Annotated in this window: 55 protein-coding genes, 1 other RNA gene, 1 pseudogene and 2 riboswitches (2 of these 59 running past the window's edge); of the genes and pseudogenes, 21 read left to right on the plus strand and 36 right to left on the minus strand. The window is 55.7% G+C overall.

Annotated features, from left to right (window positions below; genetic code table 11):
- Nucleotides 1-1,429 carry the 3' portion of an ATP-binding protein gene (locus ACRBB0_RS14230; protein ID WP_431375103.1) on the plus strand. Its footprint begins 632 nt before the window's first position, so 1,429 of the gene's 2,061 nt are visible here — the last part of the coding sequence; its start codon lies beyond the left edge, outside the window; it ends in the stop codon at nucleotides 1,427-1,429.
- 86 nt (nucleotides 1,430-1,515) lie between these two features.
- On the opposite strand, the gene ACRBB0_RS14235 is transcribed toward ACRBB0_RS14230, so the two are convergent.
- Entirely contained in the window at nucleotides 1,516-3,270 is a 1,755-nt protein-coding gene (locus ACRBB0_RS14235; RefSeq protein ID WP_431375104.1) for an acetolactate synthase 3 large subunit, read from the minus strand.
- Nucleotides 3,271-4,003: 733 nt separating this feature from the next.
- Between ACRBB0_RS14235 and ACRBB0_RS14240 the strand changes: the two genes are divergently transcribed.
- Entirely contained in the window at nucleotides 4,004-4,213 is a 210-nt protein-coding gene (locus ACRBB0_RS14240) for a hypothetical protein (protein ID WP_431375105.1), read from the plus strand.
- A gap of 193 nt (nucleotides 4,214-4,406) precedes the next feature.
- Entirely contained in the window at nucleotides 4,407-4,766 is a 360-nt protein-coding gene (locus ACRBB0_RS14245; protein WP_431375106.1) for a hypothetical protein, read from the plus strand.
- Between the two features lie 86 nt (nucleotides 4,767-4,852).
- Here ACRBB0_RS14245 and ACRBB0_RS14250 read toward each other — a convergent pair whose 3' ends face one another.
- The 3 genes and pseudogenes from ACRBB0_RS14250 to ACRBB0_RS14260 form a co-directional block, all read right to left on the minus strand.
- Nucleotides 4,853-5,494, minus strand: a complete 642-nt coding sequence (locus ACRBB0_RS14250) for a response regulator transcription factor (protein WP_431375107.1) — start codon at nucleotides 5,492-5,494, stop codon at nucleotides 4,853-4,855.
- Nucleotides 5,491-6,912, minus strand: a complete 1,422-nt coding sequence (locus tag ACRBB0_RS14255; protein WP_431375108.1) for a cache domain-containing protein — start codon at nucleotides 6,910-6,912, stop codon at nucleotides 5,491-5,493. Before ACRBB0_RS14255 ends, ACRBB0_RS14250 begins: the two co-directional genes overlap by 4 nt.
- 48 nt (nucleotides 6,913-6,960) lie before the next feature.
- Nucleotides 6,961-7,251 (minus strand): annotated as a pseudogene (locus ACRBB0_RS14260) (DUF6552 family protein).
- A gap of 300 nt (nucleotides 7,252-7,551) precedes the next feature.
- On the opposite strand from ACRBB0_RS14260, the gene ACRBB0_RS14265 reads away from it, so the two are divergent.
- The 4 genes from ACRBB0_RS14265 to ACRBB0_RS14280 all read left to right on the plus strand — a co-directional run bounded on the left by ACRBB0_RS14265 (nucleotide 7,552) and on the right by ACRBB0_RS14280 (nucleotide 12,528).
- Nucleotides 7,552-8,640 carry a TRAP transporter substrate-binding protein gene (locus ACRBB0_RS14265; protein ID WP_431375109.1) on the plus strand — a complete coding sequence of 363 codons (1,089 nt, stop codon included), beginning with the start codon at nucleotides 7,552-7,554 and terminating at the stop codon, nucleotides 8,638-8,640.
- Nucleotides 8,641-8,753: 113 nt separating this feature from the next.
- Nucleotides 8,754-9,692 carry a TRAP transporter small permease subunit gene (locus ACRBB0_RS14270; protein ID WP_431375110.1) on the plus strand — a complete coding sequence of 313 codons (939 nt, stop codon included), beginning with the start codon at nucleotides 8,754-8,756 and terminating at the stop codon, nucleotides 9,690-9,692.
- 14 nt (nucleotides 9,693-9,706) lie between these two features.
- Nucleotides 9,707-12,061 carry a TRAP transporter large permease gene (locus tag ACRBB0_RS14275; RefSeq protein ID WP_431375111.1) on the plus strand — a complete coding sequence of 785 codons (2,355 nt, stop codon included), beginning with the start codon at nucleotides 9,707-9,709 and terminating at the stop codon, nucleotides 12,059-12,061.
- 179 nt (nucleotides 12,062-12,240) lie between these two features.
- A complete protein-coding gene (locus ACRBB0_RS14280; protein ID WP_431375112.1) occupies nucleotides 12,241-12,528 on the plus strand; it encodes a hypothetical protein in 288 nt (95 codons plus the stop codon).
- 6 nt (nucleotides 12,529-12,534) lie between these two features.
- Here the strand turns inward: ACRBB0_RS14280 and ACRBB0_RS14285 are convergent, their stop codons facing one another.
- From ACRBB0_RS14285 to ACRBB0_RS14295, 3 genes are all read right to left on the minus strand, one after another.
- Nucleotides 12,535-13,347, minus strand: a complete 813-nt coding sequence (locus tag ACRBB0_RS14285) for an arginyltransferase (protein ID WP_431375113.1) — start codon at nucleotides 13,345-13,347, stop codon at nucleotides 12,535-12,537.
- Between the two features lie 157 nt (nucleotides 13,348-13,504).
- On the minus strand, nucleotides 13,505-13,948 hold the full coding sequence (locus ACRBB0_RS14290; RefSeq protein ID WP_431375114.1) for an RDD family protein: 444 nt from the start codon (nucleotides 13,946-13,948) through the stop codon (nucleotides 13,505-13,507).
- Between the two features lie 69 nt (nucleotides 13,949-14,017).
- A complete protein-coding gene (locus tag ACRBB0_RS14295; protein ID WP_431375115.1) occupies nucleotides 14,018-14,449 on the minus strand; it encodes a DUF2852 domain-containing protein in 432 nt (143 codons plus the stop codon).
- 335 nt (nucleotides 14,450-14,784) lie between these two features.
- On the opposite strand from ACRBB0_RS14295, the gene ACRBB0_RS14300 reads away from it, so the two are divergent.
- Both ACRBB0_RS14300 and ACRBB0_RS14305 read left to right on the plus strand, forming a co-directional pair.
- Complete coding sequence (locus ACRBB0_RS14300; RefSeq protein WP_431375116.1) at nucleotides 14,785-17,565, plus strand: glutamine-synthetase adenylyltransferase; 2,781 nt, start codon at nucleotides 14,785-14,787, stop codon at nucleotides 17,563-17,565.
- Nucleotides 17,562-17,834 carry a hypothetical protein gene (locus tag ACRBB0_RS14305; protein ID WP_431375117.1) on the plus strand — a complete coding sequence of 91 codons (273 nt, stop codon included), beginning with the start codon at nucleotides 17,562-17,564 and terminating at the stop codon, nucleotides 17,832-17,834. The genes ACRBB0_RS14300 and ACRBB0_RS14305 overlap by 4 nt, the downstream gene beginning before the upstream one ends.
- Here the strand turns inward: ACRBB0_RS14305 and eda are convergent, their stop codons facing one another.
- Both eda and edd read right to left on the minus strand, forming a co-directional pair.
- Entirely contained in the window at nucleotides 17,835-18,479 is a 645-nt protein-coding gene (gene eda, locus ACRBB0_RS14310) for a bifunctional 4-hydroxy-2-oxoglutarate aldolase/2-dehydro-3-deoxy-phosphogluconate aldolase (protein ID WP_431375118.1), read from the minus strand. It abuts the gene before it with no gap.
- Between the two features lie 78 nt (nucleotides 18,480-18,557).
- Nucleotides 18,558-20,363, minus strand: coding sequence for a phosphogluconate dehydratase (edd, locus tag ACRBB0_RS14315; protein WP_431375119.1), 1,806 nt, complete (start codon nucleotides 20,361-20,363; stop codon nucleotides 18,558-18,560).
- A 392-nt stretch (nucleotides 20,364-20,755) separates the two neighbouring features.
- On the opposite strand from edd, the gene ACRBB0_RS14320 reads away from it, so the two are divergent.
- The 4 genes from ACRBB0_RS14320 (at nucleotide 20,756) to ACRBB0_RS14335 (ending at nucleotide 25,151) form a co-directional block, all read left to right on the plus strand.
- Entirely contained in the window at nucleotides 20,756-21,970 is a 1,215-nt protein-coding gene (locus ACRBB0_RS14320) for an RSP_2647 family RNA methyltransferase (protein WP_431375120.1), read from the plus strand.
- Between the two features lie 7 nt (nucleotides 21,971-21,977).
- Entirely contained in the window at nucleotides 21,978-22,517 is a 540-nt protein-coding gene (locus ACRBB0_RS14325) for an RSP_2648 family PIN domain-containing protein (protein ID WP_431375121.1), read from the plus strand.
- Nucleotides 22,518-22,618: 101 nt separating this feature from the next.
- On the plus strand, nucleotides 22,619-23,989 hold the full coding sequence (locus ACRBB0_RS14330) for a sodium:proline symporter (protein ID WP_431375122.1): 1,371 nt from the start codon (nucleotides 22,619-22,621) through the stop codon (nucleotides 23,987-23,989).
- A gap of 58 nt (nucleotides 23,990-24,047) precedes the next feature.
- Nucleotides 24,048-25,151: an ABC transporter ATP-binding protein gene (locus tag ACRBB0_RS14335; RefSeq protein ID WP_431375123.1), complete on the plus strand. Its 1,104-nt coding sequence runs from the start codon at nucleotides 24,048-24,050 to the stop codon at nucleotides 25,149-25,151.
- A gap of 15 nt (nucleotides 25,152-25,166) precedes the next feature.
- On the opposite strand, the gene ACRBB0_RS14340 is transcribed toward ACRBB0_RS14335, so the two are convergent.
- The 15 genes from ACRBB0_RS14340 to cbiT all read right to left on the minus strand — a co-directional run bounded on the left by ACRBB0_RS14340 (nucleotide 25,167) and on the right by cbiT (nucleotide 37,014).
- Nucleotides 25,167-25,394, minus strand: a complete 228-nt coding sequence (locus tag ACRBB0_RS14340) for a ribbon-helix-helix domain-containing protein (RefSeq protein ID WP_431375124.1) — start codon at nucleotides 25,392-25,394, stop codon at nucleotides 25,167-25,169.
- Nucleotides 25,391-25,564, minus strand: a complete 174-nt coding sequence (locus ACRBB0_RS14345; protein WP_431375125.1) for a DUF4169 family protein — start codon at nucleotides 25,562-25,564, stop codon at nucleotides 25,391-25,393. Before ACRBB0_RS14345 ends, ACRBB0_RS14340 begins: the two co-directional genes overlap by 4 nt.
- A gap of 111 nt (nucleotides 25,565-25,675) precedes the next feature.
- Nucleotides 25,676-27,082, minus strand: a complete 1,407-nt coding sequence (gene fumC, locus ACRBB0_RS14350; protein ID WP_431375126.1) for a class II fumarate hydratase — start codon at nucleotides 27,080-27,082, stop codon at nucleotides 25,676-25,678.
- 95 nt (nucleotides 27,083-27,177) lie between these two features.
- Nucleotides 27,178-27,747, minus strand: a complete 570-nt coding sequence (locus ACRBB0_RS14355; RefSeq protein ID WP_431375127.1) for a class I SAM-dependent methyltransferase — start codon at nucleotides 27,745-27,747, stop codon at nucleotides 27,178-27,180.
- A gap of 169 nt (nucleotides 27,748-27,916) precedes the next feature.
- Complete coding sequence (locus ACRBB0_RS14360) at nucleotides 27,917-28,384, minus strand: SspB family protein (RefSeq protein WP_431375128.1); 468 nt, start codon at nucleotides 28,382-28,384, stop codon at nucleotides 27,917-27,919.
- Between the two features lie 66 nt (nucleotides 28,385-28,450).
- Nucleotides 28,451-29,716 (minus strand): chromate efflux transporter, encoded by a 1,266-nt coding sequence (gene chrA / locus ACRBB0_RS14365; RefSeq protein WP_431375129.1) that lies wholly within the window; start codon nucleotides 29,714-29,716, stop codon nucleotides 28,451-28,453.
- Nucleotides 29,717-29,762: 46 nt separating this feature from the next.
- A complete protein-coding gene (locus ACRBB0_RS14370; RefSeq protein WP_431375130.1) occupies nucleotides 29,763-30,206 on the minus strand; it encodes a nuclear transport factor 2 family protein in 444 nt (147 codons plus the stop codon).
- 125 nt (nucleotides 30,207-30,331) lie between these two features.
- Nucleotides 30,332-30,706: a transfer-messenger RNA gene (ssrA, locus tag ACRBB0_RS14375) on the minus strand.
- 48 nt (nucleotides 30,707-30,754) lie between these two features.
- On the minus strand, nucleotides 30,755-31,507 hold the full coding sequence (cobF, locus tag ACRBB0_RS14380) for a precorrin-6A synthase (deacetylating) (protein ID WP_431375131.1): 753 nt from the start codon (nucleotides 31,505-31,507) through the stop codon (nucleotides 30,755-30,757).
- Nucleotides 31,508-31,579: 72 nt separating this feature from the next.
- Nucleotides 31,580-32,248 carry an energy-coupling factor ABC transporter permease gene (locus ACRBB0_RS14385; protein ID WP_431375132.1) on the minus strand — a complete coding sequence of 223 codons (669 nt, stop codon included), beginning with the start codon at nucleotides 32,246-32,248 and terminating at the stop codon, nucleotides 31,580-31,582.
- A gap of 77 nt (nucleotides 32,249-32,325) precedes the next feature.
- Nucleotides 32,326-32,541: riboswitch (cobalamin riboswitch) on the minus strand.
- Between the two features lie 19 nt (nucleotides 32,542-32,560).
- Nucleotides 32,561-33,286 (minus strand): uroporphyrinogen-III C-methyltransferase, encoded by a 726-nt coding sequence (gene cobA, locus ACRBB0_RS14390; protein ID WP_431375133.1) that lies wholly within the window; start codon nucleotides 33,284-33,286, stop codon nucleotides 32,561-32,563.
- Complete coding sequence (locus ACRBB0_RS14395; protein WP_431375134.1) at nucleotides 33,283-34,626, minus strand: cobyrinate a,c-diamide synthase; 1,344 nt, start codon at nucleotides 34,624-34,626, stop codon at nucleotides 33,283-33,285. Before ACRBB0_RS14395 ends, cobA begins: the two co-directional genes overlap by 4 nt.
- Nucleotides 34,623-35,408, minus strand: coding sequence for a precorrin-4 C(11)-methyltransferase (gene cobM, locus ACRBB0_RS14400; protein WP_431375135.1), 786 nt, complete (start codon nucleotides 35,406-35,408; stop codon nucleotides 34,623-34,625). Before cobM ends, ACRBB0_RS14395 begins: the two co-directional genes overlap by 4 nt.
- Nucleotides 35,405-35,767 (minus strand): cobalamin biosynthesis protein, encoded by a 363-nt coding sequence (locus ACRBB0_RS14405; protein WP_431375136.1) that lies wholly within the window; start codon nucleotides 35,765-35,767, stop codon nucleotides 35,405-35,407. The genes cobM and ACRBB0_RS14405 overlap by 4 nt, the downstream gene beginning before the upstream one ends.
- A complete protein-coding gene (gene cbiT / locus ACRBB0_RS14410; protein ID WP_431375137.1) occupies nucleotides 35,764-37,014 on the minus strand; it encodes a precorrin-6Y C5,15-methyltransferase (decarboxylating) subunit CbiT in 1,251 nt (416 codons plus the stop codon). Before cbiT ends, ACRBB0_RS14405 begins: the two co-directional genes overlap by 4 nt.
- On the opposite strand from cbiT, the gene ACRBB0_RS14415 reads away from it, so the two are divergent.
- Nucleotides 37,013-37,762, plus strand: coding sequence for a cobalt-precorrin-6A reductase (locus tag ACRBB0_RS14415; RefSeq protein WP_431375138.1), 750 nt, complete (start codon nucleotides 37,013-37,015; stop codon nucleotides 37,760-37,762). The two genes, cbiT and ACRBB0_RS14415, sit on opposite strands and share 2 nt — an antisense overlap.
- On the opposite strand, the gene cobJ is transcribed toward ACRBB0_RS14415, so the two are convergent.
- Genes cobJ through ACRBB0_RS14450 form a run of 7 tightly spaced genes read right to left on the minus strand, consistent with a single transcriptional unit; the run spans nucleotide 37,738 to nucleotide 45,631 of the window.
- Nucleotides 37,738-38,475 carry a precorrin-3B C(17)-methyltransferase gene (cobJ, locus tag ACRBB0_RS14420; protein ID WP_431375139.1) on the minus strand — a complete coding sequence of 246 codons (738 nt, stop codon included), beginning with the start codon at nucleotides 38,473-38,475 and terminating at the stop codon, nucleotides 37,738-37,740. The two genes, ACRBB0_RS14415 and cobJ, sit on opposite strands and share 25 nt — an antisense overlap.
- Nucleotides 38,472-39,188: a precorrin-2 C(20)-methyltransferase gene (locus tag ACRBB0_RS14425; protein ID WP_431375140.1), complete on the minus strand. Its 717-nt coding sequence runs from the start codon at nucleotides 39,186-39,188 to the stop codon at nucleotides 38,472-38,474. Before ACRBB0_RS14425 ends, cobJ begins: the two co-directional genes overlap by 4 nt.
- A gap of 2 nt (nucleotides 39,189-39,190) precedes the next feature.
- Entirely contained in the window at nucleotides 39,191-39,820 is a 630-nt protein-coding gene (locus ACRBB0_RS14430) for a precorrin-8X methylmutase (RefSeq protein WP_431375141.1), read from the minus strand.
- A complete protein-coding gene (gene cobG / locus ACRBB0_RS14435; protein WP_431375142.1) occupies nucleotides 39,821-40,981 on the minus strand; it encodes a precorrin-3B synthase in 1,161 nt (386 codons plus the stop codon).
- Nucleotides 40,978-44,223 (minus strand): cobaltochelatase subunit CobN, encoded by a 3,246-nt coding sequence (cobN, locus tag ACRBB0_RS14440; RefSeq protein ID WP_431375143.1) that lies wholly within the window; start codon nucleotides 44,221-44,223, stop codon nucleotides 40,978-40,980. Before cobN ends, cobG begins: the two co-directional genes overlap by 4 nt.
- 6 nt (nucleotides 44,224-44,229) lie before the next feature.
- Nucleotides 44,230-45,264: a cobalamin biosynthesis protein CobW gene (gene cobW / locus ACRBB0_RS14445; protein WP_431375144.1), complete on the minus strand. Its 1,035-nt coding sequence runs from the start codon at nucleotides 45,262-45,264 to the stop codon at nucleotides 44,230-44,232.
- Nucleotides 45,257-45,631 (minus strand): DUF1636 family protein, encoded by a 375-nt coding sequence (locus tag ACRBB0_RS14450; protein WP_431375145.1) that lies wholly within the window; start codon nucleotides 45,629-45,631, stop codon nucleotides 45,257-45,259. Before ACRBB0_RS14450 ends, cobW begins: the two co-directional genes overlap by 8 nt.
- 89 nt (nucleotides 45,632-45,720) lie before the next feature.
- Nucleotides 45,721-45,929, minus strand: a riboswitch (cobalamin riboswitch).
- Between the two features lie 266 nt (nucleotides 45,930-46,195).
- On the opposite strand from ACRBB0_RS14450, the gene cobO reads away from it, so the two are divergent.
- The 4 genes from cobO to ACRBB0_RS14470 are packed head-to-tail and all read left to right on the plus strand — an operon-like array spanning nucleotide 46,196 to nucleotide 48,941.
- Entirely contained in the window at nucleotides 46,196-46,804 is a 609-nt protein-coding gene (gene cobO / locus ACRBB0_RS14455) for a cob(I)yrinic acid a,c-diamide adenosyltransferase (protein WP_431375146.1), read from the plus strand.
- Nucleotides 46,804-47,148 (plus strand): Lin0512 family protein, encoded by a 345-nt coding sequence (locus ACRBB0_RS14460; RefSeq protein ID WP_431375147.1) that lies wholly within the window; start codon nucleotides 46,804-46,806, stop codon nucleotides 47,146-47,148. The genes cobO and ACRBB0_RS14460 overlap by 1 nt, the downstream gene beginning before the upstream one ends.
- Nucleotides 47,149-47,496, plus strand: coding sequence for a Lin0512 family protein (locus ACRBB0_RS14465; protein ID WP_431375148.1), 348 nt, complete (start codon nucleotides 47,149-47,151; stop codon nucleotides 47,494-47,496).
- Nucleotides 47,493-48,941 carry a cobyric acid synthase gene (locus ACRBB0_RS14470; protein WP_431375149.1) on the plus strand — a complete coding sequence of 483 codons (1,449 nt, stop codon included), beginning with the start codon at nucleotides 47,493-47,495 and terminating at the stop codon, nucleotides 48,939-48,941. Before ACRBB0_RS14465 ends, ACRBB0_RS14470 begins: the two co-directional genes overlap by 4 nt.
- Here ACRBB0_RS14470 and bluB read toward each other — a convergent pair.
- From bluB to ACRBB0_RS14495, 5 genes are read right to left on the minus strand one after another with little or no spacing between them, the layout of a single operon-like run.
- The gene (gene bluB / locus ACRBB0_RS14475; RefSeq protein WP_431375150.1) at nucleotides 48,938-49,561 is read right to left on the minus strand and encodes a 5,6-dimethylbenzimidazole synthase; all 624 of its coding nucleotides are present in this window, start codon (nucleotides 49,559-49,561) and stop codon (nucleotides 48,938-48,940) included. The two genes, ACRBB0_RS14470 and bluB, sit on opposite strands and share 4 nt — an antisense overlap.
- Nucleotides 49,558-50,523: a threonine-phosphate decarboxylase CobD gene (gene cobD / locus ACRBB0_RS14480; RefSeq protein WP_431375151.1), complete on the minus strand. Its 966-nt coding sequence runs from the start codon at nucleotides 50,521-50,523 to the stop codon at nucleotides 49,558-49,560. Before cobD ends, bluB begins: the two co-directional genes overlap by 4 nt.
- Before the next feature lie 12 nt (nucleotides 50,524-50,535).
- Nucleotides 50,536-51,471 (minus strand): adenosylcobinamide-phosphate synthase CbiB, encoded by a 936-nt coding sequence (cbiB, locus tag ACRBB0_RS14485; RefSeq protein WP_431375152.1) that lies wholly within the window; start codon nucleotides 51,469-51,471, stop codon nucleotides 50,536-50,538.
- Nucleotides 51,468-52,283, minus strand: a complete 816-nt coding sequence (locus ACRBB0_RS14490) for a propanediol utilization protein (RefSeq protein WP_431375153.1) — start codon at nucleotides 52,281-52,283, stop codon at nucleotides 51,468-51,470. The genes cbiB and ACRBB0_RS14490 overlap by 4 nt, the downstream gene beginning before the upstream one ends.
- Nucleotides 52,274-52,843, minus strand: a complete 570-nt coding sequence (locus tag ACRBB0_RS14495) for a histidine phosphatase family protein (protein WP_431375154.1) — start codon at nucleotides 52,841-52,843, stop codon at nucleotides 52,274-52,276. Before ACRBB0_RS14495 ends, ACRBB0_RS14490 begins: the two co-directional genes overlap by 10 nt.
- Before the next feature lie 51 nt (nucleotides 52,844-52,894).
- Here ACRBB0_RS14495 and cobU point away from each other — a divergent pair, with 51 nt between their 5' ends.
- The 3 genes in view from cobU to ACRBB0_RS14510 are tightly spaced (each overlapping or abutting the next) and all read left to right on the plus strand, a layout consistent with a single transcriptional unit that may run on beyond the window.
- Nucleotides 52,895-53,431 carry a bifunctional adenosylcobinamide kinase/adenosylcobinamide-phosphate guanylyltransferase gene (gene cobU / locus ACRBB0_RS14500; RefSeq protein ID WP_431375155.1) on the plus strand — a complete coding sequence of 179 codons (537 nt, stop codon included), beginning with the start codon at nucleotides 52,895-52,897 and terminating at the stop codon, nucleotides 53,429-53,431.
- The gene (gene cobT / locus ACRBB0_RS14505) at nucleotides 53,415-54,431 is read left to right on the plus strand and encodes a nicotinate-nucleotide--dimethylbenzimidazole phosphoribosyltransferase (RefSeq protein WP_431375156.1); all 1,017 of its coding nucleotides are present in this window, start codon (nucleotides 53,415-53,417) and stop codon (nucleotides 54,429-54,431) included. Before cobU ends, cobT begins: the two co-directional genes overlap by 17 nt.
- Nucleotides 54,428-54,995, plus strand: the 5' portion of a protein-coding gene (locus tag ACRBB0_RS14510; RefSeq protein ID WP_431375157.1) for an adenosylcobinamide-GDP ribazoletransferase. The gene runs 185 nt beyond the window's last position; only the first 568 of its 753 coding nucleotides appear in the window; it begins with the start codon at nucleotides 54,428-54,430; the stop codon falls past the right edge of the window. The genes cobT and ACRBB0_RS14510 overlap by 4 nt, the downstream gene beginning before the upstream one ends.

Raw genomic sequence — 54,995 nt, forward strand, 5'->3', positions numbered from 1 at the left:
TCGCAAATTGTTTGACTTAAACGACGACGACATCACTCCGAACATGCCGGTGAAAGAGTATTTGCAGCTATTGGCCAACCGCGGCGATTCCACCCGAGTGTTAAAACAAGCGCGTCACATGAACCAGATGCTGACATCGGGCGAAACCGTGATGATGGAAGTGCCCAGCACCAATAAATTCTTTCAGACAACGGCGGCAAAACGCCCGTCTGGTGGATATGTCTTGGTGCATACCGACGTCACGGACATGCAAGAACACGCCCTTGAATTGGCCACTGCGCGCGACGCAGCTGAGGTAGCAAACCAGACCAAGTCGAACTTTCTTGCGACCATGAGTCATGAAATACGGACACCGATGAATGGTATCGTTGGTATGGCGGATTTGCTGGCAGATACCGAATTGGACGCGGAACAAACGGAATTTGTGAATACGATTCGTGGCTCGGCCGTTGCGCTTACGGCTTTGATCTCCGACATTTTAGACTTTTCCAAAATTGAAGCGGGGCGTTTGAAACTGGCTGATGAGCCGTTTGACATGCGGCTTTTGATCCGTGAAATCAAAGATCTCATCGAACCTTTGGCCCTCGCAAAAGGCTTGCGGCTTGAGGCGCATGTTGCGTCCGATGTTCCGGCTGCTTTACGCGGCGATCCACTTCGGTTGCGGCAGGTTTTGCTCAATCTTTTGGGAAACGCGGTAAAATTCACCGAAAAAGGCCAGGTGATCCTGCGCGCGTCTCAAGGCGATAGCATGGTCATTCGGGTCATTGATTCCGGCGTTGGAATCCCGATGGACCAAGTTCAGCATATATTTGATCCGTTTGAGCAAATCGATTCCAGCCAGACACGACAACACCAGGGCACAGGGTTGGGATTGGCGATCACCAAGCGATTAATCGGTGCTATGAACGGCAATATCCATGTTTCGTCAGAACTGGGGAAAGGCACTGAAGTTGCCGTCTCGTTGCCGCTTGTCGCCTGTGAAGCGCGGCTAAAATCACCCGTCGATGAAACTGATGTATCATTTGATTTTAAAGGGTTACGCGTTTTGATCGCGGAAGATAACAAGACAAATCAATTTGTAGTCAGCCGTATTTTGGAACGAAGCGGTGTTGAAATAACCTTGGCAAACAACGGATTTGAGGCATTGGATAGCTATGATCCAGAGGCCTTTGATCTGGTTCTTATGGATATCTCAATGCCGATTATGACCGGGCTTGAGGCATGCCGTGAAATCCGTGCGCGCCAGCTCAATATGGGATGGCCATCACGACCTATCATTGCGCTGACCGGAAATGCGTTTGAGAAAGATCAGAAAGAGGCAAAAGAAGCGGGGATGGATGGTTTCTTGACCAAACCGGTGCGTAGACAGGAGCTTTTGCAAACCATCGCAGCGCATCTTCGCGAAAAGGGCACTGAGGATACTAGCTAGTTCGGCGAAATACCGCGCGGTTATATCCCAAGTGTTTGACGAACAGGGAAAAAGACCCGCCCCAAACTTTGGAGCGGGTCAGCCATTTAGACCAGAACAGCACCGGAATTACCGATTGCGTCTTTGGTGGATGCCTCACCAAGCAGCATTTTGTTATGCGGCTCACCTGATGGGATCATCGGGAAGCAATTTTCGTGCTTTTCGACCAGGCAATCAAAGATCACCGGACCATCATATTTGATCATTTCCATGATCGCATCATCAAGGTCGGCCGGGTCGCTGCACTGAATACCTTTGGCACCAAAGGCTTCGGCCAGCTTCACAAAATCGGGAAGGGATTCAGACCAGCTATGCGAATACCGCTCGCCGTGCAGTAATTCTTGCCACTGACGGACCATCCCAAGGCGTTCGTTGTTGAGGATGAACTGTTTGACCGGCAGGCGAAACTGCATCGCGGTGCCCATTTCCTGCATGTTCATCAACCACGATGCCTCGCCGGCGACGTTCACAACAAGCGCGTCTGGATGCGCGACTTGAACACCGATGGAGGCCGGGAAGCCATAGCCCATTGTCCCAAGCCCGCCGGATGTCATCCAACGGTTTGGATCTTCAAATCCCAAATATTGCGCTGCCCACATCTGATGCTGACCAACTTCGGTACAGATGTAGCGATCCATACCTTTGGACAGGGCTTCGAACCGGGCCAGGGCCTGTTGCGGTTTGATCGTTGGACCGGATTGTTTGAAAGACAGGCAATCGGTTTTGCGCCATTCGTCGATCTGGGCGACCCAGCGGGCAATGCCCTCGCGGTTAACTTTGCGGCCACGCGCTTTCCAAACCCGCAGAATATCTTCGAGAACATGACCAACATCGCCAACAATCGGGATATCGGTTTTGATGACCTTGTTGATCGAGGACGGATCAATATCGATATGGGCTTTGATCGAATTCGGGCTGAACGCGTCCAGGCGTCCGGTGATCCGGTCGTCAAAACGGGCCCCGATATTGATCATCAAATCACAGCCATGCATGGCCAAGTTGGCCTCATACAAACCGTGCATCCCAAGCATGCCCAGCCAAGCTTTGCCCGAGGCCGGATAGGCCCCAAGACCCATCAAAGTCGAGGTGATTGGAATGCCCGTGGCATCGACCAATTCACGCAGCAATTGTGACGCGCCGGGACCGGAGTTGATTACCCCCCCCCCCGTGTAAAACACGGGTCGTTCCGCGTTTTCAATGGCTTCGACCAGCTGTGTGATCGTTTCGATATCGCCTTTGACGGGCGGCTGGTAGTGGCTCACGCTCGCTTTGGGCTTTGTTGTGTAAGTCGCTGACGCGAATTGAACATCCTTGGGAATGTCGATCAAGACCGGACCGGGGCGGCCAGATGTTGCGACATGAAACGCCTCATGAATGACGCCAGACAGTTTTTCGGTTTCTTTGACCAGCCAGTTGGCCTTGGTACAGGGGCGGGTGATGCCAACCGTATCGGCTTCTTGGAACGCATCCGAGCCGATCATAAAGGTCGGAACCTGACCGGTGAGAACCACCAATGGAATGGAGTCCAAGAGCGCATCGGTGATGCCGGTCACTGCGTTGGTCGCTCCGGGGCCCGAGGTCACAAGAACAACTCCGGGCTTGCCGGTTGAACGGGCATAGCCTTCGGCGGCGTGAACCGCGCCTTGTTCGTGACGCACCAGAATGTGGCGAATGCTGTTTTGCTGAAAAATCGCGTCGTAAATCGGTAGGACTGCGCCGCCGGGATATCCAAACACCGTGTCGACACCCTGATCAATCAGAGCTTGAACCACCATATCCGCACCGGTCATTTGACCACTCATCGCATTTCTCCGTCCACGATTATTCCACTGTTACGCATAAAAAAGCCCCCGTCGGTCTGGCGGGGGCGCATGGTCCTAAAAAGGGTGTCCGTTACCGGCCCATGCGCTGTTTTCCCACAATGACGACTAGAGCATTCATGCCCAAGGCTCCTTTAAATACGTGCGCGGACGTTATGGTAGTCAGGCTGGGGCGTCAACAGGGAATGGTGTGAAAAATATGTCGCAGCTATGTGTTTTTCTTTCCGGTTGTTGCGCCGATTGCTCTGACTGCGACATTTGTGCAATTTTCTGCAGGCGCATGGGGCACGGGGCGGGCACGGTTGAGACACATTGTTGAGACATTGGGCCAGTTGATCGGTCTCTGCGGAATGAATTAATGCTCTGTGCGCCAATGCACATAAGGTTTCTTTGCATTCCGACGGTATCTGAGGCAATAAGATACCAGTTGGTTCATATATCCGAACAGGGAGACATAAGGTATGCTGCGTTCACATCGTTTTCGAGATTTTGATGCCTATAAGGCCCTGTCATTGGTGGCTTTGATGTTGGTCGCCATCACGGCACAAGGCGGGATTTAAGCCCTCTGCAGATTTTTGCCGACGGGCCCGCCCGAAGGCGAGAAACTGCCGTTGGTGCGCAAATTGCAACAATTGCGCGCGGCAAAGTGAATTGTGTCGTGAACGGCTATTGGCGCATGATGGAGACAGAAAGCAGCCAATCCTGTGAGGACAACATGACACGCAATCCACTTCACCGAGACTTTACCCTGGCCCGTGCCGGCATCTTGGCGGTGCTGATGGCATTTGCAGCTTTTGTTGGCGAGGTTCCCGGCGCGACCAGCGATCTTGCCAAGGATCAACAGCCCAGTGCACGTATTCTGCCAGCAGTGATTCACTTATTTGGTGCGGACTGTGTGGAAGACGAGGATGGCGTGCAGCTCTAAGTTGAATGCGCGGCTTATCCACCTGCTCTAAGGCGGCGTAACAGCGGGCAGAGCCACAAATTTGCTGGCCCATCCCGTGATTTCGCATTTTTTGTTTCTCTGGGTTTTGCCGATGTGTTAACCGCAAGTTCACAAAGGTTAAATTGAAAGATAGCGTGAAGGCTTATGCTGACCGCTAAAAGGGGCAAAAAAAATGGCATTTTCATATGCAGTAAAAGGGCTAACTATTGCAGCTCTTGTATTTTCAGTATCCGCTTGTGAAACCCTGGATTTGACAGGAAACGACAAGAATTATTCCCGCGTTGAGATTACACCCGCTGAGTGCCAGGAGCGCGGCGGCGTGACTGTAATCAGCAAACAGACTGGTGAACAGGTTTGCCGTGTTCAAACCAACACCGTTGAAGGCGCTGAGAACGCAATTGCCGGCGCGGCCGGTATTGGTGCTGCTGCCGCATCTTCGAGCGCCGGTGGTGCTGCTGCTGCTGCCGCGGCCGTTGGTGTTGGTCTCGTTGTCGTTTTGGCAGTTGCCAACAGCTCTTCTGGTACGCGCTAAACCGTCTGGCGTTGAGCCAACTGATCAGATTGAAAAGGCCCGCCATTGCGCGGGCCTTTTTCATGTCAGATCAGGTATTCAGGAGGCTACAGATTTGTGCTCGTGCCCTGCAAAACCCCATATTCCAAGGCATAGCGGGTGAGACCCGCGGTTGTGCTGATCCCCAGCTTGCGTTTGATATTTTTGCGATGTGTTTCCACGGTCCGCACCGAAATATCGAGGGTAATGGCGACTTCCTTGTTTGATTTGCCCTGCGCCAATTGCAACAGCACGGTCTGTTCGCGGTTGGTCAATGGTTCGCGGTCTGTGTCAGACGGGGCCAGAGCACCTTCGGCCCCTGTGCATAGATAGATTTCACCGGCCATCACCGCGTCGATGGCGGTCTTTATCTCTTCGGTTTGCACGTCTTTAAGAACATAACCGCGCGCGCCGTGGTTGAGGGCCGTGTTGATATATTCGCGGCTATCATGCATCGACAAAACCAAAATTCGCGTGTCAGAGGCCTTTTCCAGGATCATTTCCGTCGCAGATAAGCCGCCAAGCCCCGGCATATTGAGATCCATCAGGATCACATCAGGGTTGAGTGTCTCCAGCTGATCAACGATTGCCTTGCCATCCGACAATGTCGCAATCACCGAAATATTGTCATAGCTGTCGAGAATGGCTTCGATGCCTTCGGCCACCATAGGGTGGTCATCTACGATCACAACGCGGGTCAGCTTGCTCATGCGCGGGCCTTTGGTTTGCTGCTGCCGTCCTTTTCAGGCGGGAGCATTTGGGTCAGCGGAACTTGTGCTTCGATAACGGTCCCGGGTTTGCTCGACAAGACCCTGAGCGTTCCGCCCAGTTGGTCCATACGTTCTTGCATATTGCGCAACCCGATGCCGGGGGCAGCTTTGCGCAGGGTTTCCTCGAGACCACAGCCATTGTCTTCGATCCGTAAAATTGCGCCGCGGCGGTGACCGCGCAACAGGATTGAAACCTGTGTGGCCGCCGCGTGGCGCTCAACATTGGTTAATGCCTCTTGGGCGATGCGATAGAGCGCGATCTTGGCGTCCTGGCTCAGGCGGTTGCGAAAAACGGCTGTTTCGAAGTGGGTCTCTAGACCTGTGCGGGCTCGAAAATCATCGGTGAGCGCGTGCAGGGCAGGGCCGAGACCCAGATCATCCAGCACGCCGGGGCGCAAATCACGGCTGATACGGCGCACTTCGTTGATGGCTTGGCCGAGGTTGTCGATGCCCTTGTCCAGCGTGTCCTGGGCCCGGTCATCGCCCTGATTAAAGCGGCGCTTGGTGACATCAAGCGCATATTTCACCCCGACAAGGATCTGGCTGATGCCATCGTGCAATTCGCGCGCAACGCGGCCGCGCTCTTCTTCTTGGGTGTCGAAAACCCGCTGTGTCAGTTGTTTCAGCTTGGCATCGGCCAGTCGGCGTTCCCGGATGTTTATGAACAGGCCGGACATAAAGACCAACAGCAGGGCGATCAGTGTAATCGCCCCAATATAAAGGAAGGTGCGCTGAACCCGTGTTTCAACCTCGGCCCGAGTGGCGGCGACAGATGCAACGACGTCATCAATGAACACCCCCGTGCCCACCGCCCACCGCCAGGATGGGAAGGAGGTGACATAGGTGATCATCCGAGCTTCTTGTCCGGTCGAAGGTTTGGGCCACAAGTGTTCGACATAGCCAGCGCCACTGCGCGCGGTCCACAAGAATTCGGCCACCACCGGGGTGCCTTCGCTGTCTTTATAATCGAGCCAGTTTTTGTTGATCAGATCGGTTTGACGCGGAGACACGATGTTGGTGCCGTCATAATCATAGACAAAGAAGAAACCTTCGTCGCCATAGATCATGGCCGCCAGGATTTGTTTGACTTGCTGCTGAGCGGCTTGGTCATTGGGGGCGGCAGAGCCGTAGACAAAGTAAAACCCGTTCCGGGCTTGGGTCACATAATTGCGCAACTCGCGCTTTTTGGCTTCGATCAGCTGGGCTTCGAGACTGTGAATTTCCCGCTCGGCCAAGGCCCGAGATTGGGCCGCAACCAAAAATGAAATCGCCGATACTGCCAAAACCAGCGGCACCGAGGCCAAAAGAAACATCTTTTGACCGTAGCTTAGGCTGATGAAATGGAACAGGCGCGACATGGGCGCGCAATAAAGCAGGTTCGGCCCCAATGCAAAAGGGGTTAAGCGCTAACGGGTGAGTATGCCGCCGATCAGGGCTGAAAAGGCGACAAGGTGGACAAGGATCAAGGCTTTGTCGCGCCAGAAAACGCCAACCGCCAGCCAGCCGAGCAAACCGAAGAGGAAAAAACCCAGATTCCAAGGGCTCTAGCCAAATCCGGTGGCGGCGTAGCCGATAATCTGAGCGATGGACGCACTCCATTTTACGCTGTCCACAACGCGCCCTTGGCGCGGAAGTGATCCTAGGAAGGGGACGCTAAAAGGCATCAACAGTGTCGCAATTCTTGAAGTATTGGGCATGAGACTCGCTGTTTAAGTCACTGTGCAGGTGCAGAAAATGGAGTTTTTCTGGTCTGAGGGTGTAGGAAAAGTACCGGGTGAGAATGATCTTGTTGTGAAAAACTGTAGGTGCGTGCATTAAATGAGACTTTAGGTCTCAATAAAAATGTACATGTATCTAAATCTTTATTTTTGTACGCGAGTCCGTAGCAGTGGGTATTCCTATCCGTAGCGTCACACCCTACGCTCGGCCCACTTTCAACGATCCGCGCGCGGGTGGGGAGCCCACGCGCAATGACAATACCCATGGGAGGATATTACATGGATCGCCGTTCTTTTCTAAAAGCATCGACCGTTGGCGCCGCAGGCGCAGCAGCTGCGTCGACATTGGCCGCACCGGCCTATGCGCAAGGCAACCGCACGTTGACAATGGTCACATCGTGGCCACGCGGCTTTGCCGTTCTGGATGACGCCGCAACCTATCTTGAAAACATGGTTGGCGAGATGTCTGGTGGCAGCTTGAAAATCGACAAGAAAGCTCCTGGTGAGCTGGTTGGCGCTTTGGAAGTGTTTGACGCTGTGTCTTCGGGCCAAGCCGACATGTACCACTCGGCCGACTACTATTACATCAACCAGCACCCAGGTTACGCCTATTTCACAGCCGTACCATTTGGCGGCACCGCACAGGAAGTCTCGAACTGGTACTACCACGGTGGCGGTGAAGAACTGCACGATGAGCTGGGCGAAGTGTTCAACCTCAAAGGTTTGCTCGCGGGTAACTCCGGCTCGCAGTCTGGTGGTTGGTTCCGAAAGGAAATCGCTTCGGCTGACGACTTCAACGGTCTGAAATTCCGTATGCCTGGCCTGGGTGGCAAGGTTCTGGGTAAACTGGGCGCCTCTGTTCAGAACATCCCTGGCGGCGAACTGTACCAAGCTCTGTCTTCGGGCGCCTTGGACGGTCTGGAGTGGGTTGGCCCGATGGCCGATGAGCGCGCCGGCTTCCAAGAAGTTGCGAAAATCTACTACACTGCGGGCTTCCACGAGCCAGGCTCGGCGCTGGCCTCTTCGGTCAACCTCGACGTTTGGAACGAGCTGTCTGACCAGCACAAGGCGATCCTGCGTTACGCATCTATGGCTGTGACACAGTACCAGTTGGCTGAAACTCTGGCCAACAACGGTGCGGCTCTGGCACGTCTTCAGGCTCAGGGTGTTAAAACTCTGCAGTTCTCTGACGATGTTTGGGATGCATTCGGTGCGGCTTCGAAAGAAGTTATGGACGAGAACATGGACGACGAACTCTTCGCGAAAATCCGCGCTTCGTTCGAATCGTCGCTGGCTCAGTCTGCAAGCTGGATCAACAAATCGGACAACTACTACGTTCAACAGCGCGTTCGCGTTCTGGGCGGCTAAACCGACAGTTGGTAATTTAGAAAGGCCCCTGCGAGACGGGGGCCTTTCGCGAATCAAATCGCAAGACTTGATACCTAAGACAAACCCGGTCGAGCGGGCTAAGGGGGACAATCATGGAAGAATCTGGCGCGGGCGGCCTTGGGGCTGCTCTGGGCGCCTTTGGCGATGGGGTCATCTGGGCCTTACAAAATTTCGCCATGGCGTTTTACAATTTCGGGTATGCGATAACGCATCCGCAGCTTTGGCTGGATTGGAGCAACAAAGAAGCGGTCATGCGGTTCGTCTACTTTGGCGCATCGGTCGAGTTCTTCTTTGTTTGCGCCACGATATTCCTTGTGCTTTTCGGTTTCGGCCTCTGGCGCAACGGTTTTTTGTGGAACATTGTGCGCGTGCTCGAAGGCTTCGCCAATGTTGTTGGGCGTTTCGCCGCTTGGGCAGGCCTTTTGATGGTGCTGCAACAGGTGATCATCGTCTTTATGCAGCGTATTTTCACCCGGCCTGACATTGTGTTTGGCTTTGGTGTGCCGCTGCAATTTGACATCTCTTGGTATGCGGAAGAACTCAAGCTTTACAATGCGATGGTCGTTGCTCTTTGCTTGACATATACCTTTGTTCAAGGCGGTCATGTGCGTGTTGACCTGGTCTATTCGGCCGTATCGTTCCGCACCAAACGCATTATTGATATGATCGGGTCGATCATCTTCATGATCCCGATGGCGACATTGATCTGGATGTATTCCTGGTTCTTCATGTGGCGCCACCTGATCACGCCAAAACCGGCGGCATCCAACACGCTTGAGCTGTTGATGCGCAAATCCAAGTTGATGAAATGGAACGTCGAAACCATTGGGTTTAGCCCCAACGGCTTCAATGGATATTTCCTGTTCAAGATCCTGATCGTCGCGCTGGTCGGTATGATCTTTATTCAGGCCTGGACCTTTTTCTTCCGCTCCTATCTGGAATGGAAAGAGGGCGAGGCATCCGAAGGTAAACACTTTGACAAAGATGTGATGGAAGAGGGCGAAGAGCCCTACGACCACGCAGAATTCTGAGGGGCTGACACACCATGTTGTTTGGACTTGATGGCGTCGAGATCGGCCTGATCATCGTCTTTCTGACGCTTTTTTCCGCGATCCTTTCGGGCTTTCCGGTGGCATTTGCCATCGGTGGGGCCGGGATCATTTCCTTTGGCATAATCGCGGCACTCAACAGTGCGGGTTTGCTTATTCACCAAGCGATCGACACAGGGTCGGATGCCTATAACGCGTTACTTGCCAGCGGTGTTCCCGCCGAAAAGATTTCGGTGTTTCGAAACCCGGACCTGCCCCGAATGGCAGAAGCTGTGTTTCCTCGCGGTTGGGAATATGCGCTAGATCGCAACCTGTCGTTTATTGTGAACCGGATCAATGAACGGGTTATTGCTGGTCAATCTATTGAAACACTGCTCGCTGTTTTGATGTTTGTTCTGATGGGGATCGTTCTTGAACGTTCGAAAATCGCCAATGATCTGTTGACCACAATGGCGCGGGTCTTTGGGCCGCTGCCTGGCGGTTTGGCCGTGTCGATTGTGGTTGTGGGCGCGTTCCTTGCTGCCTCGACCGGGATCGTTGGTGCGACGGTTGTGACCATGGGCTTGTTGGCGTTGCCAACCATGTTGCGCAACAACTATTCACCTGAATTGGCGACAGGGGTCATCGCGGCGTCCGGGACGCTTGGCCAGATCATTCCACCCTCTATCGTGATTGTTCTGCTCGGCACGCTTGCGGGCGATCTCTATTCCGCTGCGCAGGAAACCCGCGCCGTCGAAGCAGGTTGTACGGATGCGTTGACCTATCTGGGTAAGCCCGCGGTTGTGTCCGTTGGGACCTTGTTCCAAGCGGCGCTGGTACCTGGTGTGATGCTTGCTGGTCTTTATGCGGCCTATGCCTTTGGCTTTGCGATGTTTAACCCGTCCAAGGCGCCTGCCGTGGCATTGGGGGACAGCACGGGCGAACCTGTCACGCGTTCAGAGGCCTTCACTTGGTATCTGGGTGTGCCTGTTGCGCTCATCGTTGGGTCTATTCTGGCGGCGCAAATCGGTATTGTTGGTGATCAGTCGACACGCGTCGACAGCTTTACCGACATTGGCAAATCTGCCAGCCTTCGGACCAACGTTTCCGAACAGTGCGAAGTCTCAATGATTGCATTGCATGGCCAAGAGGCTTGGGATGCAGCAAAGGCGGAGCAAGCCGAGATCGATAATTCGGGGGGCGTCCAAGAAAGCCGCCGTTTGTCCGAAGAAGAGATCACCGAATTGCGTACGCAAAAGGTTGCAGATGCGGCTCCAATCGGAACAGGCATCATGATCTTGACGGTTATGATGGGTCTGATCCTTGCCATTGCGCGCGGTGTGTCACCATCGTCTGATCCAATGCCTCTGATTATCGGGGCAGGTGGTTTGGCCCTTGGTATCTTGGTTGATCTGGTGTTCCTGTCACCGCTCACGTCACCTGGTATCAGCTTGCTGTTCTTGGTCATTCCATGGGGCATGGCGCTTTATGGTTGCAAACATGCCTTTGGCAGACTGTCCAAAAACGAACTCCTGCGTGTGGTATTCCCTCCACTCGTCTTGATCGTTGCTGTTCTTGGCTCGATCCTTGGCGGTATCACCAACCCAACGCCGGCAGCGGCGCTTGGTGCGGCGGGTGCGATCATGTTGGCTGCTTATCGTAAGCTGGCGGAACAAGACCGCTCCCCAAAGATCATTCTCAACTCGACCCTGGCCGTGTTGGTCATGGTTCTGCTTGGGGTGAACTTTGATATGCGGATCAACACGTCTTCGGTGTCGGTCGAGAGTTGGATTGCGTTCTTCTTCGCTTATGCAGCTTATCTGTATGCCTTGTTTGGCCTGCTGTTCAGCTGCTGGATCTTGTTCAAGGCGGGGGTACTAAGCCCCGCGGTGCGCGAGACAGCAAAAGTGACCAGCATGGTGTTTACCATTCTGATTGCCTCGCAGTTGCTGAACCTTGTGGTGATCTCCTTTGGGGGGGAACACTATATCCAGCAGTTCCTCAAAAGCTTTGACGACCCGTCCAAGGTCTTCCTGATCGTGATGTTGGTGCTCTTTATCTTGGGCTTTGTGCTTGATTTCCTCGAGATCATTTACATCGTTGTTCCGATTGTTGGCCCGGTGATCTATGGCGCGCATTTCGATCCGAAATGGGTGACCATCATGATCGCGGTGAACTTGCAGACATCGTTCCTGACACCGCCCTTTGGCTTTGCGCTCTTCTATCTGCGCGGCGTTGCACCCAAGGAAATCACCACCGGCCATATCTATCGCGGTGTGATCCCCTTTGTGTTGATCCAGGTTTTGGGTCTTGCGATCTTGTGGTACTTCCCGTCGATCGTAACCATCGTACCGGATTTGATGTCAAACTGATCTGACGCTAAAATACCAAAACAAGGGTCGCTCGGTTGGGCGGCCCTTTTTTGTTGCCTTGATATTTCCTCAAAATAGTACCGAGCCCGCCGCAGGTCTTACGTTAACGAAACGTAAACGGCACCCAATCTGGAGACAATCAGACGTTGATCACGCAACAGTAGATTGAGGAATGCAAGATGGCCGGGACACAGGTAGAAGCTTTGAGCCGTTTGGAAGTCCAAAGCGGAATCCAACGGGATTTATTTGCCAAAGCCGAAGCACATATGGAGAAACACCGCAAAAAGGCACTGGCCAATGCGCAGGCGCATATGCGAATGCGCGGCTTTCCGCAGGCGCAGTCAGGGTTTCATATCCCTGAAAAAACCACACCTTTTCTGAGCCCGTTAACCCGTTTTACGGTTCTGGTTTTGCTTGTGGTGGTTTTGTCGCCCGTGGCGTCGATGTTCTGGGGCGTGATCCTGTAAACAGAATTACCCGCGGCTATCGGGAAAGGATATATTCGCGACCTGCTCGGCGATGGGATCGTTTGACAGCGGGTGCAGTTCGTCTTCATAGGCGTCTGGATCGCCAAGCCGTTCCCAATTCCCGTTACGGTAGATTTCTAGCGCTCCGAACTGGGCTTTGTATCCCATTTTGTCGCTGCCTGGGACCCAATAACCGAGATACACATAAGGAAGACCGGCTGAACGGGCGATGTCGATATGATCTAGAATCATCCATGTGCCGAGGCTGGCACGGGTGTGGACCGGATCGAAAAAGGAATAGACCATCGATAGGCCATCATCGAACATATCGGTGAGGCAGGTCGCCGCCAAAGCACCGGTTTCACGGTCAATATATTCAATCACACGAGATCTGATCGGGGTTTCTTCGATCATTGCCGCGAATTCAAAGATATCCATATCCGCCATGCCGCCATCGGCGTGACGGTTGTCAAGATAGGTGCGAAACAGTTCATATTGTTCGTCAGTGGCCCAAGGGCTGGTGGCGCGGCGTTCAAACTGAGTGTTGCGTTTGAGCAAACGGCGCTGGCTGCGCGACGGTTTGAAATCTTCAACAGCAATGCGTGCCGACATACAGGCCGTACAGTCAGAGCAGGACGGCCGATACAGAACATTTTGCGACCGGCGAAACCCTTGCTTGGACAAGCTATCGTTGAGCACCTGTGCTTGCTCACCCTGCAAAGCGGTGAACAGCTTGCGCTCCATCCTGTCCTCTAGATAGGGGCAGGGCTGAGGGGCTGTTACATAGAACTGAGGGGCAAGGGGTAGCGAATGGCGCATCTGTTTCCGTTAACCGATAAGACTTTAACAAAACGGTAACAATATTTTTGCGCTGCTCCAACCCCCCGATATAGGCAAGGCCCCAGATTCCGGGGCCTTTCTTTCGTTTCGGTTAACAGATGCGTGGTAACGGCATTTTTCCGCCAGCGAACCCGGCTTAGGCCCGAAGGTTCAACGCTGTGGTGCCCATCACCATGTCGGTAAGGCTCTGGCCACGTTCGCTTATCAACATCATTACGATGGAGGCGATCTGTAAAACGACTGTCGACATGGTGACCGAATAGCCAAGCGTGTGGAAAAAGGCCTGTTGCCCATTCAGGCGGCGGCCATAGGCATCGCGCAGCTCAATGGCCATCAATCGCATGCCCCAAGTGGCCGAGCCACCGGAGATCGTAAACCAGCGATAGAGGAAGCCAACAACGATAAAATACACAGGAATCATAAAGATCCCGATAATTGTGAACAGCGCCAATGGCAGAGTGATCGCAATGATGACTGCTGTGTCGATGAACCAGGCAATGCCGCGCTTAAAGGCGACGCCGTCATAGAATTCGGCCTGACGGATCGGATCAGGCAGATGGGACAGCGGCTCGGAATACATTTTGGTCTCCATGATCTGAGGAAACCGGCCCAAAGGGAGAGGGCCGGTTGTCACTAATATAGTATGCGATTAGGCGTCTTCGGTTGCCATAACTTCTTTGGCGCGCTTTTCGCGATCGTCCATGAACTGGTCGAATTCGGTTTTGTCTTTGGCTTCACGCAGACGCTCAAGGAAGCTTTCAAAGGCTTCTTGCTCGGTTTGCAGGCGCTGCAGCGTTTCGGCTTTGTAAGCGTCAAAGGCTGTGTTCCCGCTTGGCTTCATGGCCGACCATGCGGTGCGGCGAGCGTTGCGGTGGGATGAATGACGGCAAGATTTCGAGAACATGCGTTTGCTCCAGATCATGTATGCAAGAAGGGCGAGGCCAACGGGCCAGAAGAAGATAAAGCCAAGAACCATGGCGGCAATCCACGCGCCTTTACCGCGCTGATCGAGCCATGCCTCGCTTTTGGAGAACCAGCCAGCATTGGCGGGAACGTCAGCGGAATAAGTAGCGGTGGTCATTTGTTTCTCCGTTCTGTGTGTATGTGAATGTCTTTCACATTGAAGAGATCGGGATGTGAGGAGGGATTTTCAAGAGAGTATGTGAATGTTTTTTACATTTACTTTTTTTGTCGTGTTTTATCAGGACTTTGCTGCCAAATTATGTGCCATTGGCACCCAAGGTATTCGGACAAACCTCGTCGGTTTGACCTCACATAAACAGGCGAGGCGTCGGTTTTAACGGTGGTTTGTGTGGTGGGTCGTTGGTTTTGGAGACGAAACGGAGAGAGGGCCGCGTCGCTAAGTCCCGTGCATTGGGTGTTGCGCATTTTTGAAAGCCGTGGCCTTTTGCAGCCATGAGATTGATTGACCGAATAACCCGTTTGCCGCGCCCCTTTGACAGCGATCATGGTCGGGAGGCACAAGCTTTTGCGCCTTGGGCCACGGGGGATATTGCAACTCTCTTGGCCGGAACCTGTGGCTCAAGCCCATATCTAAAAGGGTTGATCGCCAAGGAAAGCGATTGGTTGCAAGAGGCGGTAGAAGGGCCTGAGGACGCCATCAAGAAGCTGTTTCGCGCGATACAGACAGGTCCGTATGATAACGTTGATGTTGATCTGCGGCAGGCCAAGCGCCGTGTGGCTTTGCTCATTGCGCTTTGTGATTTGTCCGGGGCCTGGTCGCTGGAAGAGGTCACGGGAACGCTAACCGACTTTTCCGATCTGGCGGTTCAAGCAGCCCTTGAGGCGGCCATCGCCCGTGAAATCAAACGCGGCAAACTGCCTGGCCAAACCGAAGACGACATTCCTAGCGCCGGGGGGATGGTTGCTTTGGCGATGGGCAAGGGCGGCGCGCATGAGCTGAATTACAGCTCGGACATTGATTTGATCTGTCTGTTTGACGAAACCCGCTATGCCCCGGACGATTTCCACGACGCGCGCATGTCACTGGTGCGGGCGACGCGTAAAATGGCGGCGAGCCTGAGCGATTTGACCGGCGAGGGCTATGTCTTTCGCACCGATTTGCGCCTTCGTCCTGACCCGGCTGTGACGCCGGTGTGTATCGCGATGGAGGCCGCAGAGCGTTATTACGAAAGCCTTGGCCGCACATGGGAGCGCGCCGCCTATATTAAGGCGCGGCCTTGTGCCGGGGATGTTGCGGCTGGTGCGCGGTTTTTGGAGACGCTGAAACCCTTTGTATGGCGCAAGCATTTGGATTTCGCCGCCATACAGGACGCGCATGACATGCGGTTGCGCATTCGCGAACACAAGGGCCTGGGTGGCCCCATCACATTGCCGGGTCATAATATGAAGCTCGGGCGTGGTGGCATTCGTGAGATCGAGTTTTTCACCCAGACGCGACAATTGATTGCCGGGGGGCGTGACCCGGAGCTGCGGGTCAACAAGACCGTTCCGGGGTTGCAGGTCTTAGCGCAAAAGGGGTGGATTCCGCAAAACGCAGCGGATGTTTTAGCGGATCATTACCGGGCGCATCGCGATGTGGAACACCGAATTCAGATGGTCAACGATGCACAAACGCATGATCTACCTAAGAATTCGGAAGGGTTTGAACGGCTGGCCTGTTTGATGGGAATTTCCGTTGAAGAGATGGAAAACGATCTCAACCGACGGTTGACCGAAGTTCACGAGGTCACCGAAGAGTTTTTTGCCCCGGATGCAGGCTCTGATTATGTGTTGCCCGAAGTTTTGAAAGACAGTGAAATTCCTGCGCGTTGGCCGACGTACCCGTCGTTGCGATCAGAACGGGCATTGGAAATTTTTCATCGCCTAAGGCCTGAGATTTTGCGTCGCCTGGGAGAAGCCCCGAAACCAGAAGAGGCCCTTTTGGCTTTTGATGGGTTTCTCAAAGGGTTACCAGCCGGAGTTCAACTATTTTCACTGTTTGAAGCCAATCACCAATTGATTGATCTATTGATAGATGTGGTCAGCACATCGCCCGAATTGGCACAGCATTTATCACGTAACGCCAAGGTGTTTGACGCGGTGATCGGCGGTGATTTCTTTAGCCCATGGCCGGGACGTGCAGCTTTGACGGTGGAGCTTTTGACGGCGCTTCGGGACGAGCCGGATTATGAGCGCCGCCTTGATCTGGCCCGACGCTGGGGCAAAGAGTGGCATTTTCGGATCGGGGTGCATTTGCTGCGCGGCCTAATGGAAGCCGAAGAAGCGGGGCGTGCCTATGCCGATCTGGCCGAGGCGACTTTGGCGGCGACATGGCCCGTGGTTCAAGAGGAATTTACCCGAAAACACGGGCCTTGCCCAGGGCGCGGCGCGGTGGTTCTTGGTATGGGCTCGCTCGGCGCAGGGCGTCTGCATGCGCGGTCTGATTTGGATGTTATCGTGATTTACGACCCTGATGGGGTCGAGTCTTCAGACGGAAAACGCCCATTGGCATCAAGGGCTTATTACGCGCGGCTCACGCAGGCTTTGATCACTGCAATGACGGCACCGATGGCAGAAGGACGGTTATATGAAGTTGATATGCGTCTGCGCCCCTCGGGCAATCAGGGGCCGGTGGCCACGTCTTGGGCCTCCTTCCAGAATTACCAGCGCGATGAAGCCTGGGTGTGGGAACATTTGGCCCTGACACGGGCGCGTGTCGTTGCCGGACCGGCAGAGCTTGCGGCAGATGTTGAGGCGTTTCGGCTTGAGCTCTTGGCTGTTTCACGCGACCGGACTGAGGTTTTGCGCGACGTGGGAGAAATGCGGTCTCGGATTGCGGCGGCCAAAGGTCAAGGTGGGCCTTGGGAGGCCAAGATCGGCGCGGGGCGGATGCAGGATATTGAGTTATTCTCTCAGGCCGCCAGTTTGGTATCAGGGCAAGGGATCCGTCAAACAGCCCGCGCTTTGCGGAAAACGGATTGGTTGGGACCTGAAGATAAGCAAGCGTTGATAGCGGCTTATGGCCTGTTTTGGTCGCTGCAACTTGGGTCTCGCTTGATCAGCGAAGAGGCTTTATCGCCGGAGTCCACTGGCACGGGTGGATGCGAATTTATTGCCCGACTGACGGGCGCGTCGGATATGGAAGCTCTGCAGTCGGAACTAGAAGCGCAGGCCCTGCGGGCGGCGCAGATCATTGCACAGGAAATACCGGTTCAAGAGGAGACGGGCGAATGAAGGGGGATGCCATTGATCCCAAAGGGTTGATTGCCGATGCGTATCGCATTGAGGGCATCAGGCTGGAGGAATGCCGGACGATTTTCCTCGATTGGGCTTTGTCGGTGCCGGTAGATGTCGATACTGGCGCGTTGATTGCGGTTTTACTTGAGCGTCATGGCGGTGAGGCGGATCATCCGATGACCGCTGTGTTGGATGAAGGGCTCACAAAAATAACCGCGCCCAATAAAAGGCGCGGTGGTGTGCGTGGGCGACGCTCTGAGAGCTGATTAGCTGCGCGGCAAAGCGGCGGCTTCGGCCGCCAATTTTTCAATTCCGTCCCAATCGCCTTTGATCATCAGATCCTTGGGAGCAACCCAAGAACCGCCACAGCACAAGGTGTTGGACAGGCTAAGGTAATCATTGGCATTTTTGAGCGAAACGCCGCCAGTTGGGCAGAACCGAACCTGCGGCAGTGGGGCACCAATTGCCTTGAGGGCAGGTGCACCGCCATTGGCCTCGGCGGGGAAGAATTTCTGCACCGTATAGCCGCGTTCAAGCAGCCGCATCACTTCGGAGGAGGTGGCTGCACCGGGCAGGGTGGGCAGATCGGCATCTTCGACCGCGTCAAGCAACCTGTCGGTCGCACCAGGTGAAACTCCGAATTTCGCGCCGGCGTTTTTCGCTGCGGTCACATCGGCGGGGGTCAACAAGGTGCCCGCACCGACAACGCCGCCTTCAACGCTTGCCATTTCCGCAATCACTTCGAGCGCCGCAGCGGTACGCAGAGTCACTTCGAGAACCGGCAAACCGCCGCGCACCAGGGCCTCAGCCAAAGGTTTGGCATGGGCTGGGTCGTCGACCACAATCACCGGAATGATTGGGGCCATGCGGCAGAGTTTTTCAGAAGCGATGCTGGCGTCTTGGGGTGTCATATCGTGTGGACCTCTTTGGTCTGGCCGCGCTTGGCGAATGCTCATAGCGGCAGTTATGTGAGTTCAATTTCGAAAGGGTTAGACCACAACCGCCGCACCTTCGGATGCAAGGCCGACATTGGCGCGGAAGGCGGCGAACAATTCGCGCCCGACACCGTGGCCGTTGCCCGAAAGGTCAGCCGTTGCCGGGCTACGTTTGTCGAAATCTGCGGTCAAGCAGGACAGGGTGCCGTTGGCAGCATCGAGGCGCAGAATGTCGCCGTCTTGCAGATAGGCCAGCGGCCCGCCGTTGGCGGCTTCGGGGCTGACATGGATGGCCGCAGGAACTTTGCCCGACGCGCCAGACATGCGCCCATCGGTGACAAGAGCAACCTTGAGGCCGCGGTCCTGAAGCACGGTCAGAGTTGGGGTCAGGCTGTGCAATTCTGGCATGCCGTTTGATTTCGGTCCTTGGAAGCGCACCACAACAATGGTGTCAGAGGTGAACTCACCGGCCTGAAACGCCTTTTTCACGTCAGCTTGATCGTGGAAAATGCGGACGGGGGCTTCGACGACGTGACGTTCAGGGGCAACCGCAGAGATTTTGATCACTCCTTGACCAAGGTTGCCGTTTAGCTGTTTCAGACCGCCCGATGTTTGGAACGCATCCGACACCGGCCGCAGAATTTTGTCGTTTTGGGTTTGCTTGGCACCTTCGACAAATTTCACCACCTCGCCATCAAGCCGCGGCTCTTGGGTGTAATGGCTCATGCCCGTTCCGGCGACGGTTTGCACATCTTCATGCATCAACCCTGCGTCCAAAAGTTCACCAATCATATACTGCAAACCACCGGCGGCATGGAAATGGTTCACGTCCGCCAAGCCGTTAGGATAGACCTTGGCCATCAAGGGGGTAACCGATGAAATTTCATCAAAATCAGACAGTTCCAGAGCGATGCCTGCCGCGCGCGCCATGGCGGGCAGGTGCAGCACCAAGTTGGTGGAGCCGCCCGTCGCCATCAGGCCGACCAGCCCGTTCACAAAGGCCTTGGCGTCCAAAACATCGCAAACAGGGCGATAATCGTTGCCAAGTGCGGTGATCTCCAGCGCGCGTTTCGCACCGGCGACTGTCAAGGCATCTCGCAACGGGGTGTTGGGGTTCACAAAGGAGCTTCCGGGTAGGTGTAACCCCATGAATTCCATCAACATTTGGTTGGTATTGGCGGTGCCATAAAAGGTACAGGTGCCCGGAGAATGGTAAGAGGCCATTTCGGCTTTCATCAGCTCATCACGGCCAATGTCGCCGGTGGCAAATTTGTTGCGGACCTTGGCTTTCTCATCGTTCGGAAGGCCGGACGGCATTGGCCCAGCTGGCAAAAACAGTGCTGGAATATAGCCAAAGGTGGCGGCGGCGATCACCAAGCCGGGGACGATCTTGTCGCACACCCCCAGATACAACGCGGCGTCAAAAGTATTGTGAGACAGGGCAACACCAGCCGACAGTGCGATCACATCTCGTGAAAACAGCGACAGTTCCATGCCGACTTGTCCTTGGGTGACACCGTCACACATTGCGGGCACACCACCGGCAACCTGCGCGGTTGCGCCAGCGCTGCGCGCGGCCTCACGGATCATATCAGGATAGCGTTCATAGGGCTGGTGGGCTGACAGCATGTCATTATAAGCTGACACAATACCAAGATTGGGGGCGCGCCCGGTGGCCAAGGCCCCTTGGTCATTGCCCATCGCGGCATAGGCATGGGCCTGATTACCACAGGTCAAATGGGCGCGACGCGGCCCTTCTTCGGCGGCTTGCCGCATGCGATCAAGGTAAGTGCCGCGCATATCGCGTGAACGTTCTTCGATACGGGCTGTGACGCGGGCGATTGTATCGTTCATAGACATGTCTGGATTCCATCCTGCTGCGCTTGGCGGATTTGTATTTTGGTTAGCGCTAACAGTAAAGCTGTTTTCCGACCGATCCCACACCGAGCCTTGTTAGTTTTAACGGATCGCAGCGCTGAGTTCGTTATGGGGTTCGAATTTGTTCGTAGGTGTTCGAAATTATCCGCTTCCATGCTCCGGGGCGGTCGCACTTCATTTTATCACAACTGTGTTGATACAGCTACGTCGATTCGATGGGCCCCTTTGCATAGGCACTTTGAGCGGCGGACATGGCCCAATGCAAAGCAATGCGACCAGAGCTTGATGCCAAGTTGTGGCCATCGATCCGCGAAACCCATACAACATGTCTGTTCGGAGCTTTTCACCAAAGCCAAAGAAGGCTAAGGCGGGGTATGACAACCCCCGTTTCCGCATCTGATCGCCCCGATTCCATCCCTGTTTTGCGCCTTTTGCCCAAAGCGAACGCCCGAGCCATTCGCCGCGGCGCGCCTTGGGTCTTTGATAATGAGCTGGTCATGGACCGGCGCACGCGCAAAATCGCCCCCGGCACCATTGCCGTTCTTGAAGACAACGAACGCCAAGCCATGGGAGTCGTCGCCGTCAACCCGACGTCGAAGATTGTGGCGCGGATGCTTGATCGCAATCCTTTGGCCAACATTGATCGCGATTGGCTGTTTGAGAAATTGACCAAAGCCGTTTCGATGCGCGATCGTCTCTACGACAAACCGTTTTACCGACTGATCCATGCCGAAGGTGATGGGTTGCCCGGTGTGATCATTGACCGGTTTGGCGACACTGCCGTGATTCAACCCAACGCTGCTTGGGCGGAAATGCTGCTTGAGGATATGGCCGATGCGTTGATGGCCGCGACGGGTGTGTCCAACGTTATGAAAAACGCCTCAGGGCGTGGCCGCGCACTCGAAGGGCTGGATGATGTCAGCACCGTTTTGCGTGGAGCAGCCCCCGAAGGGCCGGTGCCCGTCGAAATGAACGGTGCCACCTATATGGCCGATCTGACCGGTGGCCAGAAAACCGGCTTGTTCTTTGATCAGCGTGACAACCATGGCTTTGCCGCACGGCTTGCCCCCGGTGCTACAGTTCTGGATGTGTTTTCCCATGTCGGCGGCTTTGCTTTGGCGGCGCTTGCAGGTGGGGCCAAAAGTGCCATGGCCGTAGACGGATCTGCTCCTGCGCTTGAGCTGGCGGCCAAAGGTGCAGAGGCAACTGGCAAGGTGCTTGATACCCGTCAGGGCGACGCGTTTGATGTGATGGCGGCGCTGGCCGATGAGGGGCGCAAGTTTGAGGTGGTGATTTGTGATCCGCCTGCCTTTGCCCCGTCCAAGCCGACATTGGAAAAGGGGCTGCGCGCCTATGAGCGTGTCGCGCGTTTGGCGGCGTCTTTGGTCAAAGAAGACGGGTATTTGGTGCTGTGTTCTTGTTCGCATGCCGCTGACACCAACGCCTTTACCGGGGCCTGTTTGCGGGGCATTGGCCGGGCTGGGCGTCGAGCGCAATTGCTCCACACCGGGATGGCTGGCCCTGATCATCCGCTTTTGCCGCAATTGGCCGAAAGCGGATACCTCAAAGCCCTGTTCTTACGTCTGTGATTGCTGAGTGAAAATTCTGCTCGATACTTGTGTCCTGTTTCCAACGGTGATGCGCGAGGTGTTGCTGGGGGCGGCCGGGCAGGGGCTGTTCACGCCGCTTTGGTCTGCGCGCATTCTTGAGGAATGGGCGCGGGCAGCCCGCAAACTGGGCCCTGAGGGCGAAACACAAGCGCGTGGTGAAATCGCCCTGCTGCGGGCCCGTTGGCCCAAAGCCGAGGTGACATGGAAGCCAAGCCTCGAAGATCGGCTCTATTTGCCTGATGAAAACGACACCCATGTGTTGGCGGCGGCGATATCGGGCTCTGCCGACATGATTATCACCGTCAATGCCAAGGATTTTCCGCGCAATATCCTCGCGGAAGAGGGCCTCTCACGCTCTGATCCAGATGCTTTTTTGCAAGGTCTGTGGCAGGCGAACCCCGAAGCGCTACAATTTGTCGGCGATACGGTTTTGGATCAGGCGCGCCGGTTGTCGGGGGATGACTGGCAAATGCGCGCGTTGTTGAAAAAGGCGCGTTTGCCACGCCTGGCCAAAGCCCTGTCTTAACATCTCCTAACGGACGCTCACATTTGCGCAAGGCGGGTGTAACGCATCTGGCCCAGCGGTGTCTCACCTGTTAGCGCGGTTGCAGCGACAGGAGAAACACCATGCAAACCCTTACCTTGGCGGCGATTTTCGGCGCGATCCTCGTTCTGAGCCTCTTGGTGGCCCCGCGCCGGGCCACGGTTGAGGGGTTCTTTGGTGGCAAGAATGGAACCGGTCAGGCACCGGGGCTTTGGGTCTTGGTCCTTAGCCAAGTCACCACCTGGATTTTTGCCAGATCCCTGATGAACTCGGCCATCTTGGGTTATTTCTACGGCATTGCCGGTACGCTGGCCTATGCTGCCTATTACGGGTCGTTTCTGACCGGAGCCTATGTGGTCGGACAGTTGCGCGCCAATGGCGCTACAAGTGTTCAAGACTGGTTGTCGGCGCGCTTTGGCTCGGGCGGCACAGCGGCCTATAATTTGGTGATCGGTCTACGTCTGTTGTCCGAAGTTTTTGCCAATCTGATCGTTGTCGGGCTTATTTTCAACGCTGTGTCAGACGGTTCCGGCACCCTCGCAGTTTTGATCGTTGCGGCTTTGGCCTTGGCCTATTCTGCATGGGGCGGGTTGTCGGCGGCCTTACGCACCGATGTTTTGCAAATGACGCTGTTTCTCATGATCTTTGCCATCGCGTTTGCGGCCTTGCTCGTAAGCCCTGGATTTTCACTTGGCACGGTGCTCACCGCGCCGGGCAATTCGGGAGGCTATTTGGGCTGGGTTTTGATGGCGGTTGCGGCGTTACAGGTGTTTTCCTACCCGGTGCATGATCCGGTGATGATGGATCGAGGGTTTCTTGCAGACGAAAAAACCACCCGCGCGTCGTTCATCCATGCGTTTTGGATTTCCGCCCTGTGCATCATTGCCTTTGGGATTTTTGGCATTCAAGCCAGCCTGTTGGGGGCCGAATATGAAGGGCAATTGCTTGGCACCTGGGCCGGAATGTTCCCGCCTTGGGTCTTTGGTGCTTTGATGTTGTCGTTGTTGGTCTCGGCTGTGTCGACCTTGGACTCCGCCCTTAGCTCAGCCGCGCGGTTGGTGGTCGAGGAAATGAAGTTGGCACCGCGCAGCCTGAATGGCGGTCGATTGGCCATGGTTGCCTTTACCGTTGCGGGCACCGCTTTGACCCTATGGGGAAACCAATCGCTCTTTGATGCGGTCGCGGTTTCAGGCACGGCCAGCATGTTCCTGACACCGGTTTTGATCGTCGGTTTGGTTCTCAATCGCCAAGTGGCACTCTGGGCTTATCTGGTGGCTTGGGGGGCGGCCATGCTGGGAGCAGCGGCTTATTTTGCCCGAACGTCCGACTTTATGACCGGGATTTTGCCAACAGGCCACAAATACGAGCAGCTGTTTGTCATCTGTATTGTTGTGCTTGTGGTGGGGTTTGTCGCAGTGCTCACAGGCAGCCGAAGGGTTGCGGCACAGGTCTGAGACTGCTACCTCTCGCGTTAATCCCGAGAACTTACATCGGAATTGACGCGAGGCCGGTTTGACCACATCCCAGAACCCAAACACGGGCACCCACCCCCGCCTGGAAATCCGCGATCTTGTGCGCGTCTACGAAGGCAAAACTGTGGTTGACCACGTGTCCTTGTCGATCGAACCGGGCAAGGTTATGTGCCTGTTGGGGCCGTCTGGCTGCGGTAAATCCACGACATTGCGCATGATTGCAGGCGTCGATATGCAAAACGCGGGCGAGATCTATGTCGATGGTGCATTGGTCTGCGATACGGTGTTTCGTGTCCCACCTGAGCGTCGCTCTATTGGGTTGATGTTTCAGGATTTTGCGCTGTTTCCGCACCTGACGGTTGGGGAAAACGTGGCGTTCGGTTTGACGACCTCGGCCGCCGACAAAAAGGCGCGGGCCCGGTCCTTGCTTGAACGTGTTGGGCTGGCGCATTTTATGGACGCCTATCCGCATCATCTATCTGGTGGCGAACAACAGCGGGTTGCTTTGGCGCGCGCGCTTGCGCCACGTCCAAGTATCATGCTGATGGATGAGCCGTTTTCCGGTCTTGATAACAGGCTGCGTGACGGTATTCGTGATGAGACCTTGGACCTGCTGAAAGAAGAAGGCACCTCGGTTTTATTGGTGACGCATGAGCCCGAAGAGGCCATGCGCATGGCGGATGAAATCGCTTTGATGCGCGACGGCAAGATTGTGCAACGCGGTGCGCCCTACAATATTTACAACGCGCCTGTAGATCGTGAATCTGTTGGTTTTTTCAGTGACATCAACGTGTTGCGCGGAAAAGTTCAAGGGGCGCTGACCGATACGCCATTTGGTCAATTCCTTGCGCCCGGTCAACCTGATGGGTCAGAGGTTGAGATAGTTTTTCGCCCTCAACATGTGAGCATTGACTTTGATCGTCATGGCAAAGGACCAAATCCGACGGCCATGGCCGGAACGCCAGCACGGGGTATAGTTGAGCGCGCGCGTTTTATGGGATCGGAGAGCCTGGTTGAGTTTCGGATGGATCACGACGGGCAAATGCTCAAAGCGACGGTGCCAAATGTCTTTATGCCCAAGCCTGGAACGCCTTTGTGGCTAACGGTGCGGCGTGATCGCTGCTTTGTTTTTCCAGTGAAATAACAATGCGCTAAAGCTCTATGTTGATGCGGATTTCAACAGCTCATTCAAGATAAAGACCCGAATAGACGAGGCCAGGCCAACATCTGGATCACGCGCGGCATCAATCTCAGCGGCAAGGGCGTTAATCGGCATTTGTCGAACAGACGCAATGTTGCGAAATTCGCGCCAAAACTCCTCCTCCAAAGACACAGATGTGCGGTGGCCTTTCAGGGTCAACGAGTGTTTCTCGGGGCGTCCGCTCATTCGCGTTCATGCCCGTCAAGGTCTCGGTTCTCTTTGTCTTTGCGGGCCTGTTCGAGCTCTTTTTCCGCCTTGTTGCGGCCAAATTTCACAGCGTTTTCATCACTCTGCGTGCGTTTCTTATCGCGCGTCTTACGTTTTCGGAACTGATTTAGGTTGATGATATTCGACATAGTGCCAATCTAACGGTTGCGCGGGCACAAAAAAAGGGGGCATAGCCCCCCTTTTGGTCATTGGTCACATCGCCCGGTCACATCGTCCGGTCACAGGCGATCACAAATGGATCAGGCTTTTGGGCCAACCATTTGCTCAGGGCGTACAACCGCGTCAAATGTTGCCTCGTCGACAAAACCAAGGGCAATGGCTTCCTCTTTGAGGGTCGTGCCGTTCTTGTGTGCGGTTTTGGCAACCTTGGTGGCATTGTCATAGCCGATGGTTGGGGCCAGTGCTGTAACCAGCATGAGGCTTTCCTTCATCAGCTTGTCGATGCGCGGCTCGTTGGCTTGAATGCCGTTCAACATCCTTTCGGTAAAGCTATCGGCAACATCACCGAGCAGTTGAATGGACTGCAACAGGTTGTAGCTCATCATCGGGTTATAAACGTTAAGCTCAAAATGGCCCTGCGATCCGGCAAATGTCATGGCGGCATTGTTGCCCATCACATGAGCGGCGACCTGGGTCATGGCTTCGGCTTGGGTTGGGTTGACCTTGCCGGGCATAATGGACGAGCCGGGTTCGTTTTCAGGCAGGATCAACTCCCCAAGACCCGAGCGCGGACCAGAGCCCAAGAACCGGATATCATTGGCGATTTTGTACATTGAACCGGCGACAGTCGCCAAAGCACCAGACATAAAGACCATGGCGTCATGGGCGCTCAGCGCTTCGAATTTGTTCGGTGCTGTGACAAAGGGCAGGCCGGTGATTTCAGCCATATGCGCCGCTACGGCTTCGGACCAACCGGGGGCTGTGTTCAAACCGGTGCCAACCGCGGTGCCACCTTGGGCAAGCTCATAAATACCGGGCAGGGCAGCGTCGACACGCGCCAAGCCCTGACGTATCATATGCGCATAACCGGAAAACTCCTGACCCAAAGTCAGAGGTGTCGCATCCTGCGTGTGGGTGCGGCCAATCTTGATAATGTCTTTGAACTCAACGGCTTTTGCCTCAAGACCCTCTGCCAGTTTCGTCAGGCCGGGCACCAATACGTCGCGAACCGACATGGCCGTTGCGATATGCATGGCCGTTGGGAAGGTGTCATTCGACGATTGGCCCATGTTGCAATGGTCGTTTGGGTGAACCGGGTCTTTGGAGCCAATCACGCCGCCAAGCATTTCGATGGCGCGGTTTGCGATCACTTCGTTGGAGTTCATATTGGACTGTGTACCGGAGCCGGTCTGCCAGACAACCAGTGGGAAGTTGTCATCAAACTTGCCTTCGAACACTTCGCCGGCCGCTGCAATCACCGCATCCGCGATTTTGGCATCCATTTTACCGGTGGCTTTGTTTTCCATGGCGCAGGCCTGTTTGATCACACCCAAGGCGCGCACGATAGCGACCGGCTGTTTTTCCCAGCCAATGGGAAAGTTCATGATCGAACGCTGCGTTTGTGCACCCCAATATTTGTTGGAGGGAACCTCCAACGGACCAAAGCTGTCGGTCTCTGTACGGGTCTCTGTGCGATCTTGGGACATGGTGGTCTCCTAGCATGGAATCTAGCTTAGTATACGATTGCATGCCGAATACCTGCCCAGCGAATGCAGGGCAACTGGCAACATGCGCGCAGGGCTTATAGCATGCTACGGCGGAAGGAATAGACCCGTGCTGGGGGTAGATTGCCCCAAATTGTCTCAGACTTGGTGTGGGTTAGCGCTAGCGCTTTGGCGACACGGTCCTGAACCGGGGATTTCGGCCCGTAAGTAAACTGAATATAGACGCCATCCGGGCCCATCGACCGAAAAGACGCCCGCAGAATCGCGATCTGAACGCTACCGGGCATCGACAAAAACGGCAGGCCCGAAACCACCGCACGCACTTGGTTTAGCCCCAACTGGCCCATATCCTGGGCTTTGTTGTGATGGACATGGATATCGGGAAAATTGCCCCGCAGACAGTCAACGAAGTCTTGGTTAAGCTCAAACGCATGAAGGTCTTTGGGCGCAACGCCCGCATCCAAAAGCGCCTGAGTGATCTTGCCGGTGCCTGCGCCCAATTCAACCACCGGTCCGGCGCGATCCATCGGGAGTTCCATTGCCATTCGACGGGCCAGCGCCATGGATGACGGCGCAATTGCCGAAATCTTTTGGGGGGAGCGGATCAATTGACCCAGAAAAAGCGGTAGCCCGGATTGGAGCGACATAAAGGAACCTGTTTGATGTTTACACTACGTCAAACATGATCGCTCACACCGTGTTGAACAAGGGCTTTTTGCACAACGGCTTGGCGCCACTAAAGGGATTGGGGGTCTTGAGCAAAAAAGAGCCGGTCAATCGACCGGCCCTTGCATCACTGTTACGTTCAAATCGACGCTATTTGCGGAACCGATCAAGGCTCACAACTTCTGCATCGTGATGTTCAGGTTCAGAAATCCCGCCGTCAGGATCATCATCGGGGGTATCGGGCCCGTCATCATCCTCATCATCGTCTTGCGATTCAAAACGCAGCCCAAATTCGACCGACGGATCGACGAATGTCTGGATTGAGTCATAGGGAATATAGAGCGGTTCCGGCGAGTCACCGAAAGACAAGGTAATCGAAAACCCGTCATGCGTTACATCCAGGTCGTCATATTGATGCTGCATGACGACTGTCATTTCTTCTGGATACCGTTCCTTGAGCCAATCGGCCAATTTGGCGTCAGGGTGGCCTGTATCGAAGGTGATAAAGAAATGGTGTTCACCCGGAAGGCCGTTTTGTTTGACGTCTTCCAGAACCTTTTGGATCAGGCCACGCATGGCATGATGCATCAGTTTTCCGTAGTCGATACCCGAGGACATATCTTTGCTTCCCTTTGTTAGAAAACAGCATATTGGATTCGGTGCGGAACGAAAGAGCCGATTTTGTCAGAACAGGGGCATCAACCAGCTTAGACCAGCACACAGACCCAAAGTGAGTAAAACGCCGCGTTTAAGCGGGCCCAACAGAACCGCTGCCAAGGCGATAAGCGGGATCACCTGAAGTTGGACAGATCGCAGATCAGGCAAGGGAAACGAAATCGGACCAGGCGCGACCATGTCGATCGACGAAAATAGGACATGCAGGGTGAACCAAATCGATAGGTTGAGGATGACACCGACTACGGCGGCAGTGATGGCCTGCAGCGCGGCATGAAGGCGAGGGCGGGCAAGCAAGTTTTCCACATGGGGTGCCCCAGCAAAAATCCATAAAAAGCATGGGATAAACGTGACCCAAAGCGTCAAGAGGCCTGCGGCCATTGCCATCGCAACACCGCCCTGCGCATGGCCAGTGAGCATGCCAACAAACTGTGTCACCAAAATCAGCGGCCCCGGTGTGGTCTCTGCAAGTCCAAGAGCATCGACCATCTGAGTTGTCGAAAGCCAGCCGCGCGCTTGAACCACTTCTTGCGACATATAGGCCAGAACCGCATAAGCGCCGCCAAAGGTTACAACAGCCAGTTTTGCGAAAAAGACACCCAAACTAAACAGGAGCTTTTGACCGCTGAGCCACAAAATTGGCAAAGGTGCCAACCATAGCCCTGCCCATATCATCAGGGTCGTTGCTGGGGTGTTTTTCACCGTGGCCGGTTGGTGCTGTCCCTCAGGTGTTGCATGCGTTGCCCCCCAAATGGCTGCCAGCGCAATGATAACGGGAAAGGGCAGGCCAAGCGCAAAAATCCCAAAGAAAGACAGGCCCGCGATGACCCAAGCTGTCGGGGTCTTCAGCGCCTTTTTTGAGAGCTTGAAAAGGGCCATTGCGACAATCACGATCACACAGGCCTTGACCCCCAACAGGAGCGTCGCGGTTTCTGGCTGGGCCCCGTATTGCGCGTAGATAACCGCGAGGCAGGCGATAACCAATGCGCCGGGCAACACAAAAAGCAACCCACCGATCAATCCCCCGGTTATGCCGCGCAACCGCCAACCGGCATAGGTTGCCAATTGCATCGCCTCGGGCCCCGGCAACATCATACAAAAGCTCAGGGCGCGCAAAAATTGATCTTCGGTGAGCCAGTCGCGCTCTTCGACAAGAGCGCGGTGCATCAAGGCAATTTGTGCGGCAGGCCCGCCAAATGACATCAGACCAATTTTGCCGAAAACCCGAACCAAATCAGCCCGATCCAATTCAGATGGTGAATGCGAATACGTCATGGCCAAGGGGTGCCAGCCCGGCCACCAAGACGCAACAAAAATCAGCCTATGATAATGTTGTGCCCGACAGCATGATCAAGGACGCGTTTTCGGGCAAGGCATCAATGGTTTCAAAGTAGGTGAGCAAGTCAGCATTGGCATAGGATTCAATGATCTTGCCGTTTTGGACATGATCAAAGAACATCCCCATCAAACGTCCTTTCTTTTCGGAAACATGTGACACGAGTTCCGCGCCAATCACATGGGCAAAACGACCATCAGAACCGACAACGGTTTGAATCCGTTCAAAGGCAACAATCGACGCCATAGATTGAAATTGGGCCACCCAATCGCGAAATTCTGCTCGGGTCAGAGCTGTGTCGCGCATTCGGCCATAAAAGACCGCATCGCGGTGGAAATACCTGTCGATCGAATCGAGATCTTCGTGCAGCCAGACGTCACGCATCACGTCATCAATAATGTTGGGCGTTTGTTCAGGAGGCAGCGACATTCCCAATCCGTAAAGCCAGCAAGTTAACATGAATTGAAAAGTGAATCATCGCGACGCGAAAATTGTAACGGAGAGACGCGAAAGGCCTATCTGTGCCTAAATCAAGGGTCGTACAAAGGCAGGAAAGCGCAGGTTTCTGTTGCCAGGTACCTGCAAACCCCGCCTTACGCGGCTAGGCGCAAGGGCTTAATTTTCGGTTTTCCGAACAGCTTACGCTGCGAGGGCTACCGGAGCACGATTGTCATTTGCAATTGTACAAGTTTCGCCGATGACGGTGGCAGACAGCCGAAACAAAGCTAACCCCTTTAGACGTTCGTCGATCCTATTTCGTCCCCCCAGTTCTGAATGACATCCCCAAATGAAGGATAACCCCAGAGTGATATGGTGGAGACGCCGGGTACCGCCCCCGGGTCCGATCCGCTTATTACGAGCGCGTTTATGTTCATAGTTCCCGAAGGAACAAAACGAATATAGGCGCGAACGCCGGGAATGCAAAGGGGGGAAATGTCTCGAACTTTCCCCCTTGATCGAAAAAGTCAGGGCCGGGTTCAGGTTTTGCGCAGCAGATACACATCCATAATCCAGCCATGATCCGCACGCGCTTTGGCACGGCTGTCCAAAATGGTTTGGCGAACCTCGGCCAAGGGGCCTGCGATGCGGATTTCCTCGGGCATGCCTGCATAGGCGCTCCACCAGATGTGAACCCCGCTTGGGTCAAGGGTGTCAAACGCGCCGCCGGCATCCAACATTACGACCACAGTCTCGGCGTCTTTGGGCCAGCCGTTGTCACGAAGCTTGCGCCCCGTTGTGACGGTGAACGGCGCGCCAAGCCCGTTAACGGGGATGGCATGACCGGCTGTTAGAGCCTGCACCGATGTGATGCCAGGAATGACGGTGATGGTGAGCGCCAGTTTGGCTTTCACCCGTTCAGCGATCCGCAAGGTGCTGTCATACAACGACGGATCGCCCCAAACCAAAAACGCAACGCGGCCGTGGCGCGCTGTTTGCGCCGAGATATTTTTGGCCCAGACATCGGCAATCGCATCATGCCAATCCTCGACCCGTTTTAGGTAATCGGGCGTCGTGGGATCGCGTACGGGCAGGTCGAATTCATGCTGACGCGGGCCGCCAGCTTTCAAAACATCGCGGCAAATGGCGCGGCGCAGCTCGGCCAGATCATCTTTCCCGGCCCCTTTGCGCGGGATCAGAATGAGGTCAGCGGAATTGAGCGCCTCAATCGCCTCAAGCGTCAGATGCTTTGGATTGCCAGCGCCAACGCCGACCAGCAGAAGTTCAATCATAAGAGCGGCCCCAAAAGAAACACGGCCCCGCGCATGGGGGCCGTGTATATCTCATATCGTTAAATCAAAAGATCAGGCGTTGTAAACGCGTGACGTCAGAAGGCCCGAGGCTTTGATATCACGGACGGATTTTGCACCGGCTAGGCAAGCCAGATCAATCAGCGGCTCGATCAGGATGACCATCATATAAGCGGCTCCAAAGGACATGACCGATGACAGCGCGCCAAATCCCTGACCATAGAAAGCCCAGAAGGCAACCCAAGCCACAACACCGGCCTGAAAGGCCGTCGACAGGGCGAGAGTCTGTTTGTAGCTCAGGTCAACATAGGCGGTACCCGGCGTGATGATCCGCTTGGCCAGCGCTGACATGGCAAACAGCGGCACCAAAAGCGTGGTAACGTTGACGAAATACATCGGCAGATCGGTTGGCGCAAACAACAGCCCCTGAACCAAAAGACCCAGCGCCAAACCAAAGGCGGCTGGGGCCGCGCCCAGCATCAAAAACAGGGTCGAGCCAAGGATGAAGTGCACCTCGGAGATACCAACTGGAAAATGCGGCAGCACTTGAAAGAAAGTGAAGGTCGCAACCGTCGCCAATACGCTGCGCGCGGCCATGGTTATCAGGCCCGTTTCACGCACAGTGTCGATTGCCATCTTTGTGGCCACACCGCCAGCTCCTGCTGCGGTTGCGTAGCTCAGACCGATTTTCGCGGCGTCAATGATACCTGGTTCTACATGCATATGTCTGTCTCCCGACCGTCCAACCCGACGGCGATTTGAGTGAGCGGGCCGTGGCGGCCCAGTGCTTCAAAATGGGGTGAAAATCACCCCCGGCGGCAGGTCTCCTGACTTGCGGGTCGTGGCTTGTTCGGGCCTTCCCACCCCATATCGGGGCAGTGGCATAATCTGAACAAGCTCACCGCTCACAGTTGCGGGGGCAGTCGCGGTTTTGGCGCCTGTTGGCTACACCTCACCGTGTTCCCTTTTCATCCTCTGGGCTTTGCCGCTGAGGAACCGTCGTCTTAAAGGCTTGTCATGAGTGCCAGATTCTTGTCAAGCGTCTGGTTGCGCTAGCGGTCCATAAAGAATGAGCGCGGGCGAGGGGCTGGGATGACCCGCCAAATCTCGGGCCAAGTCCTGAACTGTGTGAAAGCTGATTTTCTGCTCGGGCGTCGACACCGCTTCGGCCAGCATGGCACGCGTGTCGCCTGCAAGACCGGCTGCCATAAGCATATCTGCCATTTTCGCAAAGGTGCGACGCCCCATGTAAACCACTGTGGTCACGGTCTCATCGGCCAAGGCCGCCATGTTTAGATCTTCGGGCAAAGCGCCGGTGACGTCATGGCCGGTGACAAATTGCACACGGCGGGCTGTCAAACGGCGGGTCAAGGGAATGCCCGCAGCGGCGGCAGCGGCCGAAGCCGAGGTCACACCGGGAATGATCTCATAGTCAATACCCGCCTCGCGCAGCGCGATCAGCTCTTCTTCAAGCCGCCCAAACACCCCCGCATCGCCGGATTTCAACCGCACAACCCGTCCACCGGCCTGCGCATATTCCACCAACAGCTTGCTCACATGCTCTTGTTTTGGGGACGGTCGCCCGGCGCGTTTGCCAACGCCGATCATATCGGCACCATCGCGTGCATGGGCCAAGATCGGGCCGGAACTCAGATCGTCAAAAAGCACCGCATCGGCATTTTGCAACCGGTTCACAGCCTTGACGGTCAGCAACTCAGGATCACCGGGACCGGAGGAAACGAAACTGACAAACCCGCTCATGATGTTGTGGCCTTTGTGATCAAGTGAAAAAACGTCCCGCTGGCGTGGCCGCGCACCGATCCGGTTTCGGGCACTTCTGTGCCGGTCGCATCGCGGACGCAAGCTAAAGGCGCGTCGGGTTGCTCTAAAATGGTGGAATAATGGAATTCATGCCCCCGCAAATGGCTTTGGGCTTCGAAACCGGGCAGCGGATGGGTCAACGTGGCCTGACGATAGCCAAGATGCATTTTGCGTTTGGCATAGGATGTCACCAGCCCCAACAGTCCGGCCATTTGGTGACGGGTGCCGTCCTTGTCGATCAAGGCCGCGCCCATCGCCATATAGCCCCCGCATTCGCCATGCACGGGTCGGGTTTGGGCAAACACCTGCAAGCCTGTGCGGAACTTGTCAGCGGCAGCAATTTTGCCAGCATGCAATTCAGGATAGCCGCCGGGCAACCAACAGACATCGGCGCTTGTGTCGGGGGCTTGGTTTGCCAAAGGGGAAAACGGCAGAATTTCCGCTCCAGCCGCGCGCCACCCCTGAAGCAAATGCGGATAAACAAAGGAAAACGCATCATCTTGGGCCAAGGCAATGCGCTGACCGGGCGGTGTCATGTCCAGAACTGTGCCGTTTTGGCTCGGGCTGGATATCGGCTGGCTTGGCTGGGCCGCAGCGCGCAGCCGCTCCAAATCAACATGTTCGGAGACAAACTTGGCGGCTTCGGTCAGGATCGCATCCAGACCGTCTTGTTCCTGGGCCTGCACAAGCCCCAAATGCCGTTCCGGCATTTCTATGGATTTCACACGGGGCAGGGCACCAAGCACCTCAATCCCCATGGCGTCCATCCCAACACGGGTCAAGGCTTCGTGCCGCGGGGACGCAACGCGGTTCAACACCACCCCGGCCAGTGTCACATTTGGGTTGTAGGTTGCAAATCCCTTGGCAACAGCGGCGGCTGATTGCGCCTGACCAGACACATCCACAACCAAGACCACCGGCCAGCCGGTCATTTCGGAAATATCGGCGCTGGCTCCATTTCCACTTTCCCCGGTCACCGCGACCCCGTCAAACAGGCCCATTGACCCTTCGGCCAGCACCAAATCCGCATCCTGCCCGGCACTGATCTGGTCGGCGATCATGCCGCGTGACATGGCCCAACTGTCCAAATTTACCGATGGACGTCCAGAGGCGGCGCGGTGAAAGGCCGGGTCGATATAATCGGGTCCGCTTTTGAACGGCTGGACCGCCAAACCTTGCTGTGAAAACGCCCGCAACAGGCCAAGCATCAAGGTGGTCTTGCCAGTCCCCGACGCCGGAGCCGAAATCACAAGGCCGGGTGTGGACATACCTGTGCTCATTCTACGCCCTCTGGAAAGCGTGGATTGGTGCCAACCGGTCGGTAACGACGGTCGTAATCACCGGCATAAAGACAGCTTTCATCAAACTCTTCAGCCCCAATTGCCCGGCCCACAATAATCAAGGCGGTGCGGCCGCGTTCCCCGCCTGTGGCCGCTTCGAGCGTTTCCAACGTGGCTTTAACGATCCGTTGATCGGGCCAAGTGGCGCGCCAGACCACTGCCACAGGGCAGTCGGCACCATAATACGGGGTCAATCGGGCAATCACATCTTCCAAGACGTGAACCGATAAATGGATCGCCAGTGTCGCGCCTGTTTTGCCGAAATTCTCAAGCGTTTCCGCGTCAGGCATTGACGAGGCCCGGCCAGATGTCCGGGTCAAAACCAAGGATTGCGCAACGCCGGGCAGAGTGAATTCCGCCCCCAACGCCGCAGATGCCGCAGCAAAAGCCGGCACTCCCGGCGTAACATCATAGGGGATGTCCAAGGCGCGCAAGCGGCGGGTTTGTTCGCCCAAAGCGGACCACACCGAGAGATCCCCAGAATGCAATCGCGCCACATCCTGGCCGGCATCATGGGCGGTTTTGATCTCGGTAATGATGTCATCAAGCGACAGCGGTGCGGTGTTCACAATCCGCGCGCCCTCGGGGCAATACGACAACAAAGCCTCGGGCACCAATGACCCCGCATACAGACAAACCTGGCAAGCTGCGATCAAATCGCGGCCACGCAAAGTGATCAGATCAGCGGCACCGGGGCCTGCGCCGATAAAGTGAACGGTCATAGGTTTGGTCCTTGTGCTATTGCCGCGGTTGCCATGCCGCAAGGCGATGTGCTGCGTGGCCCCAATAAGCTTGCCTGTGGTCCGGCGGCTGCCAAAGCCGCTGCTTCGGCGACAGATCCCGTGCCAAATTGCGCCAGCTGACGGGGCGAATGTGTCAGGGTGGATTGCGCTGTCAGGTCGCCACTGTCAATGAACAAAAGTGGCAAGTTCAGATCGCGGGCAAATTCGGAAACCACAGCCGCCTGCGATTTATGCGACGATGTTGCCAGTGCATCCGCACCGCCTCCCGCCGCCAAATAGGCGTCGTTCAATGCCGCCTTGGTCGCACCGGCACGAAACCCTAATCCGGCGACTTTCATCGTGTGACACTCCATTGAATGACGGGCCGGGCGCGGTTCCAGCCACGCATACGGCCAAGCGGTGCTGCCTCGGCCAATTCAACGCGCAGCAGGTCACCGCCCTTATCAGAGTGCTCTTGCATCAACAGACTTTCGGTTTCCAACGTGACAGCATTTGCAACGATCCGCGTTCCCTCTGGAACCACGTCCCAAATCAGAGCAATCAATTCCGCCGACGCACCACCACCAACAAACACCGTGTTTGGCGGTGCCATCCCGGTCGAAATCAGCTTGGTGATCTCATCGCCTGCGGTGCCGATGATTGTTTCGAGCCGATGGGATAGCCCAAATTTACGCGCGTTTTCAATGATGTTTTGCGCCCGATCCGGGCGCGTCTCAAAGGCCGTTGCCTTGGTGTTGGGGGCGGCCAGCAAAAACTCAACCGAGATTGATCCCGACCCGGCCCCAATGTCCCACAGGGTATCGCCATAACGTGGTTGTAAAGCCGAGAGTGACAGAGCACGGATTGGGCGTTTGGTGATTTGCCCGTCATTTGCAAAACGATCATCCGGCAAGCCAGCCGCCTGAGGCAGACCGTGCGCGCCCTGCGCGGTGATTGCAGCGGCGACCGGGGCGGAGATGCCGCTGTGGTCAAAACTGTCGGCTCTGGCCAGCCATTGTTTGGAATTTGGCCCACCCGTCGCTTCGAACACGGTCATTTCAGACGCGCCAAATCCGCTGTCAGTCAGCCATGTCGCAAGATGTTTTGGCGCTTGCCTGTCCCTCAATGTGCAAATGACTTTGCGACCGGGGGCCAAAACCGGAACCATCTGCTCAAACGGAGCGGCATGAAGACCCATGCAAAGTGTCTCTTCGATGCGCCATCCCATCTGGCCCGCGATCAGCGAAAAAATCGAGGCTCCGGGATAAGAGACCCATTCGCCAGCGCTCAACTGGCTGGTGATGGAGCCACCCGCGCCAAACCAAAACGGATCACCAGACGCCAAAATCACAGTCTTGCGGTTGCGTTTGTCCAACACTGGCTGGATTGAGAAAGGCACGGTCCATGGTGTCCCTCTGGTGTCGCCCAAAGTCCCAGGATGAGCCCCGAGATCCGCCCCGAGGCCGGCCAACGTCAAATGCCGGGGCCCGCCAAATACTGTTTCGGCGTCGGCAATGGCGGCCTTGCTTGCTGCGCATAGCCCGTCTAAGCCATCTTCACCAATGCCAATAATCGTGAGCCACGGGCCAGTTATGGGATCAGACATGACACGCATCCTTATCCTTGGCGGGACAACAGAAGCCAGCCAATTGGCGGCAGCCTTGGCCAAGCGCGGTGCTGATGCCGTGTTTTCCTATGCCGGCCGCACCAACTCGCCCATTGCTCAGCCACTGCCAACGCGGATTGGCGGATTTGGCGGAGCGGATGGCTTGGCCGATTATCTGACCTGTGAAGGGATCGGGCAAGTTGTTGATGCGACGCACCCTTTTGCCGCCCAAATGAGCATGAATGCCGTTCAGGCCTGTTTCAAAGCGGGGATTCCGCTTTGTGGGTTTGAGCGTGCGCCATGGCAAGCAGGACCGGGGGATAACTGGCAAGAGGTTCCTGATTTGGCCGCCGCGATGGCCGCCTTGCCAATGGCCCCCACCAAGGTCTTCTTGGCGATTGGCAAGCAAAATCTGTCGCAATTTTCCCGCGCGGATCATCATCATTATTTGCTTCGCCTGGTGGATGACCCACAACTTGCCCTGCCTTTGAGCAACACCTCGGTTGTGATTGACCGGGGGCCTTTCACAGCACCGTCCGACAAGGCCATGCTTTTGAACCATAAAATCGAGGTCATTGTGGCCAAAAACTCGGGGGGAAGCGGGGCTCGTGCCAAGATTGACGCCGCGCGCGAACTTGGGGTGCCGGTGATCATGGTCAATCGGCCCAAGGTCACCTCGCGCATGGTTTTGGGCAATTTGGATCAAGTCTTGGCGTGGCTTGATCATTCGACACGCCTTGGAGTGTAAACAAAACGCCCAATTTGCCGTGTGTCTTGGTTTCCGACAATCACGACTGTGCGCATGTCCGCCATGTCGACGGTGGCCTCTGACAAGGGGATCGTGACGAGGTTTTGCGACGGTTTGGTCACGTCTTTTGCAAATGAAATCAACGTTGAACCCCCGCATTCTTCACGCAGAATCTCAAGTGCACGACCGAACTGATGGGGGCGGGATTTTGATCGGGGATTGTAGAAAGCCATCGCAAATCCTGCCTGCGCAGCCAAACGCAATCGCGTCTCGATCAACGCCCAGGGTTTGAGGTTGTCCGAAAGATTGATCGCACAAAAATCATGGCCAAGAGGCGCGCCCAATCGCGCCGCTGCCGCCAGCATTGCGGTCACCCCCGGTAAAATCCGAATGTCGAGATCAAGCCATTCAATCGGTCCATCTTCGAGTGCCTCGAACAAAGCGGAGGCCATGGCAAATACACCCGGATCACCCGAAGACACAACAACCACCCGGTGCCCTTGCGCAGCCATGTCCAACGCGTGTTTGGCACGGTCGATTTCAACCCGATTGTCGCTTTCATGCAAAGTCAATCCCGGACGCGGCGCAATCCGGCGAACATAGGGGATATATCCAACGATATCAGTGGCATCACAAATGGCATCATGGACCTCTCGGGTGACCATTCCATCGTCACCGGGGCCCAGCCCAGCGACCTGAACCCATCCGCTCATGGCCGGCGTCCCTGGCCGTGCACCACCGCGATGGTGAAATAGGGCCAATCTCCTGTCGCTTCTGCTAGGCGTTGAATACGCTGGCCTTCCATCGTCCCACGCTCAATCAACCAAGCATCCTCGAGCCGACCTGCCGTTTCCAAAGCACGCTTTAGCTTGGGGAGGTTTCGTCCGATCTTCATCACAGCCAAGGCATCCGTATCGGCCGCGCGCCGCGCGAGTTCTTCCTCCGGCAATGTCGCCATCAATACCGTCAAAACATCGTCACCCCATGTGATGGGCGTGCCCGTTGCCGTCCAACAACCGGACATCCCGGTGATACCGGGAACAACTTCGACCTCTGCCAAGGATTGCAAGCGCGAATGCAGATGCATGAAGGACCCATAAAAGAAGGGGTCACCTTCACAAAGAACGATAACGTCCTGATCTTTAGCTATTTTTGCAAGCCGACCTGCCCAGTCATCATAAAATTCCGAAAGCAACCGATTGTATTCCGGGTCGGAAAAGTGAATTTCGGTGGTGACCGGATATTCCATTGGATGTTCGACAGCCGTGTCGCCAATCATCCCGTTGACGATCTTACGTGCCTGCCCGGTGCGCCCAAGTTTCCGAAAATAGGCGACGTGGTTGGCCCCGCGAATAAGCCGGTCTGCACGCACGCTCATCAGTTCTGGATCACCGGGGCCGAGCCCGACACAAATAACCTTGCCCATTTTCATTCCTTCCAGCTTGCCAGAGCATTGACGGCGGCCACCGTGATCGCCGAGCCGCCCAGCCGTCCTTGGCAAATCATTGAAGGCACAGGCAGATCTGCCATAAGCGCGTCTTTGCTTTCGGCGGCACCGACAAAACCGACAGGACATCCGATGATGGCGGCAGGGCGCGGACACTCGGGGTCTTTCAGCATGTTCAAAAGGTGAAACAGCGCGGTCGGAGCGTTCCCAATCGCAACAACAGCACCTTCCAAATGCGGGCGCCAAAGCTCAAGCGCACAGGCAGAGCGTGTGTTGCCCATGTTTTTGGCCATGTCCGGCACCCGCGGGTCTTGCAAAGTGCAAATGATTTGGTTGGCCGCTGGGAGACGAGGGCGGGTGATCCCTTCGGACACCATCCGAACGTCACAAAGCACTGGCGCGCCGTCCCGCAAAGCTTGACGAGCGATGGTTGCCATACCGGTCGAAAACTTCACGTGTTTTTCTAGTCCAACCATGCCAAGCGCATGAATCATTCGAACGACAACAGGTTCTTCGTCGGTTGAAAACCGCCCAAGTTCGGCTTCACGACGGATCGTGGCAAAGCTTTCCTTGTAAATGGCCGCGCCATTTTTTTCATATGTGTGGGGCATTTAGCTGCCTCTATTGGTTATGTGGTTGTGCAGGTCTGCTGGGCTTAGACCCGTGATGTCGGGCTGATCGGAGGCACGGCCATTGTTGATCAGGTCAAATTGGTTCTCAGCGGTTGCGGTCACGGTAACCTCCGCGGGTCCCGGATGCGCGCAGCCTTTTCTACAGCCTGACACGTGAAGCGACTGATGAGGGCCGAGAATGGATGACAACTGGCGGGCGAGGTCACGTGTTGACGATAGGGCCTGTGGGCATCCCGGCGCACCGGTGCAGGCCGAAACCCGTAACAATGGGGCGTCGGATGGTGTGAGAATACCAGGGAATTCCGGCACATTCGTGCAGTTTTCGACCAATATCATGCGCCAAGGGGTGAGCCTCAGCCCACCCAAGGAGGCCAAATGGCGCAGTGTTTTGGATGTGAGTTGGCCAAATTCAAAAGCCACCAAAGTGCCGAATTGGCTGTGCTGGTCCAAATCTATGCTTTGGCCTTCTGGTTTCTTGGCCAAAACGTCAAAACCACTGGGAAGCACCGCACCATTGGATAAATGATGTGCCATTCTTCCACGGCCAGACGGTGCTCCACCGCTATCCAAGAACCAATGTGCCAAGTCCAGCGCGGTCTGAACTGCTGTGTCTTCGGTGACCGGTGCTCCAAAATCGGCTCCGTCGGCGCGGACCATCAACTGCCCGTTTTGGGCCCGTTCAATCCGAATGTCTGCAGCTGCCTGAGACAAAACTGGCGCGGGACCGCAATCGACAGTATAACCAAACTTCCCAGGTGTTTGCGGGGCGTTGTTTGTGCAAAGCACAAGGTTCAAATGCTCTGAAATTTTGTGGGTTGCGTCACGCTCTGACCAGAACGGCGACACAGTGATATTGCGCCGCGCTTCGATCAATGGGTCTGAATCGATAAGGCCAATTTCGCCCAATGCGGTCACGATTTCAGGGTGAGAAGCTGTGGAAACACCGCGGATTTGTAGATTGGCGCGGGCTGATAAATCTATCACCCCATTTCCAAATCGCTCGCTCGCCAAGGCGATACCTTTGGCCTGGTCCTGACTAATCCGACCCAAAGGCGCACGAATGCGCACGACCAATCCATCGCCGGACATCATTGGGCGCAATGCGCCGGGGCACCAGCCTTTGACAATGGGCGCACTCATGCTGAGTCCTCTAGGCGGGCGATGATCGAATTGCGCCGGGTGATCCATAAACCGGCCTTCTGGAGTGCCGCAAACCGATCCTGCATGGCCCGAAGCGCCGCCGGATTGTGCTTTTCCATAAACTCCACGAGGTCCTCGCGACCCAAAGTCGCCTCAAAGTATAGGTCAAATAGATGCGCGGGAACCACATGGGCGAGATGAGCAAAAGCGGCCATATGATCTAATGTCGCGCTGATTTCGGCTCCACCGCGAAACCCGTGCTGCATCATCGACGTGATCCAATCGGAATTTGCTGCTCGGGCTCTGGTCACACGGGCAATTTCTTCGGTCAGCTCACGGGCGACGGGCTTATCCGGTCGGGTGGCGTCCAGATGATACTGGGACGGCGCAACCCCCCCCAATCGGGCCACTGCCGCAGCAAATCCGGCCTCATGTGCAGCATAGTCAGAGGCCATGAGAATGTCAGTTTCAGGAAGATCTTGGAGGTGAACAAAGGCATCAGCAGATTTCACTCTTGTTTCAAGGCTTTCCCGGTCGTTTTTGATGTTACCCTTGGCGTCAATAGAATGACTGGAAGCTGTCAACCAAGCCTCACCTGCGGCGTGGCGGGCCTCTTGTGTATAGGTGTCGAGCTGTTCTGTCATCGACAAACCATACTGGCCCGGTCTGGGTCCATAAACCCGTGGGATTTTCGTGGCGTAGGGGTTTTCTTCGCTGGGTTCATCGCGCAGTGCGAGCGCTCCGGCCGCGGCTTCAAACATCTGTGCAAGTCCTGGGAAGACATCGCGAAACAGACCTGAAACACGCAGGGTGACATCAATTCGTGGCCGTCCCAAAAGAGCCAAAGGCACAACCTCAAACCCGGAGACCCGCTCGGATCCTTCATCCCATTTCGGTGCAAGCCCCGCGAGATGCAGCGCCATGGCAAATTCTTCGCCCGCCGTGCGCATTGTCGCTGATCCCCAAAGATCAATCACCAAACCACGCGGCCAATCGCCTTGGTCTTGCAAATGACGGCGCAATAATTCCTCCGCCAGTTTTACCCCCTGAACATGGGCCGATCGGGACGGTACGGCACGTGGGTCTGTGGTGAAAAGATTGCGACCGGTCGGCAAGACATCAGATCGTCCGCGATACGGCGATCCAGACGGGCCGGGGGAGACCAATCGGCCGGACATGGCTTTCATCAGACCTTCACGTTCCTGATCCCCACATTCGCCGGTGCCAAAAACATGCAGACCTTCGCCGTATTGGCTTTCTTTGATGTCACATACAAACGCGTCAATGCGGGTGATGGCTTCGGCGGCGCTTGTGTCAGCGCTCAGCCCCAAATCTGCCTCAACTCCAGTGCCTTGCGCCTCGGACCTAATGTCAGAAACAAGTCTGTCACGCCGGGCCGGATCAAGCCCGTCAGCCGTTGAATATTCGTCCAACAGGCTTTCAAGACGTCCCATTCCCTTGGGTAGTTTCGTCTGGGCCAAGGGCGGCGGCAAATGTCCAATTGTAACTGCGGAAATTCGGCGTTTGGCCTGGGCAGCTTCGCCGGGGTCATTGACAATAAATGGGTAAATAACGGGCAAATCACCGATCAAGACTTCAGGCCAACAGTCACCGGACAGGGCAACTGATTTGCCCGGCAACCACTCCAAAGTGCCATGCGCGCCAATATGGATGAGGACGTCAATTTGCGACCGCAGCCACAGGTAGAAAGCAACATAGGAATGGCGCGGTGTGCGCTCCAAATCGTGGTAATCGTCAACACGGCTGTCCAGCTCGCCACGTTCCGGTTGTAACGCAATGAGGGCATTTTCCGCACGAATTCCCGGAAACTGAAGTACGCCAGCGTCAAAAAGAGGGTCGTTTTCAACAGGTCCCCAAGCCGCCGTAAGATCTTCCACAAGCGCCTTAGGAAGTGCCTGCAAAGCCGTCTGATATTCAGACACGGGCCAAGCGATTGTTTCCTTGCCCAATGCTAAACCCAAATCGGGAACCAAATTCGTTTTGATGCCGCTCTGGTCAAGCGTCTTCTGAATCTCGTCCGCTGATGCCAGTGCATCCAGCCCCACCGCATGGGCCAATTGGTGTGACTTGCCAGGATAAGTCGACAGAACCAAGGCAACTTGCTTGTTCGAAACCGGCAGCGAGCTCAGGCGAAGCCATCGCTGAACACGATCCGCAATTGCATCAATTCGGGCCGTGTCAGCCCGATGCGCAAACCTTGAATACTCAAGGTTGGGGTCTTTTTTACCCGGCTGTTTAAAGCTGGCGACACCGCTGAATATGCGCCCATCGACTTCTGGCAAAACCACATGCATCGCCAAATCCGTCGGGGACAATCCTCGATCCGCAATGGCCCAATCCTTTTTGCGCGCCGTCGACAAGGCGACTTGGAAAACAGGACATTCGGTTTCATTGAGAGGCGAGGGGGTGCCATCGCTGCCTTGGGCAGAAAACGCAGTTGCGTTCATGATCGCAGATGGGAGCAGCCGATTGCTCTGCTCTCGCACCCAAGCGGCTGCTTTGGGTGATTTCAAGCTTGGTGCGAACATTCCATATGCTTGGAACCCACGGGTTCTGAAAGCCTCAATCAACGCATCCACCGGGGATGTATCCGCAGACGTCAGGTAGGACCGGTAAAAGGACACCAGTATCAGGGGGGTGTCCGAAGGGGGCGGCGCATCAATCACACCGGATACAGGATCATAAAATCCCATTTCCGGGACCGTTTTTTCGCCTGGAACCGGACCGGCATAGAGTCCAGCCGCCAATGCAAGCTGTGCAAGAGCGGCTTGCGCGGCGACAGCACCGCCTGCGTCACACAGTGCCTGCAACCGTCGGAGCGTGGACACAGGAAGAGTCGAGACCTCGTCTAGCCGCGCATCAGGGCGGCCATCCGCCGGTAAAACCGCCAAAGCGATTCCGCGCCGTCGTGCCAGATCCTGTAAGGTCGCAATGCCGTATGACCAATAGCTTTCGCCACCGATCAACCGCACCAGAATACCTTTGACACCATCAAGCGTTTGTTCGGCATAGGTGTCCACGGACAGCGGATGCTTCAGTGCAACAATATTGGCGAGACGCAGGCTCGGAAGCGTTCCATTTGCGCGATGCCAGCCCGCCGAAAAAGCCCCAAGGTCACTATCAGAAAAGGACAAAACCACAAGATCTGCTGGGGTTTGCCCAAGATCTTGCGGAATATCCGTTTCATCAAGCCCATGACTTTCGCGAAAGACGACATGCATAGCGGTTTAGGCTTCCAGAACTTGCCGAATAGCGGCTTCGTTGATGTGGTCATGTTCCGCGATAACAACCAGCTGAGTGCGACGTTCCTGAGCGCCCCAGGGTTGGTCAAATTGTGCACGAACCCGGGCTCCTACAGCCTGAACCAGCATCCGCATGGGCTTTCCTTGCACAGCAACATACCCTTTGACACGTAGGATGTTTTGCTCTTTGGCAAGGCGTTCAATGTTGTTTTGCAGTGCATCCGGATTGGCGATTTCACCCAGATCAATGACGATACTGTCAAAGTCGTCATGTTCATGATCATGATGACCATCGTGATGGCTGGGGCGGCTCTCCAAATCATCTTCGGCCGCTGCGTTCAAACCCAATACCACGCGGGGATCAACCACTCCCTCGGTCATCGGAATGATGGGCAACTTGCGGGGCGCTTCGGTTTCAATAACCGCGCGGGCTTTGGCGATACCGGCGTCTCCTGCCAGATCCGCCTTGGACAACAGCACAATATCAGCACAAGAGATTTGATCCTCGAAGACCTCAGACAATGGCGTTTCATGATCAAGGCTGTCATCGGCATCGCGCTGCGCCTGAACTGCGTCCAAATCCGGCGCGAACTGACCGGAGGCAACGGCTTCGGCGTCTGCGAGGGTGATCACACCGTCAACGGTGATCCGCGACTTGATCGCCGGCCAGTCAAAAGCCTTTAGAAGGGGTTTGGGCAGGGCCAATCCCGAGGTTTCGATCAAGATGTGTTCTGGTTTCTCCGGCAAAGCCATCAAGGCTTCGATGGTGGGAATAAAGTCGTCTGCGACGGTGCAACAGATACAGCCATTGGCCAACTCTACGATGTTGTTTTCGGGGCAATTCTCGTCTGCGCAGCTTTTGAGAATGTCTCCGTCCACGCCCGCCGTGCCGAACTCATTGACCAAAACCGCCAACCGTTTGCCCTGGGGATTCATCATCAGGTGGCGGATCAGAGTGGTTTTACCGGCACCAAGAAAGCCAGTAATCACTGTGACGGGAATTTTGGACAGATCAGTCATTCGGTGTCTCCTGGGGCGGAATGCGGGCTAGGGATTGCTTGCGAAAAATCACCGGGCGCTGGCGCCACGGTACGATACCATCTTGGGTTTCGGCATAGGCGGCGACACCTGAGACGATGTCCTCAACATGGTCGTTGGCGTTTAGATCGCCATAAACATATGTCCAACGTTGCGGGCCACCCGATAACACCATCGAACACCCGCGCGTGCAGGCCGATAGGCACTCAACAGGGCGCAACGTGACAGTTGAAGGTAGATTTTGGGCGTTTAGCGCATCAAAAAGCTGCGCACCCGCACGCGGGCCGGTATCATCCGTTGGCGCTCCAGCGCGGCAGGTGGTGCAAACCATGAGCGTGACATCAGCCATAGATCCGTCCTTTTTATGGCAAAAGGGGGATGGCCAGCATGAGGGGCAAAGGCCCATCAAAGCCGGACGCGAAACACCCCGTTCGCCCGTTGCAATTCATCTCGTTGGCAGGTCTCCCGGCTTGCGGATCTCGGGGCTGTAGCCCCGGCGGTTCGCCCACCTTCCCGGCATTTTGCCAGTGGCGCGGCGACCTCTCCGGTCACGGTCGCGGGGGCGGCTGCGCTTGGGTCACAATCGTGACGTTTCACATTCCCTCTTCGCCTGTCGCAAGACAGGAACCAACGAGAGGCACATGAGGCAGCGGGCCATAGATTGTCAAGCATCAAGGGGGGCAGTTTGAGCGCTGAAAACGACGGTTCAAAAGGAATTTCGCAATTTGTTTCGTTTGACAGCAACGGTGATTGGCAGTGTTGCCGCTAACAGTGAAATGTCCCCTGTTTGACATGAGGTCGCAGGTCTATTCGCTGGTTTTGCAATTTATCCGCTGCTGTTTCGCGGGCCATTGACAGCCGCGCTTCGCTGCGTTTCAACTCCGACCCTGAGCCGCTAGCAGGAGAGCCCTAGATGAGTGCCGACACCGAACGCCACGCAATGAAGATGGCCAAAAAGAAGGCTGCACGCGACAAAATCATGGCCAGTAAAGAGGGCGAAAAGGGCCTCGTTATTGTCCATACCGGGCCGGGCAAAGGCAAATCCTCGTCTGGTTTTGGCATGATTTTGCGGTGTATCGCCCACGAAATGCCCTGCGCTGTGGTGCAGTTCATCAAAGGGGCGTGGCAAACGGGTGAACGCACTCTTATCGAGGCAAACTTCAACGATCTGTGCCAATTTTACGCAATGGGAGAAGGGTTTACCTGGGAAACCCAAGACAAGGAACGCGACATCGCTGCTGCGAAAAAGGGATGGGAAAAGGCCAAAGAGCTTATTCGAGACCCTGAGATCAAGATGGTTCTGCTCGACGAAATCAACATTGCTCTGCGTTATGACTATTTAGATATCAATGACGTCGTTGACTTTTTGCGCGACGAAAAACCAGAGATGACCCATGTGGTGCTCACTGGGCGCAATGCCAAAGACGAGCTGATCGAATTGGCGGATTTGGTCACCGAAATGACGTTGGTCAAACACCCGTTTCGCTCGGGAATTAAGGGCCAAAAAGGCGTGGAGTTTTAATGATGCGCAAGCGATTGTTGACGGAATTTGGCCTTGGCACATCGTTGCGCCGCCAAGATTACACCGAAGCGTCGGTGCGCGGGGTCAAAAACGCGCTCTGGCACAATTCTATCAACCTGGCCGAGCTTTTTGACCGCCCCAAAAGCGATATGCTGATTGATGTTGAGATTGGCGTCGCCAACCCGGACGCCGTGGATATTGCCCAAATCGAAGCTGTTTTCCCATATGGGCAGCCCAACGTGCATGTTGTCAAAGGTGGTCTGGACATCCCGCGCCAAGATGGGGGCAAACCGACAGTCATGGCCAATGTTGCGATTTCTGTTAGCTTTGAAATGGAGACGTAAATGCAGCGGTTCATTATCGAAATGGGGATGGGAAACGACCAATATGGTCAGGATTACACCAAGGCCGCAGCCCGCGCGATAGAAGACGCCATTCGTCATTCATCCATCCCTATGTTCGATGCCTTGGGCGTTGATCACATGAAGATGGCAGTGCAAGTGACTGTTGGCGTTCAAAAACCTAAAGCTGTCGACTGTGTCGCCCTGGCGGAAAAATTGCCGCGTGGGCAAGTGACAGTTAAGGCCGTTTTGGGCGGATTGGATGTCACGAACCCTGACAGTGGGAACGTATTGGTCATGGCGTCGGCGGCGGTTGAAGCGTTTTTGAATCCCGAAGACCTTGCGGGATGAGCAAGGCTCTCATGATTCAAGGCGCGGGCTCCAATGTGGGGAAATCCATGTTGGTCGCGGGTCTGTGCCGCGCGGCTCAGCGTCGGGGCCTGTCTGTTGCTCCATTTAAGCCGCAAAACATGTCGAACAACGCCGCTGTAACGTCGGACGGTGGTGAAATCGGGCGGGCCCAAGCCCTACAGGCGCTTGCTTGTGGGCTAGCCCCCCACACAGACATGAACCCGGTTTTGCTAAAACCGGAAACCGATGTGGGGGCACAAGTTGTTGTTCAAGGTCGCCGCATAACGACCTGTAAAGCAAGAGAATATTCCAAATTGAAGCCACGGCTTTTGACATCGGTATTGGAAAGCTTTCATCGTCTCAAATCAAAGTATGATTTGGTTTTGGTTGAAGGCGCAGGAAGCCCCGCCGAAGTAAATCTGCGACCTGGTGACATCGCAAATATGGGCTTTGCCCAAGCCGCAAATGTGCCGGTGGTACTGGTTGGCGATATTGATCGTGGTGGCGTCATTGCGCAGATCATAGGGACAAAAACTGTGTTGGACCCTTCAGATGCCGATTTGGTAAAAGGATTTATTATCAACAAGTTTCGTGGCGATCCGAGTTTATTCGATGATGGGTATGTTATGATCGAAGGTCAAAGCCACTGGCCGGGTTATGGCGTTGTTCCGTTTTTCAATGACGCGTTTAAATTGCCTGCCGAAGACGCGTTGGACTTGCCAAAACGAAGCAAGGGGCATGGGCTTCGCGTCGTGTGTCTGCGTCTGTCGCGCATAGCCAATTTCGATGATTTGGATCCGTTGTCTCAGGAGCCTGGCATTGATTTAACGATGTTGTCTCCGGGAGAGGCTATTCCAGGCGACACCGATTTGGTTATCATACCGGGAAGTAAATCCTCCCGTGGAGATTTGGCGTTTTTGCGGGCGCAAGGCTGGGATATCGATTTGGCGGCCCATGTTCGACGTGGAGGACATGTTCTTGGAATTTGCGGCGGATATCAGATGCTTGGCCAGGTCATCAAAGACCCGGAAGGGATCGAAGGCATTGCGGGTGAGGATCGTGGCCTTGGGCTTTTGAATATCGAAACGCTCATGACGCCCAGCAAACAATTGACGCAGGTCACGGCATGTCACGAGGCGTCTGGCCAAACGGTCGATGGCTATGAAATCCACATTGGGCGCAGTCACGGCCCCGATTGCGACCGGCCGTTCGCCAGAATTGACGGTGTCCCAGAAGGCGCAACATCTGTAGACGGGCAGGTCAGCGGGACGTATTTGCACGGATTGTTCAGCTCAGACCTGTTTCGTCGTGCGTATTTGCAGAGTTTTGGGGTGGAAGCCGGCACGCTATGTTACGGCGCAAGTGTCGAAGTCACGTTGAATGACCTTGCCGATCATTTGGAAAAGCATTTAGATGTCAGTGGGTTATTTGGCCTTTCGGCTTAGACTTCTTCCCATGTATTGCTGGTGTTTTCTTGCCAACCGACTTTGTGCAAAAGCGGTGTGTCATCTTGAAAACTAGGATGGCCGATACACAGATAGGCGTTAAATCTCCATGACGATGGCACATCAAACAGCGTTTCCATACGCCGGGGATCCAAAATCGACACCATTCCCACACCTAAATTGCAGCTGCGCGCCGTCAACCACAGGCTGAAAATCGCCATCGACGTGGATTGTGCCAAGGTTTCTGGCATGGTTTGTCGCCCCAAACCGCGACCTTCTTCTGGCGCGGTTTCGGTGAATACGGCCAACTGGACGGGGGCCATATCTAACCCGGCGAGTTTCAGTTTTTTATAGGCGTCGCGCGTCGGGCCTTCGTATTTTTCTTCAGCTTGTTGGTTACACTTTAGAAATTCGGCGCGCACCTGTCCTCGTTTGTCCAAAGAACTCACGTTGAACACCCGCCAAGGTCGGGCGTTTCCGACAGATGGGGCCAACTCCATAGCCTGATGCAATTTGGCGAGTGTTACATCATCAACTGGGGTCGTTTCAAAATGGCGCGTGTCGCGCCGCCATGTCAGCAGGTCGAATAAGGCTTGTTGTTGAACCTCGTTAAAATTCATTGCAATGCCTCGCTCAGACGGGCCCATTCAGCTGTGGTTCCGGGCATTCCAAGCCTTATAAGTGTAGGAGACCACGGAAAAATTCGGCTCCAAATGTGTTTTTGAGCAAGTTTATATTGGGCGTTCTGTGCGCTTGGCGTTTCATACAGACGAAACAGTTCTGTGCCGCCTCGCACTGTCCATCCGGCGGTCTGGGCCAGTGAATCCATTTGGCAAACCTCCTGATTTAGGCGCGAAATTGTACTGATTGCCCACTCGGAATCCAAAAGGGCCCGGCGGCCGACTTCGATCGCGATGCCTGAAACGGGCCATGGCCCCGACATATCGGCAAGCTGTGAAATATTGTCGGGATGGCTTAACACAAATCCGAGCCGCAATCCGGCCAATCCGTAAAACTTACCAAAACTGCGCAGCACGAACAGGGTGTTGAGATGGTCCATATGTGGCGCAAGGCTCAGGTCTGGTCGTGCGTCTGCAAAACTCTCATCGACGACCAAATGGCCCACTTTGGACGATAAGGCTAACAACTCCTTTGGTGAAGTTTCTTGCCCGTCTGGGTTGTTGGGGTTCACGACAACCGCAAGGTCGGCGCCAGAGAGGGCGTCAAGCGTACCAACATCCTCGACGGTCCAACCCGCTGCACGCAACGAGGCCGCATGCTCATTATAGGTGGGGCCAAGCACCCGCGCCAATCCCACCGAGCGAAACCTTGGCATCATCTGAATCGCGGCTTGTGCCCCGGCGACGGGCAAGATGGAGGCCGTGGTGTGATAGGCCTTCGCAGCGGCTTGTTTGAGGCTGGTCAGGGCCGTCTGGGTGGGCAAAGATTGCCAGGCTGCGGCTGACAGGTCAGGCACCGGATAGGGCACGCGATTGATGCCGGTCGACAGGTCGATCCAATCCGAAGCGTTCCCGCCGAACTGGGCCCGAGCCCCATCAATATTCCCACCATGGTCACGCATAAACCTTCCTCCCTATCTCAAGGCCCATAAAGCAAGCCCAAGCGCCAAGGCAAGCAAGGCAAAGGTATAGAGCTGCAATCCGTGCTTGAGATCCGTCGGGGTCGGGTCGGGGCAGGTGCCATTAACCCAAGGTTCATCATTGATCGTCTGGCCGTAAATGCGGGGACCAGAGAGGCGCACGGCTAAGGCTCCGGCCATTGCGGCTTCGGGCCAACCGGCGTTGGGAGATCTGTGGTGGCGCGCGTCCTGCCAGATACAGCGCAGCGCCGTGATCGGGTGTTGCGACACCAAGGCAAAAAGCAGGCCCGTGAGACGAGAGGGGATCAGGTTTACCAGATCATCGAGCCGTGCCGCGGTTTTGCCGAAGTATTCGTACCGGTTACTTCGATGGCCAATCATCGAATCCAACGTGTTTATGGCCTTGTAGGCCGCGATGCCGGGCAGGCCAAAGACAGCGCCCCAAAAGATCGGAGCGACAATGCCATCTGAGCTGTTTTCGGCCAGGCTTTCCAATGCAGCGCGGGTCACTGCGGGGGCGTCAAGCTGGGCCGGATCACGCCCAACAATCATGGAAACCGCCTTGCGTGCAGCAGGCAAGTCCTGGGTGGACAAAGGGCGCGCGACGTCTTGGACATGGGTATACATGGAACGCGCGGCGATCAACGGCCAGGCCAAAATACCCGTGACAAGGGTTCCGATCCAGTTATCCGGTAGCCAAAGGGTGGCAAAGAGCGAGATCGCCAAGGCGGCGGCAACGACGCAGAGTGTGGTCGCCGCGCCCAGCACAAACCGCCTTGCAGAAGACCCGCTGTTCCAATGCCGTTCGCATGAGGAAATGGCGGCACCAATCCACGTGACAGGATGACCGATACGGTCAAACACCGGTTTGGGCCAGCCAATCAATGTGTCGAGGGTCAAGGCGATGATCATGGCGATTGCAAAGCTCATCCGTTGCCTCCGGCTTTGAACTGAACCAGCCTAGAGAACCCGGCGGATTTAAGGGTGGCTCTGGCCCGGAGTGGGACCGAGTTTGGCGCAAAAATCAACCCGCGCGCGGCACCAGTATGGGCCATGACGACGCCCAAGGCATTGAGATTGCGTGCCATTTCAATGGTCGGATCATTGGCGATGCCGCGCTGTTTCAAATTCCGCAATGCAGATGTTGTCGTGAGCTGCGCGATGGTTTTGAGGTCTTGGTCATGCGTTGCCTGTGTCCATTGCGGCACCAGATCGGAAATATCGGCAAAGTTTTCGTCGCCCGGCATCGTTGTGCAAAGCGGTCCGAAAAAACCACCGATAACCTCAATCTTGGGCAGGACAGGCAGGGGCGAAATCACACGGGCCTGCCGAGAGGCCCATAGCATTTGCTCGGGTTGGGGAAACATCAAAGGATCGGTGGCACCTTCGATTTTGAGACAGGCTTTGGCCAAGTCGGCCGGATCTATTCGACGGCCAGACAACTGGGCCAAAGCAACCAATGCTGCGGTCGAAGCTCCGGCACCGCCGCCGGGGGGCATGTCGCTGTGCAGCGTGATCCGTTGCTGGGTAGGGGCTTGGATGCCATGGCGAAACCGCCGCGCCCTTTGGGCGGACAAAATGCGTTGAGGGCTGTAGATTTCGGTCCGCAACGATGGCACGGCGCGCGCGTGAACACAGAGTGCCGGGCAGGGTAAAGTGACGAGTACAACAGGCCCATGTTGCCCAAGCCGACCTTGCATCAACTCCCCGAAATGCCCCGCAACTGAGGTTCTCAACAGCATGAGTTGACCTTTTTGATGCCAAAAACGCCCTTTGGGAGCACAGAGAGTGTTGTCACAGACAGGGTGTCAATCTCAAATCGGAGGGCGTGGGGGGCATGGCCCAAGGCAATAGAAAGGGCCGCACGAATTGTTCCGGCATGGGCGATGATCGCGGTGTGACCGGGTTGCGCAAGACGTAGAATTGGAAGAATCCGAGCACAAAGATCGTCAAAGCTTTCGCCCTGAGGTGGGGCAAACGCAGCCAAATCCGCGCCATCCAATGCTCCGATATCTGGAAGGTCAGAAAACGCTTGGTCTTCCCAATCGCCGAGGTCCTGCTCCCAGAGCGCATCATTCAACACGGGAGACACATTTGGCCACAGGGTGCGCAAGGTTTGAACACAGCGCAATGCCGGGCTGCACAGCACCCGATCCATGTCAGGAAGACTGTCGCGCAGGGTGTCAAATCTGCCAGAATCGGAACAATCCGCAGCGACGTCGCGACGGCCATATACCCGACCATCACCGATCACCGGCGCATGGCGGATGAAATGAAGCTCTGTCGCTGCGCAGGTTTGCACGGTCGTTATTCCTCTTTCACTTGCGGCTTGTTTCTGCTTTTTCATGACGCCATGAGCAAGTCGATACTGATAACCGGCGGGGCCCGGTCGGGAAAAAGCGTCATAGCTGAGCGTGTTACCGAACGTTTGGCTGCGAAAACGCAAGCTGGGCCGATCTATATCGCCACAGCACAAGCGTTTGATTCTGAGATGACCGCACGGATTGAGACGCATCAAGCGCGCCGCGGCGCTGAATGGCACACGATCCAAGAGCCCTTGGATATCAGACAGGCCTTGGTGGCGTCGGACGGGCAGGGGCCGCGTTTGGTGGATTGCCTGACACTTTGGGTGTCGAACCTGATGCATCATGACCGCGATTGTGCGCAGGCCGCGCAGGAGTTGGCCGATGTCATCGAGACGCAATCATCACCGGTGGTCTTTGTTACAAATGAAGTTGGCGCAGGAATTGTGCCGGAAAACGCGCTTGCACGGCGATTTCGCGACGAAGCAGGCCGCGTCAATCAGATCATTGCCCAAAGCTGCGACGAGCTGTATCTCGCCGTGGCTGGCTATCCAATGAAGGTGAAACCGAATGACATTGAAATTTGAACTGACCGCGTTGGACGGATTGAAAGATCAGATACCCACCTTGCCTCAGGTCGATAATGCTGCGGCTGACGCGGCGCGTGCCCGTCAGGACAGTTTGACCAAGCCCCCCGGTGCGTTGGGGCGGCTTGAAGAGTTGGCGATCTTTATGGCCGGATGGCAAGGGGTAGAAAAACCTGTCATTGACAAGGCTCAGGCGCTTGTTTTCGCGGGCAACCATGGTGTTTGCGCCCAAGGTGTGAACCCATTCCCCCAGGAAGTGACCCTGCAAATGGTGGCGAATTTCGAAGCCGGCGGAGCCGCGATCAATCAGCTGTGCCGGGCGAATGGAGCGGATTTATCCGCGATTGCGCTTGAGCTTGACCGTCCAACGGCGGATTTCACCACCGGTCCTGCAATGAGCGATGCGGACACGTTAAAAGCGCTCGCAACTGGTGCGTCGGCGGTGGATGTGACGGCGAAAGTCTTGGTCTTAGGCGAGATGGGAATCGGGAATTCGACCGTTGCCGCAGCCCTTGCCAATGCCGTGTTTGGTGGCACCGCCCATGATTGGGTCGGCCGGGGCACTGGCTCTGACGATCAAGGCGTGGAACGCAAGGTTTCAGCGGTGTCACGCGGTGTCAGTTTGCACAGAGATGCGTCCGGCCTTGGCATTTTGGCGGCCCTCGGAGGACGCGAGCAAGCCGCGATTTGCGGCGCTATTCTAGCGGCGCGGGCAGCCCGCATTCCGGTGATTTTGGACGGGTTTATTTGTACGGCGGCTGCAGCACCTTTGTTTGCGGTTGACCCGGCGTTCCTCGATCATTGCCTTGTTGGCCATCGCAGCGCGGAACCCGGTCACCAACGACTGTTGGAGGCTCTGGGTAAAGCGCCGGTGTTGGATTTTGACATGCGCTTGGGCGAGGGGTCAGGCGCGGCTTTGGCGCTTGGCATTTTACGCAGCGCCCTTGAATGCCACAACGGAATGGCGACCTTTGCAGAGGCCGGAGTGTCCGGCGGATGACCCAGTTTTCCCGCCGTGTCAAAGAGTTACGCCTGGCGGGAATGCTGCTGACACGGGTGCCTATGGGCACTCTGAGTGACCCCGTGCCGGAGTTGCCAGACGCAAGATGGGCCTATCCGTTGATTGGGTTGGCGCTCGGGCTTGTAATGGCGGTTGTGGCGGGCATCGCGCAGGCGCTTGGGTTTCACTATGGCGTAATTGCACTTTTGGTTGTGGCCATTGGCGTCCTTCTTACCGGTGGTTTGCATGAGGATGGCATGGCGGATCTCGCGGATGGTTTCGGTGGTGGGCATACCAAATCGCGCCGCCTTGAAATCATGCGAGATAGTCGGATCGGCTCTTATGGCGTCCTCGCGCTTGGTTTGACCATCGCCCTAAAAGCGCAAGCGATGTTTGTGGTTTTTCAGTCGGGCGCTGTGCTCTGGCCGTTGATTATCATGGCGGTTAGCAGTCGTTTTTTCATGCTGGCTGTGCAGGAATTTGTGCCGCCCGCGCGCCAGGACGGGATGGGGTTTAAGGCCTCTAAAACCGGCGGCTGGCGTATTTGGGCCGGACTGGCTTTGA

This window comes from Pelagimonas sp. (assembly GCF_050633425.1).
In the GTDB taxonomy this organism is placed as follows: domain Bacteria; phylum Pseudomonadota; class Alphaproteobacteria; order Rhodobacterales; family Rhodobacteraceae; genus Pelagimonas.

What these genes read in the sequence shown, in the direction of transcription:
- edd (WP_431375119.1), bottom strand. Translation starts at nt 20,363, where the DNA reads ATGTCTATGAACGATACAATCGCCCGCGTCACAGCCCGTATCGAAGAA.
- ACRBB0_RS14385 (WP_431375132.1), bottom strand. Translation starts at nt 32,248, where the DNA reads ATGCATGTAGAACCAGGTATCATTGACGCCGCGAAAATCGGTCTGAGC.
- ACRBB0_RS14250 (WP_431375107.1), bottom strand. Translation starts at nt 5,494, where the DNA reads ATGAGCAAGCTGACCCGCGTTGTGATCGTAGATGACCACCCTATGGTG.
- ACRBB0_RS14285 (WP_431375113.1), bottom strand. Translation starts at nt 13,347, where the DNA reads ATGCGCCATTCGCTACCCCTTGCCCCTCAGTTCTATGTAACAGCCCCT.
- fumC (WP_431375126.1), bottom strand. Translation starts at nt 27,082, where the DNA reads ATGTCCCAAGATCGCACAGAGACCCGTACAGAGACCGACAGCTTTGGT.
- ACRBB0_RS14255 (WP_431375108.1), bottom strand. Translation starts at nt 6,912, where the DNA reads ATGTCGCGCCTGTTCCATTTCATCAGCCTAAGCTACGGTCAAAAGATG.
- ACRBB0_RS14360 (WP_431375128.1), bottom strand. Translation starts at nt 28,384, where the DNA reads ATGTCCTCGGGTATCGACTACGGAAAACTGATGCATCATGCCATGCGT.
- ACRBB0_RS14425 (WP_431375140.1), bottom strand. Translation starts at nt 39,188, where the DNA reads ATGGGCAAGGTTATTTGTGTCGGGCTCGGCCCCGGTGATCCAGAACTG.
- ACRBB0_RS14305 (WP_431375117.1), top strand. Translation starts at nt 17,562, where the DNA reads ATGAAGGGGGATGCCATTGATCCCAAAGGGTTGATTGCCGATGCGTAT.
- cobG (WP_431375142.1), bottom strand. Translation starts at nt 40,981, where the DNA reads ATGAGTGCGCCCATTGTCAAAGGCTGGTGCCCCGGCGCATTGCGCCCA.
- ACRBB0_RS14275 (WP_431375111.1), top strand. Translation starts at nt 9,707, where the DNA reads ATGTTGTTTGGACTTGATGGCGTCGAGATCGGCCTGATCATCGTCTTT.
- cobT (WP_431375156.1), top strand. Translation starts at nt 53,415, where the DNA reads ATGACATTGAAATTTGAACTGACCGCGTTGGACGGATTGAAAGATCAG.
- ACRBB0_RS14320 (WP_431375120.1), top strand. Translation starts at nt 20,756, where the DNA reads ATGACAACCCCCGTTTCCGCATCTGATCGCCCCGATTCCATCCCTGTT.
- cobO (WP_431375146.1), top strand. Translation starts at nt 46,196, where the DNA reads ATGAGTGCCGACACCGAACGCCACGCAATGAAGATGGCCAAAAAGAAG.
- bluB (WP_431375150.1), bottom strand. Translation starts at nt 49,561, where the DNA reads ATGAATTTTAACGAGGTTCAACAACAAGCCTTATTCGACCTGCTGACA.
- cobU (WP_431375155.1), top strand. Translation starts at nt 52,895, where the DNA reads ATGAGCAAGTCGATACTGATAACCGGCGGGGCCCGGTCGGGAAAAAGC.
- ACRBB0_RS14395 (WP_431375134.1), bottom strand. Translation starts at nt 34,626, where the DNA reads ATGAGCACAGGTATGTCCACACCCGGCCTTGTGATTTCGGCTCCGGCG.
- chrA (WP_431375129.1), bottom strand. Translation starts at nt 29,716, where the DNA reads ATGACGTATTCGCATTCACCATCTGAATTGGATCGGGCTGATTTGGTT.
- cobA (WP_431375133.1), bottom strand. Translation starts at nt 33,286, where the DNA reads ATGAGCGGGTTTGTCAGTTTCGTTTCCTCCGGTCCCGGTGATCCTGAG.
- ACRBB0_RS14465 (WP_431375148.1), top strand. Translation starts at nt 47,149, where the DNA reads ATGCAGCGGTTCATTATCGAAATGGGGATGGGAAACGACCAATATGGT.
- ACRBB0_RS14265 (WP_431375109.1), top strand. Translation starts at nt 7,552, where the DNA reads ATGGATCGCCGTTCTTTTCTAAAAGCATCGACCGTTGGCGCCGCAGGC.
- cobW (WP_431375144.1), bottom strand. Translation starts at nt 45,264, where the DNA reads ATGACTGATCTGTCCAAAATTCCCGTCACAGTGATTACTGGCTTTCTT.
- ACRBB0_RS14405 (WP_431375136.1), bottom strand. Translation starts at nt 35,767, where the DNA reads ATGAAAGTCGCCGGATTAGGGTTTCGTGCCGGTGCGACCAAGGCGGCA.
- ACRBB0_RS14345 (WP_431375125.1), bottom strand. Translation starts at nt 25,564, where the DNA reads ATGTCGAATATCATCAACCTAAATCAGTTCCGAAAACGTAAGACGCGC.
- ACRBB0_RS14370 (WP_431375130.1), bottom strand. Translation starts at nt 30,206, where the DNA reads ATGTCGCTGCCTCCTGAACAAACGCCCAACATTATTGATGACGTGATG.
- cobD (WP_431375151.1), bottom strand. Translation starts at nt 50,523, where the DNA reads ATGCGTGACCATGGTGGGAATATTGATGGGGCTCGGGCCCAGTTCGGC.
- ACRBB0_RS14430 (WP_431375141.1), bottom strand. Translation starts at nt 39,820, where the DNA reads ATGCCCCACACATATGAAAAAAATGGCGCGGCCATTTACAAGGAAAGC.
- cbiB (WP_431375152.1), bottom strand. Translation starts at nt 51,471, where the DNA reads ATGAGCTTTGCAATCGCCATGATCATCGCCTTGACCCTCGACACATTG.
- ACRBB0_RS14330 (WP_431375122.1), top strand. Translation starts at nt 22,619, where the DNA reads ATGCAAACCCTTACCTTGGCGGCGATTTTCGGCGCGATCCTCGTTCTG.
- ACRBB0_RS14355 (WP_431375127.1), bottom strand. Translation starts at nt 27,747, where the DNA reads ATGTCGCTCCAATCCGGGCTACCGCTTTTTCTGGGTCAATTGATCCGC.
- cobM (WP_431375135.1), bottom strand. Translation starts at nt 35,408, where the DNA reads ATGACCGTTCACTTTATCGGCGCAGGCCCCGGTGCCGCTGATCTGATC.
- ACRBB0_RS14245 (WP_431375106.1), top strand. Translation starts at nt 4,407, where the DNA reads ATGGCATTTTCATATGCAGTAAAAGGGCTAACTATTGCAGCTCTTGTA.
- ACRBB0_RS14460 (WP_431375147.1), top strand. Translation starts at nt 46,804, where the DNA reads ATGATGCGCAAGCGATTGTTGACGGAATTTGGCCTTGGCACATCGTTG.
- ACRBB0_RS14270 (WP_431375110.1), top strand. Translation starts at nt 8,754, where the DNA reads ATGGAAGAATCTGGCGCGGGCGGCCTTGGGGCTGCTCTGGGCGCCTTT.
- ACRBB0_RS14340 (WP_431375124.1), bottom strand. Translation starts at nt 25,394, where the DNA reads ATGAGCGGACGCCCCGAGAAACACTCGTTGACCCTGAAAGGCCACCGC.
- cobF (WP_431375131.1), bottom strand. Translation starts at nt 31,507, where the DNA reads ATGATTGAACTTCTGCTGGTCGGCGTTGGCGCTGGCAATCCAAAGCAT.
- cobN (WP_431375143.1), bottom strand. Translation starts at nt 44,223, where the DNA reads ATGCATGTCGTCTTTCGCGAAAGTCATGGGCTTGATGAAACGGATATT.
- cbiT (WP_431375137.1), bottom strand. Translation starts at nt 37,014, where the DNA reads ATGTCTGATCCCATAACTGGCCCGTGGCTCACGATTATTGGCATTGGT.
- ACRBB0_RS14235 (WP_431375104.1), bottom strand. Translation starts at nt 3,270, where the DNA reads ATGAGTGGTCAAATGACCGGTGCGGATATGGTGGTTCAAGCTCTGATT.
- ACRBB0_RS14415 (WP_431375138.1), top strand. Translation starts at nt 37,013, where the DNA reads ATGACACGCATCCTTATCCTTGGCGGGACAACAGAAGCCAGCCAATTG.
- ACRBB0_RS14295 (WP_431375115.1), bottom strand. Translation starts at nt 14,449, where the DNA reads ATGACCACCGCTACTTATTCCGCTGACGTTCCCGCCAATGCTGGCTGG.
- ACRBB0_RS14290 (WP_431375114.1), bottom strand. Translation starts at nt 13,948, where the DNA reads ATGTATTCCGAGCCGCTGTCCCATCTGCCTGATCCGATCCGTCAGGCC.
- ACRBB0_RS14240 (WP_431375105.1), top strand. Translation starts at nt 4,004, where the DNA reads ATGACACGCAATCCACTTCACCGAGACTTTACCCTGGCCCGTGCCGGC.
- ACRBB0_RS14470 (WP_431375149.1), top strand. Translation starts at nt 47,493, where the DNA reads ATGAGCAAGGCTCTCATGATTCAAGGCGCGGGCTCCAATGTGGGGAAA.
- eda (WP_431375118.1), bottom strand. Translation starts at nt 18,479, where the DNA reads ATGACACCCCAAGACGCCAGCATCGCTTCTGAAAAACTCTGCCGCATG.
- ACRBB0_RS14300 (WP_431375116.1), top strand. Translation starts at nt 14,785, where the DNA reads ATGAGATTGATTGACCGAATAACCCGTTTGCCGCGCCCCTTTGACAGC.
- ACRBB0_RS14450 (WP_431375145.1), bottom strand. Translation starts at nt 45,631, where the DNA reads ATGGCTGATGTCACGCTCATGGTTTGCACCACCTGCCGCGCTGGAGCG.
- ACRBB0_RS14490 (WP_431375153.1), bottom strand. Translation starts at nt 52,283, where the DNA reads ATGCTGTTGAGAACCTCAGTTGCGGGGCATTTCGGGGAGTTGATGCAA.
- ACRBB0_RS14280 (WP_431375112.1), top strand. Translation starts at nt 12,241, where the DNA reads ATGGCCGGGACACAGGTAGAAGCTTTGAGCCGTTTGGAAGTCCAAAGC.
- cobJ (WP_431375139.1), bottom strand. Translation starts at nt 38,475, where the DNA reads ATGAGCGGATGGGTTCAGGTCGCTGGGCTGGGCCCCGGTGACGATGGA.